The sequence below is a fragment of the Gynuella sp. genome (assembly GCF_050297175.1).
Taxonomy (GTDB): Bacteria; Pseudomonadota; Gammaproteobacteria; order Pseudomonadales; family Natronospirillaceae; genus Gynuella.
Genome location: NZ_JBNKSF010000009.1, coordinates 1 through 57,671 on the forward strand (window position 1 = coordinate 1; position 57,671 = coordinate 57,671).

Annotated in this window: 48 protein-coding genes (1 of these 48 running past the window's edge); 31 read left to right on the top strand and 17 right to left on the bottom strand. The window is 46.5% G+C overall.

From position 1 onward, the window contains the following. Positions 1 to 243 precede the first annotated feature (243 nt). On the bottom strand, positions 244 to 2,193 hold the full coding sequence (locus ACQY6I_RS03485) for a cellulose binding domain-containing protein (RefSeq protein WP_428240084.1): 1,950 nt from the start codon (positions 2,191 to 2,193) through the stop codon (positions 244 to 246). 1,100 nt (positions 2,194 to 3,293) lie between these two features. Then, complete coding sequence (locus tag ACQY6I_RS03490; RefSeq protein ID WP_428240085.1) at positions 3,294 to 3,728, bottom strand: GFA family protein; 435 nt, start codon at positions 3,726 to 3,728, stop codon at positions 3,294 to 3,296. A gap of 897 nt (positions 3,729 to 4,625) precedes the next feature. Between ACQY6I_RS03490 and ACQY6I_RS03495 the strand changes: the two genes are divergently transcribed. Together ACQY6I_RS03495 and fghA are read left to right on the top strand one after the other, a co-directional pair. After that, positions 4,626 to 5,756 (top strand): S-(hydroxymethyl)glutathione dehydrogenase/class III alcohol dehydrogenase, encoded by a 1,131-nt coding sequence (locus tag ACQY6I_RS03495; protein ID WP_428240086.1) that lies wholly within the window; start codon positions 4,626 to 4,628, stop codon positions 5,754 to 5,756. A gap of 10 nt (positions 5,757 to 5,766) precedes the next feature. Continuing rightward, positions 5,767 to 6,609, top strand: coding sequence for an S-formylglutathione hydrolase (gene fghA / locus ACQY6I_RS03500; RefSeq protein WP_428240087.1), 843 nt, complete (start codon positions 5,767 to 5,769; stop codon positions 6,607 to 6,609). Between the two features lie 23 nt (positions 6,610 to 6,632). Here fghA and ACQY6I_RS03505 read toward each other — a convergent pair whose 3' ends face one another. Next, on the bottom strand, positions 6,633 to 6,809 hold the full coding sequence (locus ACQY6I_RS03505; RefSeq protein ID WP_428240088.1) for a hypothetical protein: 177 nt from the start codon (positions 6,807 to 6,809) through the stop codon (positions 6,633 to 6,635). A 30-nt stretch (positions 6,810 to 6,839) separates the two neighbouring features. Between ACQY6I_RS03505 and ACQY6I_RS03510 the strand changes: the two genes are divergently transcribed. The 4 genes from ACQY6I_RS03510 (at position 6,840) to ACQY6I_RS03525 (ending at position 10,596) form a co-directional block, all read left to right on the top strand. Next, a complete protein-coding gene (locus ACQY6I_RS03510) occupies positions 6,840 to 7,241 on the top strand; it encodes a hypothetical protein (RefSeq protein WP_428240089.1) in 402 nt (133 codons plus the stop codon). Between the two features lie 466 nt (positions 7,242 to 7,707). Next, on the top strand, positions 7,708 to 8,940 hold the full coding sequence (locus ACQY6I_RS03515; RefSeq protein WP_428240090.1) for a PQQ-dependent sugar dehydrogenase: 1,233 nt from the start codon (positions 7,708 to 7,710) through the stop codon (positions 8,938 to 8,940). Positions 8,941 to 9,120: 180 nt separating this feature from the next. Then, positions 9,121 to 9,828, top strand: coding sequence for a hypothetical protein (locus ACQY6I_RS03520; RefSeq protein ID WP_428240091.1), 708 nt, complete (start codon positions 9,121 to 9,123; stop codon positions 9,826 to 9,828). Positions 9,829 to 10,134: 306 nt separating this feature from the next. Further along, a complete protein-coding gene (locus ACQY6I_RS03525; protein ID WP_428240092.1) occupies positions 10,135 to 10,596 on the top strand; it encodes a hypothetical protein in 462 nt (153 codons plus the stop codon). 109 nt (positions 10,597 to 10,705) lie between these two features. On the opposite strand, the gene pepF is transcribed toward ACQY6I_RS03525, so the two are convergent. Continuing rightward, positions 10,706 to 12,592, bottom strand: a complete 1,887-nt coding sequence (pepF, locus tag ACQY6I_RS03530) for an oligoendopeptidase F (RefSeq protein WP_428240093.1) — start codon at positions 12,590 to 12,592, stop codon at positions 10,706 to 10,708. 453 nt (positions 12,593 to 13,045) lie between these two features. On the opposite strand from pepF, the gene ACQY6I_RS03535 reads away from it, so the two are divergent. Further along, positions 13,046 to 13,810, top strand: coding sequence for a ketol-acid reductoisomerase (locus tag ACQY6I_RS03535; RefSeq protein WP_428240094.1), 765 nt, complete (start codon positions 13,046 to 13,048; stop codon positions 13,808 to 13,810). 219 nt (positions 13,811 to 14,029) lie between these two features. On the opposite strand, the gene ACQY6I_RS03540 is transcribed toward ACQY6I_RS03535, so the two are convergent. Both ACQY6I_RS03540 and ACQY6I_RS03545 read right to left on the bottom strand, forming a co-directional pair. Further along, positions 14,030 to 16,465: a hypothetical protein gene (locus ACQY6I_RS03540; RefSeq protein ID WP_428240095.1), complete on the bottom strand. Its 2,436-nt coding sequence runs from the start codon at positions 16,463 to 16,465 to the stop codon at positions 14,030 to 14,032. Between the two features lie 425 nt (positions 16,466 to 16,890). Beyond that, positions 16,891 to 17,223 carry a hypothetical protein gene (locus ACQY6I_RS03545; protein WP_428240096.1) on the bottom strand — a complete coding sequence of 111 codons (333 nt, stop codon included), beginning with the start codon at positions 17,221 to 17,223 and terminating at the stop codon, positions 16,891 to 16,893. Positions 17,224 to 17,589: 366 nt separating this feature from the next. Here ACQY6I_RS03545 and ACQY6I_RS03550 point away from each other — a divergent pair, with 366 nt between their 5' ends. The 5 genes from ACQY6I_RS03550 to ACQY6I_RS03570 all read left to right on the top strand — a co-directional run bounded on the left by ACQY6I_RS03550 (position 17,590) and on the right by ACQY6I_RS03570 (position 23,953). Continuing rightward, entirely contained in the window at positions 17,590 to 18,960 is a 1,371-nt protein-coding gene (locus tag ACQY6I_RS03550; RefSeq protein ID WP_428240097.1) for a CmpA/NrtA family ABC transporter substrate-binding protein, read from the top strand. Positions 18,961 to 19,103: 143 nt separating this feature from the next. Beyond that, positions 19,104 to 20,036, top strand: coding sequence for an ABC transporter permease (locus ACQY6I_RS03555; protein WP_428240098.1), 933 nt, complete (start codon positions 19,104 to 19,106; stop codon positions 20,034 to 20,036). Between the two features lie 173 nt (positions 20,037 to 20,209). Next, the gene (locus ACQY6I_RS03560) at positions 20,210 to 21,058 is read left to right on the top strand and encodes an ABC transporter ATP-binding protein (protein WP_428240099.1); all 849 of its coding nucleotides are present in this window, start codon (positions 20,210 to 20,212) and stop codon (positions 21,056 to 21,058) included. A gap of 418 nt (positions 21,059 to 21,476) precedes the next feature. After that, a complete protein-coding gene (locus tag ACQY6I_RS03565; protein WP_428240100.1) occupies positions 21,477 to 22,262 on the top strand; it encodes a type IV pili methyl-accepting chemotaxis transducer N-terminal domain-containing protein in 786 nt (261 codons plus the stop codon). A gap of 212 nt (positions 22,263 to 22,474) precedes the next feature. Next, positions 22,475 to 23,953 (top strand): NarK family nitrate/nitrite MFS transporter, encoded by a 1,479-nt coding sequence (locus tag ACQY6I_RS03570; RefSeq protein WP_428240101.1) that lies wholly within the window; start codon positions 22,475 to 22,477, stop codon positions 23,951 to 23,953. 16 nt (positions 23,954 to 23,969) lie between these two features. Here ACQY6I_RS03570 and ACQY6I_RS03575 read toward each other — a convergent pair whose 3' ends face one another. Continuing rightward, a complete protein-coding gene (locus ACQY6I_RS03575) occupies positions 23,970 to 25,472 on the bottom strand; it encodes a PQQ-dependent sugar dehydrogenase (protein ID WP_428240102.1) in 1,503 nt (500 codons plus the stop codon). Between the two features lie 953 nt (positions 25,473 to 26,425). Next, the gene (locus tag ACQY6I_RS03580; RefSeq protein ID WP_428240103.1) at positions 26,426 to 27,031 is read right to left on the bottom strand and encodes a YitT family protein; all 606 of its coding nucleotides are present in this window, start codon (positions 27,029 to 27,031) and stop codon (positions 26,426 to 26,428) included. Positions 27,032 to 27,977: 946 nt separating this feature from the next. On the opposite strand from ACQY6I_RS03580, the gene ACQY6I_RS03585 reads away from it, so the two are divergent. From ACQY6I_RS03585 to ACQY6I_RS03600, 4 genes are all read left to right on the top strand, one after another. Continuing rightward, positions 27,978 to 28,415 carry a universal stress protein gene (locus ACQY6I_RS03585; protein WP_044618306.1) on the top strand — a complete coding sequence of 146 codons (438 nt, stop codon included), beginning with the start codon at positions 27,978 to 27,980 and terminating at the stop codon, positions 28,413 to 28,415. Positions 28,416 to 28,424: 9 nt separating this feature from the next. After that, positions 28,425 to 29,996, top strand: coding sequence for an alanine/glycine:cation symporter family protein (locus ACQY6I_RS03590; RefSeq protein WP_428240104.1), 1,572 nt, complete (start codon positions 28,425 to 28,427; stop codon positions 29,994 to 29,996). A gap of 359 nt (positions 29,997 to 30,355) precedes the next feature. Continuing rightward, positions 30,356 to 33,208 (top strand): valine--tRNA ligase, encoded by a 2,853-nt coding sequence (locus ACQY6I_RS03595; RefSeq protein ID WP_428240105.1) that lies wholly within the window; start codon positions 30,356 to 30,358, stop codon positions 33,206 to 33,208. Positions 33,209 to 33,885: 677 nt separating this feature from the next. Next, on the top strand, positions 33,886 to 36,009 hold the full coding sequence (locus tag ACQY6I_RS03600) for a hypothetical protein (protein WP_428240106.1): 2,124 nt from the start codon (positions 33,886 to 33,888) through the stop codon (positions 36,007 to 36,009). Positions 36,010 to 36,079: 70 nt separating this feature from the next. Here ACQY6I_RS03600 and ACQY6I_RS03605 read toward each other — a convergent pair whose 3' ends face one another. Then, entirely contained in the window at positions 36,080 to 37,501 is a 1,422-nt protein-coding gene (locus ACQY6I_RS03605; protein WP_428240107.1) for a PLP-dependent aminotransferase family protein, read from the bottom strand. A 162-nt stretch (positions 37,502 to 37,663) separates the two neighbouring features. Here ACQY6I_RS03605 and ACQY6I_RS03610 point away from each other — a divergent pair, with 162 nt between their 5' ends. Beyond that, a complete protein-coding gene (locus ACQY6I_RS03610) occupies positions 37,664 to 38,233 on the top strand; it encodes a pyridoxamine 5'-phosphate oxidase family protein (protein WP_428240108.1) in 570 nt (189 codons plus the stop codon). A gap of 92 nt (positions 38,234 to 38,325) precedes the next feature. On the opposite strand, the gene ACQY6I_RS03615 is transcribed toward ACQY6I_RS03610, so the two are convergent. Next, on the bottom strand, positions 38,326 to 38,550 hold the full coding sequence (locus ACQY6I_RS03615; protein ID WP_428240109.1) for a hypothetical protein: 225 nt from the start codon (positions 38,548 to 38,550) through the stop codon (positions 38,326 to 38,328). 213 nt (positions 38,551 to 38,763) lie between these two features. Here ACQY6I_RS03615 and ACQY6I_RS03620 point away from each other — a divergent pair, with 213 nt between their 5' ends. After that, positions 38,764 to 40,020: an EAL and HDOD domain-containing protein gene (locus tag ACQY6I_RS03620; RefSeq protein ID WP_428240110.1), complete on the top strand. Its 1,257-nt coding sequence runs from the start codon at positions 38,764 to 38,766 to the stop codon at positions 40,018 to 40,020. Positions 40,021 to 40,033: 13 nt separating this feature from the next. On the opposite strand, the gene ACQY6I_RS03625 is transcribed toward ACQY6I_RS03620, so the two are convergent. Next, positions 40,034 to 41,368, bottom strand: a complete 1,335-nt coding sequence (locus ACQY6I_RS03625; protein ID WP_428240111.1) for a dihydroorotase — start codon at positions 41,366 to 41,368, stop codon at positions 40,034 to 40,036. A gap of 196 nt (positions 41,369 to 41,564) precedes the next feature. On the opposite strand from ACQY6I_RS03625, the gene ACQY6I_RS03630 reads away from it, so the two are divergent. The 5 genes from ACQY6I_RS03630 to ACQY6I_RS03650 all read left to right on the top strand — a co-directional run bounded on the left by ACQY6I_RS03630 (position 41,565) and on the right by ACQY6I_RS03650 (position 44,793). Further along, a complete protein-coding gene (locus ACQY6I_RS03630) occupies positions 41,565 to 42,404 on the top strand; it encodes a 6-pyruvoyl trahydropterin synthase family protein (protein ID WP_428240112.1) in 840 nt (279 codons plus the stop codon). Positions 42,405 to 42,580: 176 nt separating this feature from the next. Next, entirely contained in the window at positions 42,581 to 43,963 is a 1,383-nt protein-coding gene (cysS, locus tag ACQY6I_RS03635; protein WP_428240113.1) for a cysteine--tRNA ligase, read from the top strand. A 35-nt stretch (positions 43,964 to 43,998) separates the two neighbouring features. Next, complete coding sequence (gene yidD, locus ACQY6I_RS03640) at positions 43,999 to 44,256, top strand: membrane protein insertion efficiency factor YidD (protein ID WP_428240114.1); 258 nt, start codon at positions 43,999 to 44,001, stop codon at positions 44,254 to 44,256. Continuing rightward, positions 44,252 to 44,440, top strand: a complete 189-nt coding sequence (locus ACQY6I_RS03645; RefSeq protein WP_428240139.1) for a Trm112 family protein — start codon at positions 44,252 to 44,254, stop codon at positions 44,438 to 44,440. Before yidD ends, ACQY6I_RS03645 begins: the two co-directional genes overlap by 5 nt. Continuing rightward, a complete protein-coding gene (locus ACQY6I_RS03650) occupies positions 44,437 to 44,793 on the top strand; it encodes a sirohydrochlorin chelatase (RefSeq protein ID WP_428240115.1) in 357 nt (118 codons plus the stop codon). The genes ACQY6I_RS03645 and ACQY6I_RS03650 overlap by 4 nt, the downstream gene beginning before the upstream one ends. Here the strand turns inward: ACQY6I_RS03650 and ACQY6I_RS03655 are convergent. Beyond that, positions 44,784 to 45,902, bottom strand: a complete 1,119-nt coding sequence (locus ACQY6I_RS03655; protein ID WP_428240116.1) for a mechanosensitive ion channel family protein — start codon at positions 45,900 to 45,902, stop codon at positions 44,784 to 44,786. The genes ACQY6I_RS03650 and ACQY6I_RS03655 overlap by 10 nt on opposite strands. A gap of 129 nt (positions 45,903 to 46,031) precedes the next feature. Here ACQY6I_RS03655 and ACQY6I_RS03660 point away from each other — a divergent pair, with 129 nt between their 5' ends. After that, complete coding sequence (locus ACQY6I_RS03660; protein ID WP_428240117.1) at positions 46,032 to 46,412, top strand: SirB2 family protein; 381 nt, start codon at positions 46,032 to 46,034, stop codon at positions 46,410 to 46,412. A 71-nt stretch (positions 46,413 to 46,483) separates the two neighbouring features. Here ACQY6I_RS03660 and ACQY6I_RS03665 read toward each other — a convergent pair whose 3' ends face one another. After that, positions 46,484 to 46,813 (bottom strand): hypothetical protein, encoded by a 330-nt coding sequence (locus ACQY6I_RS03665; RefSeq protein WP_428240118.1) that lies wholly within the window; start codon positions 46,811 to 46,813, stop codon positions 46,484 to 46,486. 247 nt (positions 46,814 to 47,060) lie between these two features. On the opposite strand from ACQY6I_RS03665, the gene ACQY6I_RS03670 reads away from it, so the two are divergent. The 5 genes from ACQY6I_RS03670 to ACQY6I_RS03690 all read left to right on the top strand — a co-directional run bounded on the left by ACQY6I_RS03670 (position 47,061) and on the right by ACQY6I_RS03690 (position 52,928). Next, positions 47,061 to 48,485, top strand: a complete 1,425-nt coding sequence (locus ACQY6I_RS03670; RefSeq protein WP_428240119.1) for an adenylate/guanylate cyclase domain-containing protein — start codon at positions 47,061 to 47,063, stop codon at positions 48,483 to 48,485. Continuing rightward, complete coding sequence (locus ACQY6I_RS03675) at positions 48,482 to 49,531, top strand: hypothetical protein (RefSeq protein WP_428240120.1); 1,050 nt, start codon at positions 48,482 to 48,484, stop codon at positions 49,529 to 49,531. The genes ACQY6I_RS03670 and ACQY6I_RS03675 overlap by 4 nt, the downstream gene beginning before the upstream one ends. A gap of 65 nt (positions 49,532 to 49,596) precedes the next feature. After that, the gene (locus ACQY6I_RS03680; protein ID WP_428240121.1) at positions 49,597 to 51,534 is read left to right on the top strand and encodes a VacB/RNase II family 3'-5' exoribonuclease; all 1,938 of its coding nucleotides are present in this window, start codon (positions 49,597 to 49,599) and stop codon (positions 51,532 to 51,534) included. 311 nt (positions 51,535 to 51,845) lie between these two features. Further along, entirely contained in the window at positions 51,846 to 52,328 is a 483-nt protein-coding gene (locus ACQY6I_RS03685; RefSeq protein WP_428240122.1) for a DUF4442 domain-containing protein, read from the top strand. Positions 52,329 to 52,445: 117 nt separating this feature from the next. Beyond that, positions 52,446 to 52,928 (top strand): cupin domain-containing protein, encoded by a 483-nt coding sequence (locus ACQY6I_RS03690; RefSeq protein ID WP_428240123.1) that lies wholly within the window; start codon positions 52,446 to 52,448, stop codon positions 52,926 to 52,928. A 189-nt stretch (positions 52,929 to 53,117) separates the two neighbouring features. Here ACQY6I_RS03690 and frdD read toward each other — a convergent pair whose 3' ends face one another. Genes frdD through frdA form a run of 4 tightly spaced genes read right to left on the bottom strand, consistent with a single transcriptional unit; the run spans position 53,118 to position 56,398 of the window. Further along, positions 53,118 to 53,474, bottom strand: a complete 357-nt coding sequence (frdD, locus tag ACQY6I_RS03695; protein ID WP_428240124.1) for a fumarate reductase subunit FrdD — start codon at positions 53,472 to 53,474, stop codon at positions 53,118 to 53,120. 10 nt (positions 53,475 to 53,484) lie between these two features. Further along, positions 53,485 to 53,877 (bottom strand): fumarate reductase subunit C, encoded by a 393-nt coding sequence (locus ACQY6I_RS03700; RefSeq protein ID WP_428240125.1) that lies wholly within the window; start codon positions 53,875 to 53,877, stop codon positions 53,485 to 53,487. Further along, the gene (locus ACQY6I_RS03705; RefSeq protein WP_428240126.1) at positions 53,874 to 54,623 is read right to left on the bottom strand and encodes a succinate dehydrogenase/fumarate reductase iron-sulfur subunit; all 750 of its coding nucleotides are present in this window, start codon (positions 54,621 to 54,623) and stop codon (positions 53,874 to 53,876) included. The genes ACQY6I_RS03700 and ACQY6I_RS03705 overlap by 4 nt, the downstream gene beginning before the upstream one ends. Beyond that, positions 54,623 to 56,398 (bottom strand): fumarate reductase (quinol) flavoprotein subunit, encoded by a 1,776-nt coding sequence (gene frdA / locus ACQY6I_RS03710; protein WP_428240127.1) that lies wholly within the window; start codon positions 56,396 to 56,398, stop codon positions 54,623 to 54,625. The genes ACQY6I_RS03705 and frdA overlap by 1 nt, the downstream gene beginning before the upstream one ends. A gap of 172 nt (positions 56,399 to 56,570) precedes the next feature. Here frdA and ACQY6I_RS03715 point away from each other — a divergent pair, with 172 nt between their 5' ends. Together ACQY6I_RS03715 and ACQY6I_RS03720 are read left to right on the top strand one after the other, a co-directional pair. After that, positions 56,571 to 57,299 carry a DUF1538 family protein gene (locus tag ACQY6I_RS03715; protein ID WP_428240128.1) on the top strand — a complete coding sequence of 243 codons (729 nt, stop codon included), beginning with the start codon at positions 56,571 to 56,573 and terminating at the stop codon, positions 57,297 to 57,299. After that, on the top strand, positions 57,296 to 57,671 hold the beginning of the coding sequence (locus ACQY6I_RS03720) for a DUF1538 domain-containing protein (protein WP_428240129.1). 461 nt of this gene lie beyond the right edge of the window; only the first 376 of its 837 coding nucleotides appear in the window; its start codon is at positions 57,296 to 57,298; its stop codon lies beyond the right edge, outside the window. The genes ACQY6I_RS03715 and ACQY6I_RS03720 overlap by 4 nt, the downstream gene beginning before the upstream one ends.

The window sequence follows — 57,671 nt, forward strand, 5'->3', positions numbered from 1 at the left end:
CCCGTTAAACACTCGGGCGGCTGGGTCTGCGGTATAGACATGCGACACGATGGGATTCTGTGCCAGGGTCTGTGCCGGCAACATGGCACCTCCCGCCAGAACCCCTAACGCCATGACCGCCGATGCATTCGCAGACACGCATTTGGAAAGGAGTTTTTTATTCATTTAAGTTTCCTTTTGTAAATTGGGCCTTGTCTTACTTGATACCAGCGCCCCTGAGCGGGGCGCCTCTTTACACAAGGATTACCGGTCTGCACAGAACCCGATTGAAGTCAGGCTCTCTCCGGCTTCAAGGGCTGTCCCCCAATCCAATCCAGCAACATGCAACACATCACCCTGCTGGCTCCAGTCACCGTTCCAAAGGCTGTTCACGGTGCCTTCAACAGGGATATCAACAGACCATGTCATCGCAGAGCCGCTTTCGTTGGTAATAACCAGATCGGCACAATACCCACCATCCCATTCATTATTGATATTCATAACTGCGGAAATGCCGTCAGCATTTTGATCGTCACCGCTGGTATCACCGCCAGTGTTGCCACCGGTATCACCATCATTACCAGAAGAAGAACCACCTCCTGTGATGCCATCTACACCACCAAAACCAATCGAACCGTTGCAATGCAGCCATTCTGAGTAACTGCCACCACCACAACTGCTATTGCCCCACACTCCGGTGTTATCAGCCTGATCTTCAGCCTGACGCACCACACCATTTACAACGATGTAATCAACCTGAACATCCCGTCCGGTCGCATCATTGGTAAAGGCCACACGAATTTCACCGGTCAGATCAGTAGTTACTGAGTAATCGGTCATATTGGTGTTCAATGTCCAGGTACCAACAGTTGTGCCCCCAACGGTCAAATTCACACTTTCGTCACCGGAGATACCCTGCATACGTACAACAATGTCATTACTGCTACTGCCACCGTTATCACCACCACTACCGCTGCCATCACTGACAAACGTGGCGATACTTTGTGGTTCCACCCATACAGAAGTAGCGTTGTTACTGAGCGTATACGTACCACCGTAACTAAGGTTCAGAGAGCTAGATGTACTGTACTTAACCAACGAAGCAGCACTGGCATTCTGCAGTTTTAGATTCAAGTTCTGATGGGAGGAGCTGGTATTAACCGCCACGATTACATATTTGTTGTCCGGTCCTTTGTATGCGGTTACAGAGACACCTGATTGAGGTTTTTCTGTCGCGCCGATACGTACATACCCCGGCCGCACATATTTGGAATACTGCGCCATGATGTAACCACGTTTACTGACATTGCCATCTTCTGTCAGCAGGCCATAACTACGACGGATATACCACCAAATATAAGCGTTGAAATTTGACGCCATACTTTGGTGTAACTCCGTTGCCAGGGGAATGGCTTTCGACCAGTCATTGGCAGCTTCCGTATTAGTAATATGTTCCGTCATCCAGATTTCTTTTCCTTTGCTCCGGGCCAACGGGTAGTCTTTTGGCGTCGAACCATAAAGATGGCCACCAATGATATCCACATGCTGTGCTGACGAAGCATTGTTCAGAAGAGGATCAGAATAAGCATGATTAAAACCGAGGGATTCAGGGGCAAGCACTTTCAATGAGCCAAAACGGTTACCCTGACTCAACAAAAAGTTGGTGAAGTCAGCACCGGACCAGTCAGCTGACTCATAGTCTGGGTGCCAGTCTGGTTCATTCTGCAACGACATTGCATAAATGGGCACACCATTTGATTTCATATAGTCAGCGAAGCTTAACAGATGATCGGTGTATGCTGAGTAATACCGGGTCAGCAGCTTACCGCCATTGATCGGACTGTTGTTCGATTTCATATAAGCCGGGGGAGTCCAGGGAGTCGCCAGCACGATTGCACCATATTTAGAAACAGCGCGCTTTGCCGCAGGAATCTGCCGGTTCCAGGCACTTGAGTTGGGATCAATACGCATACGCATGATTGACATACCAATCTGGCCATCACCATTGCCATAAGCCTTATCCACCTGGTCGTTGGTCAAATCAGCAATCCATCCAACACCACTCATTCCACCAAAACCCCGAATCGTCTGATAATGAGTATTAGCATTAATATTCACATCAGCAGCCAGCGCATTCATGGAGAAACTACACGCTATTGCCAACGCACCAAAAACGGATGAAATATCCGACCTTCTAAAGAAGTCACGGATCATAAGATTCCCCCTTTTCCGCGATATATTTGTTTAATTAGCCACAACTGTTTAAAAAGTAATTACAGACCAACTGTTATTTTTCATTGCCTTTGAATCAGGAAGCACGACATAGAACCACTTGTGAAAATGACGAATATTCAGAACAAACCACAACCTTTCTTATCGAACCACACCACTCAGTTTTGGGAGATACGTCCGGATACCCATTTTGTAGTTAATATCAGAACTTTTCAGAAACTCAGATTTTTTATTGTTATATAAATCGCTGGCAATTATACCCCGGTGCAACCCTTTCCCTATCCTACCTTAGAATGGTGAGTTTACATCATGAACAAATACTCATAAATGTCCGGCCAAGGCGGCCAAATATGCCGGCATTAGCCATAACATTTATGACACATTATTGCCGAGGAAAACCACTGACATTCTTTGCAATACTTAATCAATAGCAGGATTTGAATTAATTTTAGCCAGATATAACATCAATCATGATCGATAAACTAAACAAGCATTATCTTTTCATACCCCTAAAGGTCTTCGAAAAAAGTGCTATAAAAACAGCACTCATGATCATGAAAAAAAATATCCAATAAGACATATTCCGAATAGAACTTTCTGATATAGGGAGTCATCTAACTCCTACTTATTTCATGAGTCAACGAAAGCACTGAGCGATTGATCACATTACTTTACATACAACTCGAAAGAGATGTTATTTTGATAAACAGCTCACCAAAATCAAATCAAGATAGCCCTGCATCCGCAGCCAAATACCTGAAATTCAATATAACCGAATGATAACTCGTAAACTCAAATCAATGACAGGTATAGCAATTGCCGGAAATTTTCTCAGATAGGCATCAAGAGATAGATAGACGCATGGACTAATACACAGACTTTTACCGAATTTTAAGCCTGAACGTCAGGAGACGAGGGGTTACGGGTTGCTTAACTTATTAACAAACATAGCAATGCAAACATTTCAATTTTAAGCCTGTCAATATTAATAAATAAGGAACCTTCCTTATCTTGCATTTTATTTGTTGGGATAACCTGAAAAAGCTGAAAATTCCTTCATCATGGTTACGCAGCAATTATTTTTATTTGACCTGCTGACTATCTCGTGATTCCCAAAACTGCGGCAAATCGTCATGAATTTCACACCATCCTGCTTTGGAACCAATATAAATATGGGCATCAGGGCGGTGCTCGATCTCATCATCCAGAGTCCCCAACGTGAATTCAACAAACCCATCGGTGCCACCCGGGGCGTGAAACGTCAGACTGGAACCACATTGACTGCAAAACTGACGAACAGTTCCATTTTGTGCAATATAACTTTTTAACAGTTTTTCACCGGCTAACCACCGAAAATGTTCTGATCTGGCTTCACCAAAAGTAGCATAGGCAGCACCGTGAAATTTCCGACACATAGAACAATGACAATGCGCCATCTCGTGTTGAATCTCATCTACTTCGTAATGGATTGCACCACATAAACAGGACCCATGAAATTTCGAACCTGCAACATTCATCTGAACCTCCAATATTCTTAGGGAACCTCTGAAAAATATCTGTTCTTACCAAAAATCCTGAACCATTGGTTAAGATGCTTATAGGTCTGACCAATTAACGTTTCCCGAAGACCAGCCGGTTTATGCATCATTTTACAGACAATTGCGCATAATACGGAATATTACAGACCCCAGTAAACACAGAACAAACGAACCGTATTGAGCCCAATGCAAACATGATCATACGACACGTTTTAATCATCTGCACTGATACTCAACCGCAAACATAGTGGGTATTGAAACGAGCGTTATCATTTGCAGTGTCAGGGTTGATCAACCTAAGGGGCCTCTGAAAAATGGGAATAGTTTTGATGCAGGCAAGGAAGCACCACTCGCAACACCGCCATTTAACGGCGTAAATGAGGATGTGAGACGGGGGCTGACAACGTCCTGCGCGAAAATAGGCCATTTTTCAGAAGTTACCTAACAGTGTTTCACACACAGCGGAGATATTTTAACAACCTGTAAGCCATGGCCTGGCTTTATTCGAAAGGCAGCAGTACACATCCCTTTCTGCATCGTAGGCTGACAAGCAATCTCTGCAAAGGTTCCCAGAAAACGTTTTCTCATCTATGCCAGAGAACCCCATGACCCCACAGTGAAGAGCTGACAATATTGGCGGTCACCGGCATACCAATTTTAATCGCCAGCGGACCCCTTGCGGGTGATCTGCAGATAGAAATTAGTTGCAATAATTCCCGTCAAAGGCAGACTTGGGCCGGCATATTTTTTCACTCAATATTTCAGAGCCGGACGTATTCATCATATTGAAACCACCGGCCGCCCGGAGCACACGTATTCTGGCTTTCTAACCGGCTGCACATGCTCCAAAGGAACCATAACAGGGGGAGAACAACCATGTCTGATCAATTCATTAAATCCAGAGCCGCCGTAGCCTGGGGACCCAAGCAACCACTGACTATCGAAGAAGTCGATGTCATGCTGCCGAAGGCTGGCGAGGTATTGGTGCGAATTCTTGCCTCAGGCGTCTGTCATACGGATGCATTCACACTATCCGGAGAGGATCCTGAAGGTGTATTTCCGACCATCCTTGGCCATGAAGGCGGTGGTGTCGTTGAACAGGTGGGAGAAGGAGTCACCAGCGTTAAACCCGGTGATCATGTGATCCCGTTGTACACACCGGAATGTGGCGAGTGTAAATTCTGCCAATCCGGCAAAACCAATCTCTGCCAGAAAATCCGCGAAACCCAGGGCAAAGGCCTGATGCCAGACGGAACCACCCGCTTTTTTAAAGATGGTCAGCCCATCTACCACTACATGGGATGCTCAACGTTTTCTGAATATACCGTGCTACCGGAAATCTCCCTGGCTAAAGTCAATCCCGCAGCCCCACTAGAAGAAGTCTGTCTACTGGGTTGTGGCGTCACCACGGGCATGGGCGCAGTTATGAACACAGCCAAGGTAGAGGAAGGTGCAACTGTTGCAATCTTTGGCCTTGGCGGCATCGGTCTATCTGCCGTGATAGGTGCAACCATGGCAAAGGCCGGTCGCATCATTGGGATAGATGTCAATGAAAGCAAATTTGAACTGGCCAAAAAACTGGGAGCCACGGAATGCATCAACCCTACCCAATATGACAAGCCAATACAGGAAGTGATTGTTGAACTCACTGATGGCGGTGTGGATTATTCCTTTGAATGCATTGGTAACGTTAACGTCATGCGTTCTGCCCTGGAGTGCTGCCACAAAGGATGGGGAGAATCCGTCATCATCGGTGTTGCCGGTGCCGGACAGGAGATATCCACCCGCCCATTCCAACTGGTCACTGGTCGAGTATGGCGTGGCTCCGCATTCGGTGGAGTGAAAGGCCGCTCTCAACTGCCAGGCATCGTAGAACGTTATCTTGCTGGTGAGTTCAAGCTGGATGACTTTATTACCCATACCATGGGGCTGGAGGACATCAACGAAGCATTTGACCTGATGCATGAAGGTAAAAGCATTCGTTCCGTAATCCACTACAATCGCTAAAGGAGGTGCCATGTCCCTGGAATTAATCAGCAGCAACAAAAGCTTTGGTGGTTGGCTCAAGCGTTTTGGTCACACCTCTACAACGCTCAACTGTCAGATGCGTTTTAGTGTCTATCTGCCACCACAGGTGGAAGATGGCACAAAAGTCCCGGTACTGTACTGGTTGTCCGGACTGACCTGTACCGATGAAAACTTTATGCAGAAAGCCGGCGCTCAACAGCTGGCGGCAGAGCTTGGTATTGCCATCGTGGCACCGGATACCAGTCCCCGAGGCGAAGAAGTTGCCGATGCTCCGGACGGTGCCTACGACCTCGGACTGGGTGCCGGATTTTACGTCAATGCCACCCAAGAGCCCTGGAGTAAACACTATCAGATGTATGACTACATCGTCAGCGAACTGCCAGCGATCATTGGGGCCCACCTTCCCGTCAACGGTAAAGCTGCCATCAGCGGTCATTCCATGGGAGGACATGGCGCACTGATGATTGCCCTGCGCAACCCGGACAAATTTGTCTCCGTATCAGCCTTCAGCCCCATCTGTCATCCGAGCAATTGTCCATGGGGAGAGAAAGCGCTGAGCGCCTACCTGGGTGATGATAAAAATCTGTGGCAAACCTACGATGCCAGCGAACTAATGAAACACGCGACAGCTTTTTTGCCAGCACTGGTGGATCAGGGTGATGCAGACGAGTTTTTGCCGCATCAGCTGCAACCGGAAGCCCTTGAGCAGGCAGCGAAGAACTCCGGCTATCCACTGGAACTTCGCCATCAACCAGGGTATGACCACAGCTACTATTTTATCGCCAGCTTTATCGCTGACCATCTGCATTTCCACGCCCGCTATTTGCAATAACCGGTTATCGGCTGAGCCAACGCTCAGCCAGTACCAATACGCTGACTGCCGACGCAGTCAGCCTGGTATAAACCATGAGCAATTAAAGGATTAAAAGGCATTTTCGCCACTCTGCCCAGCAACAGAGTGGTCATCAAACCAACTATATCACCCAACACAGTCAGTTGATTAAGCATTAATTCAGTTATCGGAAACAACAATACAGGCTCTACCAAAAAGGGAATATAACAATGAAAATTTTGACACCTCTCGCCATGTCCATCTTGATTTCCTCTTCCGCACTGGCAATGAACTCCTCAGAAAAAAGCTTTCGCCCATCTGATAGTCGCGACGTTCGTGAACTTCAAATCGAGGTAAAAATGCTGCGCCAGGATGTTCAAAAACTGGAGGCTCTCATTCTGAAAATGCAACGGACTCTGAACACCCTTGCAGAGGACTCCAACGGAAACAATAGTGGCAATAGCAGCAATGATGACAATAAATGGGGTTGTTATATGAACGATATCCGGGCTGGCGGTATCTATGCCACCGGACGTACCGAGGCCGAAGCCAGAGGCAAAGCACTCGCGAGCTGTACGGACAAAAGAGGAACCTGTTGGGATGATAATCTGAAATGCACTTCATCCGAATAACCCTGTTTTTTAAGTTGCAGACATGACCTGACGCATTCGCCCGTTACAGAGCCTGATACAAGGCTCTGAACTGTCAACCCATCCAGCCGGTCATACCGCTCCAGAGTCAAACCATTCATCCATCACTCAATAGTCATATCAACCGATGTACTACCGATTCTGCCTGCCCGGAATGCCTTGACAGGTTCAGCCAAACCACATCATCCAGCCTCATGGACGAGTTGAGAGATCTCGGATCTGCGATACCATTATCAACCCGGCAATGAATGATGGGGCATTGATCAAGTGACGTTGGAAATTACCACCATTAGCTCAATACGCTAAAATCAAGACTTTCACGTCACCCTCTGGCTGTCGTGGGGTGATCACAACATCGATCAGAACAATCTGTTTTGATAAACGAGTGAATAGGTTGCAAAGACGCGGTTTATCCTGTTCACACCATATTGTGCACGAGGGTTAAATTATGCATTCACCAACACCACTGCGGGTGGCACTGATGGCCGTTACAATCTTACTGTTCGGCATCTGCAATCCAGCAATGGCCGACCAGCCATCCGGACCGCCCGTTCCCACTCCACCTCCCAATGCTAAAAACCAAACTCCGGCATTCCCCCAGCAGACACGTGCGCCGGAAGTTCGCTCAAACGTTTCGATCCAGCTAACCAAAGTGGTCGGTGGGTTGAACCATCCATGGGCGTTACAGTTTCTCCCGAACGGAAAACTACTGGTGACAGAACGCTCCGGGAACCTTCGGCTAATCACCCAGGATGGACAAATGTCGGCACCGCTAAAAGGATTGCCAACGGTATTTGCATCCGGTCAGGGGGGACTGCTGGACGTCAATATCTCTCCGAAGTTTGATCAGGACAGACTGGTTTATTTCAGCTACTCAGAACCCCGTGAACATAATAAAAATGCCACAGCAGTGGCCCGTGGCAAGCTGAACGAAGCAACCAATACTCTGGAAAATGTAGAAGTGATTTTCCGCCAGCAGCCAGCCTGGAAATCACGTCTACACTTCGGTTCCAGACTGGTCTGGAGCACATCGGGGAAATTGTTCGTAACACTTGGAGAGCGATCACTGCCACAACCACGTCTACTGGCTCAGGATACAAACACTACCCTGGGCAAAGTCATCCGGATAAATCCCGATGGCAGCGTCCCCAATGGCAATCCCTTCAGTCAGGGCGGCGGCAAACCCGAAATCTGGTCATATGGTCACCGTAATCCTCAGGGTGCCGCAATTCACCCACTTACTGGCGAACTCTGGACCATAGAGCATGGTCCGCGTGGCGGTGATGAACTGAATACGCCCGAGGCTGGCAAAAACTATGGCTGGCCGGTGATCACCTATGGTATTGATTATTCCGGCGCCCCGATCGGCAAGGGCATCACCCAGCAGCCGGGAATGGAACAGCCACGCTACTATTGGGACCCCGTCATCGCTCCGGGCGGAATGACTTTTTATCAAGGGCAGATCTTTCCGGAATGGCAAGGAAACCTGCTGATATCCTCTCTGAATCCAGGGACAATCGTTCGATTGATGATCCAGGACCATCAGGTCATTGGTGAAGAGCGACTGGCAACCAATGTTGGTCGAATTCGCGACCTGACCACCGACACAGCAGGATATATCTGGTTCATTACCGATGCAGACGACGGCAGTCTTTATAAAATCATTCGGGCCACACCGTAATCACCACTTCTTTCAGCCCACGGTTAATGCGGCAAATAGTTGCATATATTCGCCCGGACAATAAAAATACCAACGGTGGGCTGAAGACTACCTACTCTACTTATCCAAAACCGGTCTGATCAGTGACTCAAAATGCGGTCGGCCGGTTCAAAATCCATACAAAACAGGATGCTGCAACGAATGGATATAGATCAGATCATTGCTGAAACACCTGAAGAGAACGTGAAATCGGCGCTTTCTTACATGTTAAAAAGTTATATGAATCCAGCGTTCGGCGCGCTACCGAAAAATGAAGTCGAACTCATCGTGTTAAATGTTCTGGAAAGCCTGAATATCATCGATCCGGAACCAGAGCTTTACCAACTGGTTTCCAAACTGAGGATTACCCGTTCGAAGGCACGAGGCCTGATTTATGACCGGGAACTGAGACGATCAACAGAAAGCGACCTTGACGAAAGAGTTAAAACCCTGCTCAAGCGACCATTGATACAGAAGAACGGTGATTTATATGTTCTCGAAGTTGAAAATCCGCTGATCTCCGACCACCTGCGTTCCAAAGTTCAGAAACTTGGCTATGTCTCCGATGGCTCATTTTCGCCAAGCCTGATTAAACTTGGGCTGGATGCCATTTCCGCTTTGATAGAATCGTATCTGTCTGATCAGGATAAAAAACAACTCACCGCCATATTGATTGAGGCAGGCGCACCGGATACTTCGTTCGGTGGTGTCATTAAGGCAACGCTTAAAAAAGTAGCGGTAAAAGTTGCCTCCGACAGTGGCGAGGTACTCATGGATAAAGCATCTGAACTGATCACGCCGATCATTGATGCAGGTTTTGATCTGCTGAGAGAAAGGGTTAGCGACCTGTTTGACCAGGACAATGACTGATCGACCCACTGGCGCTTATTCTGTATTGTTCATCGACACCCGCTTCTGATGCCTGATGAACAATCAAAGCTACCCCTCTGATTTTCTTAAATAACATCTGAATAATTATCTGCATTGTCGACATTACCGATAGATTTTCTAAGGTTCCCTAATTCTGCATATCCGCCAATCTCAAGAATTGTTCTGTTCAAAAAACTAAATGACGATAGATAAATAAACTAATTTTGTTAAAACAGACAAAGGATCGTTTATGCCGTTTTCGATCCTAAGCAGATAATCTTAATAACAACAAGAAGGATTTTCATTATGAAAGTAAAACTTCCATTGATAACAGCTGCGGCACTGCTGATCTCCAGCGTCAGTTTTGCATCTGAATGGCAACAACAGACCGGCTGGGTCCTTGCCTACTCTCACGACAGCCAGGGCAATGTGGTATCAGGAGACATCAGTACCCTGTCTGACGCAATCGCCAATGGTGCGGATGTTAAGGTCAATTACGATTCATCCAGTGCTGGATACGCGACCTTCTTTGATTGCGAATGGACATTCGTTAAATCTGATTACGTTGCCTGTACCAACACCTCTCATATCAGTGTTCAGTCCGCACTGGGCAGCAATTTTGGATTCCAGGATAATGCCTATCACTGGTACATCATGGTCAATACCGAAGGAAAACGGGATATGAGCCGCTGGCGCGTGGGTGCCCATGAATCTGTTGGTCATACCCAGGATCGGACTGCAATGAACTGGTGGGTAAGGGTCAACTGATAACGTTTAAAAACAGGTCTGACGAGGGCCAGACCTGTTGACTGAAACAATTGTCTTTAGGCGTCACCTCCATGTTTCGCCTATCAGACCAACGATACTGTCGGTTAGATTAAGAATTAGAGCTGTCTGATTCCGCCAGCAATGCTTCCATTTCATCCATGATCAGGTTCATACGCTTAATAATAGCTTTGAAAGGTTCTGGCGTGGCAAGATCGACACCTGCGTTCTTGAGCAACACGTAGGGATAATCTGAACCACCGGCCCGTAACAGATTTTTATAATTTTCCACACCAGCCTCTCCTTCTTCCACAATGCGCTCATAGAGTGCCGTCCCGGCGGTAATAGAAGTGGCATATTGATAAACATACATGTTGTAATAAAAGTGCGGTACAAACATCCATTCATTGGTATAGAGATCATCAATTTCCACCACATGCTGATCCGTACCGTGATAACGCTTCAGAATCTCGCCGTATATTTGAGATATTTTTTCTCCGGTCAGCGCTTCACCATTTTCAACTTTCTCATATAACGCCAGTTCGAACTCGGCAAACATGGTCTGACGGAAAAATGTGCCTCGGAGATTTTCAAGACTGGATCCCAGATAGAAGATTTTTTCTTGAGCGGTCTGAGCATGCTCAGTCATGTATTCCTGCAGAATCAGTTCCAGACTGGTGGACGGAATTTCCGCAATGAAGGTTGAATAATCAAATGTCTGGACCGGTTGTGACTCGATAGCATACAACGTGTGCATGGCGTGCCCCCATTCATGGGCCATCGTGGAAAGAGAGTCATAATCATCCTGATGATTCAACAGCAAATAAGGGTGCACGTCATACAGCGAACCATTCATATAAGCACCGGAACGCTTACCTTTTTGCGGAAACGCATGAACCCATTGATCGTTCATACCCTCGGTTTGTCTTTTAACCCAGTCGTCTCCAAGAATGGACATTGCATCCAGAGTAATGGTTTTTGAGGTTTCGTAGTCAAAGGTTTTGTCTAGTGAAACCAAGGGTGGATAAATGTCGTAATAATGCATCTGATCGATACCGAGTATTTTCTCCCGAAGCTTGAAATACCGATGCAACGTCGGCAGCGCCTCATTCACTTCTTTCACGAGGGTTCGGTACACATCTTCCGGAATATTTTCGGTATGCAATTCCCGCTGCAGGACGCTGTCATAACCACGCGCCTTAGCCAGCGCCACCTGATTCTGAATGTGGGAGTTCAACACCGCCCCGACACTACTGCGATACTCCTGCCAACGACTCCAATAAGCATTAAATACTTTTTTGCGGTCCTCACGATTTTCACTCGCACGCCAGCGTCTGTAACCCTGCGAGTCAATCCGATAACTCTGTCCATTCGATAACGTTACTTCAGGCCAAGGTATATCAGAATTGGCAATCAAGGAGTAAATAGTCGATGGTGCATCCAATGGCGTACTAAAACCAGCGAGCAAAGATTCACCTTTGGCATCCAGCGTATACGGTGCCTGCCGTAAAGTATTTTCCAGATAGAAACGATAAGGTTGCAGGGCTGGTTCTTTGCGCAGAAAGCGTTTTATTTTTTTCGCACCAATGGCCAGAATTTCAGGTTCCAGCCATGAAGTCGCTTCACCAAGCTGGCCATACATGATGGATGCCAACTGTTCCATTTCCTGATGTTCCGGAATCTGCAGATTCTCGTCAGTCAGCAGGCTGGCATAAGTATATATTTTGCTTACTTTCTGCTGGCTATTGGAAATCACTTCCAGACCTTCAAACAGGTGCCGGGCATTTTTACCAAGAGTGCCCTTGTATTCCTCTATTTTTTTGAGATCTGCCAACGCAGCTTCCCGTGCCTGATTCCAGGCTTCTTTAGATGGATAAATATCCGTCAGATCCCAGGTATACCTGGGGTCTTCCATGGAAGATTCCTCTGCCTCGGCAAAACCTGCCGGAGCCAGCAGCAGCCCAAACGACAACAGGGCCGCAGTCAACGATTTATGCATATTATTCTCCTATGGGATGTGATCAGCATGACTATCGCGATACTGATTTGAAACTTTCTCAAGCGGATTAACAATGGAGTTGATTATTATGAAAATAAAAACCATTGACAAATCAGACACTCGTATACAGGTTTTGAAGCTCAACAGAATATCTGCGATAGCCCCACATGCCTACTCTTTGTATGGTCACTTATCATGGGCCATAAAAGCGCCATAACCTGTATATGCTGTTCTCGTCCTGGAGATACCGTTAACTACTTATCCAAGCGGTACTTGAATACACGTCACAACAGATATTAAAACTAGTTCTAAAGTATGAGCTGCAAACGCGGTTTTTTACTTATCATCGAATGAAGTATCAGCTCCAGGAAGCTGCTTTATGTGGACCAAAGGATCAACACCGACTGGAAACCACTGACGTCACAACATACATAAAACCTTCAGGACCAACACATGCGTTCACTGATAGCCTTCATGGCGCTCATTAGTTTATTTGCCTGCACCAGCTCCACAGTTTTACCAGACAAAGCACTGGTCGAACCAGTACTCGTTGTACGCGCCATCGAACTTGAAACCACGTTAAATCAGCGGCAAGGTCTGCCTGTTCCGGAGCACCAGAACTGGTTTGATGTTATAGAAGGTCATATTCCGGTCATTATCACCGCTCCCCATGCAACCCGCCCCTTGCGGAATGGTCACCGAAGATTTTCTGACGGCGGTGGCACCGCAGCACTGGCCGTTACAGTGGCAGAGTTAACGGGTGCCTACGTCATCTATACCACATATGAAGGACCATCAGATCCGAATTATTACGATGAAAATGCGTTTAAAACACAACTACAGCAATTGATAACTACCGTGCAGCCTCTCTATATTCTCGATATCCATGGCAGTCATCCTTACCGCTCTTATGATATTGACCTCGGTACAATGAATGGTCAGTCGCTACTGGGTCATCAGAATCTTCTCAAGCGGTTGATTAGACAACTTGAAACGGAAGGTATCTCCAGTTTTTCCTACAACCGCTTCGCTGCATCTCGAAATGAAACCATCACTAAATTTGCAGTCGCTCATGGTATTCCAGCAATCCAGCTCGAAATCAATTCGACTTATGTCACTCCGGCTGAGGGAAATGTATATGCACAACGTTTTTCCATACTATCACAGGCTCTCGCCCGATTTATCAACAGCAGTGTCACCACAAACAGACAGCCATAACATACGCCTCATTCAATCCAGTTGCATATACCGGTAAGCAATGCGTGTTATTTAATTAAAGAGCCTCCGGAAAATGGCCTGTTTTCGCACAGAACGTTTTCAGCCCCCGTCTCGCATCCGCATTTACGCCCGTAAATTGCGGTGTTGCCAGTGGTGCTTCCTCGTCTGCATCAAAACTATGCCTATTTTTCAGAGGCCCTAGTAAACGAATGGATCCGTTCAATCGTAGGTGTAGGCTTTAATGTCCGAAAACTGGATATAATCCCTTGGATTCGTCGAGTTATAAGGACGGACAAATATCAGCCGATATTCACTTAACCTGCCATAATCATTATCAGGAATGGTTAACATGACATTTAAGTCTTCAGTTTGTGGCATGGAATACGCGCCAATTGTTGTCCATATTGATTCTCTGCCGGGAACCCTGGCCTGTACCCTGACCAGATAAGGTGCTCTACCGAATACACCAGCGGAAAATGGATTCACAATTTCGAAACGTCTGATCTTTAACGGCGTATGATAATTAATGGAAATACTCTTCACATTGGGATTGTTATAGGCTGACGTAACAACAGTTTTAACATTGCCGTCAAATACATAACCCCAGTCACCCATGGTTGTGGCAATTGCATTTAGACTGACCCATTGATCATCAACCAGCATGGTACGGTTGGTAGCATCGTAACTCTGTGCATAAGCTTCATCAGTATAGTAAGAACCATTGGCCGGCAATAATGTTGCCTGAGTGTCATTATAGGTTCGAATGTACAGATTACAGCGACTGTTAGCCGTCATTGTGTTGTAGTTAATACCAGCCCCACTTACGGCCGGCGCTTGATAGGCAGTCGTCTGACACCAATTACCAGTCGCAGTAGTCAGGCTAAAAGACGTTGCACCATTATAACTACAGCCATCCTGTTTCCAGAATAAATCCGGGGTCAGGAAATTAGGCAATGTTTCAGGCAAATAAGCGCAGTTCATCTGATTAGCACGACGCAGATACCATAAGTCAAACACATAATGGATACCAAGATCGGGATACGCCACCATAAACTGCACATCATCATTCAGCAGCCGTGTATAGGAACGCTGATTCACACAGGTACTCAGTTGAGAGGGACTGGTTTGTGCAGCAATCTGTATCCACCGCTCGTGACTGTTTCTCGGTGACTCACTACCACATCCAGGACCATCCACAATTACGATACCATCATCATTACCGGAGCTGCCGTCAGAGTCATCTCCACCATCGGTATCACTGGGGGATAAAATAATATCCTGATTTATGATTTGCAGCGGTAACGCCGTGAGCTGAACATTGGTAGCCCGACTACCTGCCTCAACACGGATACTGTATTCACCCTGCTGAACATTCGTTTTGATAAACCCTGGGGTTGAAAGAACAGACCCATTGGTTAACCCGATGGACTCCCCGTTGATAAAGACCTCGGCACCGGCCACACTATCCAGCTTTCCATCGTTACTCTGCAGAACATTGATTGCCAGTGTTGCCAACAAATGACCGCTGACAACATAACTGTTTTGCAACTCAAGCGGACAGGTAAACTGATTATTAGTACTTTGCAGATTGATCACACCGGTACAACTGGTCAGCAATTGATCTTCTTCAGCTTTACTCTGGTCAATGAAATCCAGGTTAATTACCAATTGATCCTGATTTTCCAGACCAATATCCAAAGTGGTTGCGGCAAAATACTGGCCGCCTTCCTGCTGAATATCCAGCAATTGCTCCACGAATACAGAACCATTGAGCTTCAGATACGCTTTCAGCGTTTCCAGTGCATCAACACTATCCACAATAGCATTCGGAATATTGATCCTGAAGAGGCCTGTATCCGGATTACCCTCACTTAACGCTAATGACACATCCGCCTGCAGTGGGACAATATCAAACGAAATGTTCTCGCTGTTAACCAGCTGCACTGTTTCCTGCGTATCCAGCGTATGTCCGATCAGCATATTGCCGTCATAGAAATTCACCTGAATACGGTATTCACCATCAGGAAGAGAAAGTACCGCATCGCTCAGGCCTGTTTCCGAGTTTACCGAGAAAATCTCCTCATCAGCGCCATCAATGGAAATACCTATACGTGGTTCAGTCAGATCAATCGCTAAAAGATCCGCCTGATCAATTCTAAGCTTTATATCAGCCATCGTATCGAGTAACTGCACATCGGAAATCGTATTACCAATAAGCGGTTTGATCGTCATATTAACAGCCTGTTCATCACCGTCTTCCAGCAGGATATTTTCTGCGCTGCCGGCATATTGATGACCATTACCTTCTAACAACAAACTAAAATGATAGGTTCCCGGTACCAACGAAATATTCTTTTGCGATACCGCTTTACCGTCCGCATCGACACGAATGTACCAATAAAACTCCTGCTGGTTACCGGTTTCTGCATTAGTCACCAACAATGTCCCGCTATAATAGTCCCCATCCACAAGTGTGGAGCGTGGCGTTGACTTTGCAGATATACTGGTTGATGTACGTTGTAGAAACAGTGCAGTCATATTGGGGTTAACCGTAATACCTTTGACGGTTTTATCGGGCTCCTGAACCTGAGATGTATCGGTACTTTGAAGACCGCTTTCACCACCACAGGCACTTAGTATCAAAATTGCAAGCACGGAAAGACACCTGCACATAAACATCAGATTTAAGTTCGGCATATTTTTAATTCCCTTGTGATCGAACACGCTACAGTTCATTTAACTGAATTTTCTGTGCGAAAAACTTACGCAAAATAACCATCGGCAGATCACAAATTTACTTTAAAAATAGGTTTCCTTTTTGCCTAATTGGATAGTTTTGGATAGTTTTTTTTGAGAGATAAAGACCAGAGAGGAGAATGGTTTTACAAAAAAGAGAACATCAAACATGAAGACATGCATCTTAGGATAATGACACCAGGAATAGATTTGCTCTGTCCTGCTTGCCAAGCACCCCAGTATCAGCAGTACCGTGCGCATAGCAATGGGTTATTCCCAAAGCAACAGACTTGACAAGATTCTCACCACACCCATTTGCAGCGCCGTTAATTGTTCAAAAGCCTCTAAAAATCTTTTGAGCCATGCTGTTTTAACTCCGTCAGAATTTCCCGTAATGCATCTTCTCCCTTATTAGTGAGGATACGGGTATTGATCACACAACTCTCTGACTCCTCAATTTCAAGACAGAGGTGACGAATATTCTCCAAGTATTCATCATAGTGAATGGGCACCGCCAAAAACACATGCCAGTCATTAAGAGAGGCTTTGCGCGCTAACATCAGTTCCAACAGTCTTTCAACGTTTTCCTGGGATATTCGGTATACTGGCCGTTTGAGCAGCATAAAACCTATAAAAATTGCCGCCATCACTATTACCGTCAATAGTATCAACCCCATTCTCTAATCTCCCCAGCATACCCATTTAGAGGTACTTCAATCGGATTATGCCATGTCTTCATATTGTTTTGTCCTGTTGCAGCGATTTTAGTTTTGACCTAACAACTGACAACAGACTGACCGCAATTTTGCACTGATTTCTTTCAAAGCTGAATTTTTCCTATCACTTGTTTGTGCAGATCCCGCTCAAAAGACCTTTTTTTGGCTTTTTTTCGAATATGGCATAAGCGATGCACCCATGACCTATGAATTAGATCGCACACTGAGGACGTCTGTCTGTCCTATCCAGTTGTACAACAGCATCGGTTTTCAGATTGTGCAACATTCAAATTTACCAAAATCACCGTCGTTTGGAGAACTCCTACCATGCAAGTTGTTAGTAAGTTCAAGCAGTTATTTCTGGGTACGATATGTTTATCGACTATTATCTGCAGCCAGGTATATGCCGAAACAGGTGAGCCGGAAAAAGAAGACCTTAAGTTCGGTTTTATCAAACTGACCGACATGGCCCCCCTCGCCATTGCTTATGAAAAAGGCTATTTCGAGGACGAAGGACTTTATGTCACACTTGAAGCTCAGGCCAATTGGAAAGTACTGCTGGACCGTGTGATTGATGGCCAACTTGATGGGGCCCACATGTTAGCAGGACAACCACTTGGTGCCACCATCGGTTTTGGCACCCAAGCGGATATCATTACAGCATTCAGTATGGATTTGAATGGTAACGGCATTACCGTTTCGAATACTGTATGGGAAAAAATGAAGCAGCATGTGCCTATGAAAAACGGCTTGCCGGTTCATCCGATTAAAGCAGACTATCTAAAGCCTGTGGTAGAAGAATACAAAGCCGAAGGAAAGCCATTTAATATGGGCATGGTATTCCCGGTTTCCACCCATAACTATGAACTACGCTACTGGCTGGCCGCCGGTGGTATCAATCCTGGATATTATGCGCCTCTGAACGGTGACACTTCAGGCACCCTTAAGGCAGATGCATTTCTGTCCGTTACCCCTCCCCCTCAAATGCCCGCAACATTGGAAGCCGGAACTATCTATGGTTACTGTGTCGGGGAACCCTGGAATCAGCAGGCCGTCTTTAAAGGTATCGGTGTACCTGTCATTACCGATTATGAAATATGGAAAGACAATCCGGAAAAAGTATTTGGTGTCAGCCAGGAGTGGTCGGACAAATATCCCAACACTCATATTCATGTAGTCAAAGCCCTGATCCGGGCAGCCAAATGGTTGGATGAGAATAACAATGCCAATCGCAAGGAAGCTGTGGACATCCTGTCAAAACCTTATTATGTCGGCGCTGATGCCAACGTCATTGCCAACTCCATGACCGGTACATTCGAATATGAAAAAGGTGACAAACGGGAAGTCCCAGACTTTAACGTCTTTTTTCGCTATCACGCGACCTACCCTTACTACTCCGACGCAGTCTGGTATCTGACCCAGATGCGCCGCTGGGGACAGATTCCAGAATACAAACCAGACAGTTGGTACACAGATATTGCCAAAAAAGTCTATCGTCCGGACATTTATGCCCAGGCAGCCAAGGACCTCATCGAAGAAGGCAAAATGAGTGCAACAGATTTTCCTGACTTTGAGACTGAAACCGGGTTCAAACCGCCTCATCAGGAATTTATTGATAGTGTTATGTATGACGGCACTCAACCCAATGCCTATATTGACAGCTTCGCAATTGGCCTGAAAGCCAAAGATAAGATCTGAACACACACCGAAATATAGCAACATGCCAGCCGGCTCAGAAGAGTCGGCAGTTCTACAAAGGTCATCCATTTATGAACAGAGTCAACACAGACAGACACCCAATCACTCTCCTGTTAAATTTGTTCAAACACGCAAACAACAGCATGTCACTGGTTAGCCTGCTCCGTAAGGTCGGGCTACCCGCTGGAGGAATCCTGCTGTTTTTATTTTTCTGGAGTGTTGCTGCACAGAATATTGATACCTCTCTGGGAAAATTTCCGGGACCGACTGAGGTGTTCGAGCAGGCAAATCGCCTCGTTGCAGAACACCAGGCAGAACGATTGCGGGAAACAAAGTTTTATCAACGGCAACAACAACGCAATGCCAACAAGCTTGCCAAAGATCCGACGGCCACGGTGAAAATTCGTCCCTACACCGGATCACCCACTTATTTTGATCAGATACAAACCAGCCTGATAACTGTACTCAGTGGTTTTATCCTGGCATCACTGATCGCCATTCCACTGGGTATCATCATTGGCCTAAGCAAAAGCATTAACGCTGCACTGGCACCAGTCATCCAAATATTTAAACCGGTTTCTCCATTAGCATGGTTGCCTCTGGTCACAATGGTAGTCAGTGCGGTGTACGTGACCGATGACCCTTTGTTTGCCAAATCGTTTTTAAACTCTATGTTTACCGTGACATTATGTAGCCTTTGGCCAACTTTGATAAATACCTCTGTTGGTGTCGCCAACGTAAGCCCTGACCTGATCAATGTCAGTAAGGTGCTCAGACTTAGCTGGCTAACGCACACTCTGAAAATCGTACTGCCCTCGTCTATTCCCATGATTTTTACCGGATTGCGTCTATCCCTGAGTATCGCCTGGATGGTACTGATTGCTGCAGAGATGCTTGCTCAGAACCCAGGTCTTGGAAAGTTTGTCTGGGATGAGTTTCAGAATGGCAGCTCAAATTCACTTGGCAGAATCATGGTAGCAGTACTGACGATTGGCTTTATAGGTTTTCTGCTGGACCGGGCCATGTTGTTAATTCAACAGCGCGTCAATTGGGACAGACATGCCGACATCCGCTAGTGGACACTCGGCTCTCGAGGCTAAAAACAGTGAAGACAAATTCACCGAACCAGAAATTGCGGCACGGTTGGTATATAGCTCAAGTTTCAAATAAGCCAAGCTCAACTGACTCGCGTCGACGCAGTCATTATTCAAAGGGTTCTTAACAGAAAGATCAACCGAAAGGTACGACTATGTCTAAAGCTCATCTAGAACTGACTCAGGTCGGTATTGAATTTCCAACTCCCAAAGGAAGCTTTGTGGCGTTGCAGGATGTTAACTTGAAAATAGCCGAAGGCGAATTTGTTTCGCTGATCGGTCATTCCGGTTGCGGAAAATCCACTGTTTTAAATATCGTGGCCGGCTTGTATCAGGCCACTACCGGTGGCGTGGTGCTAAATGGTCGGGAGGTTAACTCCCCCGGTCCAGAACGTGCCGTGGTCTTTCAGAATCATTCACTTCTGCCATGGCTGACTGCATACCAAAATGTTGAATTGGCAGTCAAACAAGTTTTCAAACATCAAAAAAGTAAACGGGAAATGCAGGAGTGGATTGAACATAATCTCGCACTAGTACACATGAGTCATGCCATGCACAAACGCCCGGATGAAATTTCCGGTGGTATGAAACAACGGGTCGGCATTGCCAGAGCACTGGCCATGGAACCTTCCGTGCTATTGATGGACGAACCATTTGGTGCCCTGGATGCCTTGACCAGAGCGCACTTGCAGGACTCGCTTATGGACATACAAGCCGACTTGAACAGTACTGTTATCATGATTACCCATGACGTTGATGAAGCAGTACTGCTATCTGATCGTATCATCATGATGACCAACGGACCTGCAGCCACTATCGGCGAGATTCTGGAAGTTAACCTGCCACGACCACGAAATCGCCTGGAACTGGCGGACCAGCCCGAATATAACCATTACCGCTCTGAAGTGTTGAAATTCCTATACGAAAAACAACGAAAAATTCAGGAAATCACTCGACCGGTGAAACCAGCTAATGCCAAAAAGGATGAAACTGCTGTCGCCTAAAGGCGACAGTTATGCGGGTAAAATACTGGCTATACTCAAGTCCATTGATACATGGTCAATGTGGATCCGATTGAGCCGGATTCATATTTTTTCAAACCTGCGATATATTCGAAGTTCATCACAAATCAATCAATACATTTGATTCACGGTAATTTATTAACATCAACAATTAGTATGAAAAAAACGGAAAACCTGTGTTATCTGTCCATAAATATCCGTTTTTGAAGACTTATATATAAAAGCCAGATTTTCAATATACCTATAGTGCAATGTTAAATCCTATTTTGAGCATGCTAAACTGCATCACTGGATAGGTTCTAAGGGGCCTATGAAAAATAGGAATAGTTTTGATGCAGGCGAGGAAGCACCACTTCATGTTAGATCACTTAATTAACAGGTAAAATCAAGGAAATTATAAATGTCTGGGTTCACCAAAAACCTTTTTTCAAAAATCATCGTTTCAATGATTGTTGTTTTCTGTTCATTTAATACATTTGCAGCCATCAATACCATCGATGATGCAATCAATAAAGCAGGCCGTCAGCGCATGCTCAGCCAGAGAATGGTTAAGTCCTATCTGCTCCTCGGTCTGGACGTCAAACCAGATAAAACAAGATCACAAATGGATGCAGCCATCGAGTTATTTGAACAACAATTAAAGGAACTGGAAGCCTACGCTGACAACGAGGAACTAAAACAGTCACTGGCCGTGGTGCGTCGGCATTGGTCCACTTTTCAAAAACCAATGAAGCAGGAATACGATAGAGACGCGGCAAAGACACTACTGACCGATGTCGAAAATCTTCTTGCCGAGTGTGAGAACGTCGTGACGATTCTTGATCGCGAAGCCGGAACCAGTAAAGCCAAATTAGTAAATGTAAGTGGCCGTCAACGTATGCTATCACAGCGAATCGCCATGTTTTATTTTGCCTATGCACTCAACATTGGTACAGAAAAAGAGAAAAACAGTTGGCAAGAGGCCAGCAATCAATTTGAAAATGCGCTCAAAAAACTGATTACCGCTCCTGAGAATACACCTCAAATTTCAGAGTCTTTGCGAAAAGTCAATGCTCAATGGAAACTATCCAAATCAAGCTTTTCCCTAATGGATAGGGACAATTTCGTACCTCTTATTGTTCAATTAACGAGTGATGGAATACTAAAAAATATGGACTCCATTACCGGACTTTACAGTAACTTATAATTCTATTTGTTACTGCATTATCAGAACGACTGAACTCATTTTCGATCATCATCGCCATCACTTTGTAAATCATACATGGGCATTACCAACAAAGAGGTATGGCGATATTAACCTTATATATCAACGTAACATACTAATTTACGTACACCATTTTTATTCCTCTGGCATATCGATTGCGTTATTGGATGCACATCCACAATGGAGAGCATTCAATGTCAACAACCAATCTGAATCTGAGCCGCTTTTCTGACCCAGGAACCAGAACCCTGCACTACACATGGTTCGCTTTTTTTCTGACATTCGTGGTCTGGTTCAACGCAGCACCTCTCAAACCACTTATCACAGAAACATTTAATATGAGTAACGACCAATGGAAGGCTATTTTGACGTTGAATGTAGCCCTGACCATCCCTGCCAGAATTGTCATTGGCATATTGGTTGATAAATTCGGACCGCGAATTGTTTACACTATTTTGCTATTGCTGACGGGTCTTCTATGCCAGTTATTTGCTTGGGCACAAAACTACCAACAACTGGCATTGGCCCGTTTTTTACTTGGGTTTGCAGGCTCCGGTTTTGTGATTGGTATACGACTGGTGGGAGAGTGGTTCCCACCCAAAACGGTGGGATTAGCACAGGGTATTTACGGAGGCTGGGGTAATTTCGGCTCCGCGGCTGCCGCATGGACACTACCGACTCTCGCCATTACATTATTTGGCGGTGAGAATGGCTGGCGCTATGCGATCGCCTTCACAGGGATACTCGCTTTTCTATATGGGCTATTGTTCTATCTGAAAATACGGGACACACCGGAAGAATCAACTTATTTCAAACCGAGCAAATCCGGTGGCTTAGAGGTTTCCTGTAAAAGAGATTTTTGGTTGTACATCGTTATGAATGTGCCAATGTATATCATACTGGCAATACTCGCGTGGAAACTCTCTCCTTCTGGAGTGGGGTTGCTGGGTCAAATTGAAACATATGGCATGTACGGCGTACTGGTGCTGCTGTTTATATATCAGACCAGCCAGATTGTCAGAGTTAACTGGAACATCCTGCGGGGACACCGTCCTGCTCCTCATGACCAGTATAAGTTCAGGCAAGTGGCCATTCTGGACTGGGCCTATTTTGTCACTTTTGGTTCAGAACTTGCCGTTGTCTCAATGTTACCGGCGTTCTTTATGGAAACATTCACCGATATGAGTGTTACCTCAGCCGGCTTGTTTGGAGGCCTCTACGCTTTGATGAATCTCGTCGCTCGTCCCAGTGGCGGCTTGATCAGTGACCGACTCGGTCGCCGCCAGACCTTATCCATCACGATACTCGGGCTGGCTATCGGTTATTTATTGATGTCACAGGTCAGTGCCGAATGGCCGTTATTACTAACGATACTGACTGTTATGATCTGTTCCTTCTTTGTTCAGGCTGGAGAAGGTGCCGTATTTGCTGTTGTGCCTCTGGTAAAAAGACGGATGACAGGTCAAATCGCCGGTATGGCAGGTGCCTATGGAAATGTTGGAGCGCTGACCTTTTTGACCATTTATACCTTCGTGGATGCCAGCACATTTTTTATGATCATTGGCAGTAGCGCTCTGGTGGTGTATCTAATCGTTCAGTGGTTGGAAGAACCGAGTGGCCACATAACGGAAATGCAGCCCGACGGCCGCATGGCATTTATAAAAGTTTCCTGACAAACAAACCAACCGATTACGGTTTACCAACCTGATCCAGCCAGCTTTCGATAAGCTGCCGCTTGGCTGGGTCAGAAAAACCTTGTGGTGGCATGCGCCGGTCTTTAACGACCTTCTGATACATGAGCCCGGACGTCAGCCAATATTCGGAGACTTGTTGGGAAAGTTGTTCATGACAAGCCTGACATTCACTGGCCAATACCTGACTGACATTTTCCGGAGGCATTATTTTACGATCTTGTTGCCACAGATTCTCACTGACGAACGCTTTTCCAGGAGCCAATCGCAACAGGCTGCGATTATTGTCTTCAATGACCCAGACGGTGCCATCGCTGCTGGCAGTCAATCCAACAGGATTCCCTTTTGGCCGCACACCTTCTAACTGATCCCAACGATGAATCACTTCCAACGCCTCCGGACCATATCCCGAAGGATAGCTCTCTTGTTGACGTCCAAACTCCTGTTCCCGTGGATCTCTGGAATAATACGCACCATCATGAATGATGGGCTGTTGGTGCTTATCCAGTTTCAATGCCAGAAGCTGATGACCGGAAACCTGATAACCATGCAAACTGATCAACAGAGTATTAGTCAAAGCCGGCAGCGCCTGTTGCTCATAAAACATCATATCTAATGGCGCACCATGGGGCGGCAACAAAGCAACAGGCGAATCATAGCTACGACAGACTGGTTTTATCGTACTCCACAACGGATTGACTTGTTGTACCGGGAAACAGTATGGCCAACCATAGTCCTGATCGGGGCTTACCTGATTCAGTGTTTCCAATGGCGAGAATACTCGCTTGAAATCCATCCCGTTATCGGCCTGAAAGACCTTATCAAAACGATTTACCGCCAATGCCATTGAGTTCCTCAATCCTTTGGTCGTGCGATAATGATCAAAATCCCATTTTTCCGTTTTTTCATCATAAGTATACCAACGCAGCTGCGCATCAGTTTGACGTTGCGCGCATACGCCTTTAGCAACCTCAGCCTTACATTGATCGGTGGGAGCCCCAAAATTTAACACCAGGGTTTTATCCTGCAACAGGGTAAAGTTCATCAACGGATGGCGATGACCGTCGATAATCTTCCGGGTCATCAGCTCTTCACTCTGTAGTACGTGAGCACTGTCATCCAACGTAACTCTGAGCAGGCGATCTTTTTCCCCAACCAGTATTGTGGAGTCGTTCAAACGTTCCAGTCCGTGAGGCAGATTCAAGTGTTCTAGCAGAGCCTCAAAGGACTTGCTTTTTACATCATAGCGCCACAACGTACCACGATGGTTACCCCATCCACCCATGTCAGTGATCAATAGAGTGCCGGGGCGCCATTCTATAATCCGCCGTGGCTTAACCAGCGGCTTCCCCTGATGGACCAGTCCAATACAAACACCCGGTTCAGTATCAATAGCAGCCCGGGGGTAACCATCGCACATGCCATTCGTTAAGTAATTCTGAACCTTGGACTGCACAGCGGCGGATAAAAAAACCATCAGAACAACGATACAGTATTTCACTATGAACACTCACTATAGATTAAACAACAGAAAGACAGGCTCGCCGCCCTAAGCGACGTGGCTATACTATTAACCCGACATATTTAATTGCCAGGTTAATGGAAAATGAGACAAATCTTGTCACGATCATATCAAAGATTGATTAAAAAAAATCGACGCACCAATATTATCCGATAACAGCATATCCCGTTACGTTAAACCAATGCACCTGCCTGGTATTGACTCCAGAACACGTAACTGTGTCTCAAAACCACCGAAACCAATCAAGCCGCTATGCCCCCCCTAAAGGATCTCCTACTACTTTCTTAAACCAAATGCAGCACTCCCCCATTGTCTTCAAGATGGATTATTTTTAGCTTTCATACCAAACAAAACTTGTTCAATGGTTTTTGGACAAGGAAAAACAGTCATTCATTGTTTGTCTGAAACGAAACTATGGGGTCTCTGAACGATCTGGATGACAGGATATTTGAACTGTTCATTGTCTCTCACTGAAGGTCCATATTATCTCGCGGTTAGTGAGTTAGAAGATATTTCGAAGGGTCGGAGTGATACGCCTTAAGGTTTACAGCTAATGTCTGCATGGGCAACAACGCCGAAGCCACATCTGATTCGGAAGTAAATTGACCACAAATAGCAGCAGCCAGATTGACTTTAACAGTTTCCCTGGCGGCTATTCCGGCCATACAATACATATCCATTTTCAGGTACAGCAGGAATATAGTGGCTGCAGTTATGTGCTATCGCAATTCTGCTTCGAAGAGGGTTTTACAGAGAAAATTTACACCGCTCATAAATTCTATAAAGGCCGGGGAGATCAGGACACCACACCGGTAGGCGACATAAGGCCATGCTCCCGAAATCAAGTTACCGGGATTCCCTACTGAACATGGAGCAAAAATTCTGCCGGTATCCTAAATGAGCATAAAAACGGGTAGTAATCCCCACCTTCTTCAGGCAATTCGATATCGTCCTGGCTTGTGGTTTACCGCAATCACCAGATTCAGCATGATGACTGAAAGAACCGAGATGGCCAGAACCTCAAAACTAACGAGAAAATAAGACACCAGCAGGATGGCGCAATCCACCGCCAACTGAAAAAAGCCTGCCCGGATGTTGAACCGGTGCTGTAGGTAAAAAGCCAGAATACCAACCCCGCCCAGACTGGATTTATGGCGAAACATTATCAACATCCCCACACCAATCAGAATACCTGCCATAACACCAGCAAAGTAAGGGTTGACATGCTCAAGAACCACAAACATACCAATATACTCAGAGAAGACCGATACGACAGTAACGGAAATAAATGTGTTCAAGGTAAAGCGCAGGCCAATTTCCTTCCAGGCGAGATAGTAGAATGGCAGGTTCACAATAAAAAAGATCTGTCCAAAACTGAACGGTAATAATTTTGAGCCCACCAGTGCGATACCGGCCGTCCCGCCCGTCAGTAGCCCTTGGGATTTAAACAGAAATACGCCGAAAGAAATAAATAACCCGGCACTGAACAGTGCAAACAGGTCCTCAAAGAGACTATGAAGAGAGTCATCAGATGCCATAGATAAACCTTATAAAAAATTAGCCGCGGGATTATACACGTTCCCCCCGTCAGGTTAATCATGTCACATAAACCACCCTCAGATGAATTTCAATGAGAAGTCTATTTGAGAGAATAAGGTTGGTCACAAAATAACCAGCCATCGAAATAATCGATAGCACGCTTCCCTCGGTGGGCTATTTTTTGCACAACAGACAGGCTTGAGAAGAGACCTCGCTTCCACGAGAAAAGCCATCTGCATCTACAAAAAGCCTCATAACCAAAACGCGTTCATTGTCCTGAACAGTTGGGAGGTTTACATGATCAGCTTTGCATAGGTTTTCAGCAGTGCCTGCAATTTTCTGATTATTCGTTCGCTTTAAATATCTGCTTTTTTAAAAATGGAATTTTTATAAAATGGTATATCATGATGAAAGAAAAGCTATTTATGGATGTGGACATTTATGAACCATAAAACCGAAAATAGACTTAAATAGAAGTATAAAACCATATTTTTTAAATTCCCCAGACTGTATCGGATATTTTCCGTCTATCTAAAGCAGATCAATTTCAATAAATCAACTGGATTTTTATCTACTATTCCCCCATCCCAATAATTTCGTATCCTTGCCTACCAACAGATAGCAAACGTCTCAAAAAAGTACTATTGCTGTGTTTTCAGATAATCATAATAAACACTGAAAAATAAGGAGGCTGTTGATATCTGGATTGGATGTTTCACTCCAACTACCGGCATCAGAGTGCTCTTGGACATCTCGCATAAAAGAGAATTTAAGGAGGCATCACCTAACAATGAAGCCGACAGTCTCCCGTGGAAATACATCCTTATTCAAACACTGAAAAACCATAAAAAGTCGCTTTCGGCAGTACATTTTCAAAACAACTTGGAATACTGGAGCCTTGAAATTATTCGGCACCTTAATACACCTAACAAGAGATCAGCGGATATGTCTACAACATTGATTGTCGGAATTGATGGCAGCGAAGCCGGCCAAAGAGCCCTCGCTCATGCCAAACGACTCGCCACCTTGATTGGCGACTGCACTCTGACCCTGGTATACGTGATTGAATGGTCCCCGTACAGCTTTCAAACCCCGGAAGAAAATGCACTCAGAAAAAAACGACGGGAAGAAGCCGTTGTCAAAGCCCGAACCCGGGTCATCGAACCTAATGTGGAAAATCTGATCAAAGAAGGCTTTCAGGCTGAAGGCGTTGTGCTGCATGGAAAAGTAGCCCAGTCACTGAATTCAGTCGCGTTGGAAAAAAATGCCGATCAGATTATTGTCGCCAGAGCCTCCGAACATGGATTGACAGCACGAGTATTTGGCAGCGCTACCGCCAACCTGGTTATGCATGCCAGCGTTCCTGTCACCGTCGTCAGTTGAGATTTGTACATGACCAGAAAACATTTTTTATTTTCCGTTTACATATCGTTGGTAACCATGTTGTCCAGCGGCATGGCGCAGGCAAAAAGCATTGATGAGTCTGTCAACACCATATTCTCTGCCGCCACTGGCTGGTTTGTTTCACTGATATTTGCTCCGATTCCGGGTACCTCCTTTCCCTGGATCGTGGTCTGGCTGGTAACTGCAGCGACTATTTTCACCGTTTATTTCGGCTTTTTGCAGTTCCGTACCATTCCCCATTCAATCGCCCTGGTTAAAGGTGATTATGCAGACCCCAATGACGCCGGTGAGGTGAGTCATTTTCAAGCCCTGGCCACTGCATTATCTGGTACCGTCGGCCTTGGCAACATTGCAGGTGTGGCCGTTGCAATTGGCATTGGTGGTCCAGGTGCCACTTTCTGGATGATCATGGCCGGCTTGCTTGGCATGGCCTCAAAATTTACCGAATGTACCCTGGGTGTTAAATATCGCAACGAATATAAAGACGGCAGTGTATCGGGTGGCCCGATGTATTATCTGTCCAAAGGCTTTGCTGAAAAAAACCTGCCTGGCGGAAAAGTGCTGGCGGTTATGTTTTCGATTTTCTGCATCCTTGGTTCGTTTGGTGCCGGTAATATGTTTCAGGCCAATCAAGCGCATGCCCAGATCAGCGGACTGTTTGGCAACTATCCCGGCTGGATTACCGGACTGGTATTTGCTGTATTAATTTTTCTGGTCATCGTCGGTGGCATCCGTTCAATTGCGAATGTGACTGAAAAAATCGTTCCAATTATGGGCCTGCTATATGTTGGCAGTGCCGTAGTTATTCTGATACTCAATGCAGATAAAATACTCTGGGCCATCGAGCAGATCTTTGCGGGTGCGTTCACTGGCCTGGGCGTTGCTGGCGGCCTGACCGGAGCATTGATCCAGGGCTTTAAGCGGGCAGCGTTTTCCAATGAGGCAGGCGTCGGTTCAGCGGCCATTGCCCACTCCGCCGTACAAACCAAAGAACCAGTCACCGAAGGTTTGGTTTCATTGCTCGAACCATTTATTGACACAGTGGTGATCTGCACTATGACCGCTCTGGTTATCATCATAACCGGGCAATTAATTACTAACCCAGAAACCGGAAAATTTCTGCTGGATGAAACCGGCCAAATTGTTACCGCTCATGGTAGTTCCGGCGTGGCGCTGACATCAGATGCGTTTGCCTCTGCCTTCAGTTGGTTCCCTTATCTGCTTATGGCTGCGGTTATCATGTTTGCATTTTCGACCATGATCAGCTGGTCATATTATGGCCTTAAAGCCTGGACATTTTTATTTGGTGAAACCCGGAAAGCAGAACTGACGTTTAAATTATTATTCTGTCTGTTTGTGATCGTTGGTGCTGCTTCCAGTCTTGGACCCGTTATTGACTTTTCCGACGCCTCCCTGTTTTCAATGGCGGTTATAAACATCATAGGTCTCTACGCCCTGATGCCGATTGTGAAAACTGAATTGAATTCCTACATGGCGCGGTTACGGAATGGTTCAATTGTGAAATACAAAAACAGCAAAACCCGGGAAGCCAGATCCTGACGATGAGGGATCTGTCTACAACTATGCAGAGGGGTGAAGTCCATATTCTCCAGAACTCCTCTCCCTTATGAACAAATGCGGATCCCACCGATCCAGGACAGTCTTTCAGATAACCGGTTATTAGGACCGGTTATCGAGCACCTGCCGTCCAGATGGACAACAACCTCTCAGTGCCCGTACTCCCATAACCCGCACACTCATTAGCATTACCACCCAATATAGATAAAACCACCTTCAAGATAACGGTATAAATCAAAATAAACCATATTTCCCACTCTTAACGCCTCTCCGGGTATGTTCAAATATGTATAATCTCCAGACTTTTCAGTTCCACCCAATTCATCAGACAGCGATTTCGAATGGACAAAACATACCAACCCCATGACATAGAAACCAAACATTACGAACACTGGGAACAAAACAACTGGTTCACGCCATCCGGCGTCGGTCCTGGTTACAGCATCATGATCCCACCGCCAAATGTCACGGGTAGCCTGCACATGGGCCATGCCTTTCAGCAGACCATCATGGATGCGCTGATCCGTTATCATCGCATGCAAGGGCACAACACACTTTGGCAACCAGGTACCGATCACGCAGGCATTGCCACGCAAATGGTTGTGGAGCGCTTGCTCGCAGCCGAAGGAAAAACTCGCCACGATCTTGGACGAGAGGCGTTCATCGACAAAGTATGGAAATGGAAAGCCCAATCCGGTGGCTCCATTACCGGGCAAATGCGTCGCCTGGGAGACTCTGTCGACTGGAGTCGCGAGCGCTTCACCATGGACCCTGGTTTAAGCAATGCTGTTAAAGAAGTGTTTGTGCGTTTGTATGAAGAAGGGTTGATCTATCGTGGTAAGCGTCTGGTCAATTGGGATCCAAAACTTCATACCGCCATTTCTGATCTGGAAGTGGAAAGCAAAGAAGAAAATGGCCACCTCTGGCATTTCCGGTATCCCCTGGCCGATGGTATCAAAACTGCCGATGGCAATGACTACCTGGTCGTTGCTACAACCCGCCCGGAAACCATGCTTGGCGACAGCGCGGTTGCAGTCCACCCGGAAGATGAGCGCTATCAGAATCTGATTGGTCAATTTGTAACGCTGCCCATTGTGAATCGCCGAATTCCGATCGTTGCCGACGATTATGTCGACCGTGAGTTTGGTACCGGCTGTGTCAAAATCACCCCCGCTCACGATTTTAATGACTATGAGCTGGGCAAACGCCATAACCTGCCGTTGATCAACATATTCGATCAAAGTGCTCACATTCTGGCTGTTGCAGATGTATTTGATTTCGACAGTCAGGCAATTCCCGGCATTGATGCAACGATGCCGGTAGAGTACGTCGGCCTGGAACGTTATCAGGCCCGCAAACGAATCATTCAACAGTTCGAAGAAGCCGGTTTGCTGGCACAGACTGACGATCACAAACTCATGGTTCCACGTGCTGAACGTTCCGATGTTGTGGTTGAGCCGTGGCTGACCGATCAATGGTACGTCGCCACTCAAGCACTGGCAGAACCTGCCATTGCGGCAGTCGAAAATGGCGACATTCAGTTTGTTCCCAAGATGTTCGAGAACGAATATTTTCACTGGATGCGTAACATTCAGGACTGGTGTATCTCCCGGCAGTTGTGGTGGGGCCATCAGATTCCTGCCTGGTATGATGATAGTGGCAAGGTCTATGTTGGACGGAACGAACAGGAAGTACGCAATAAGTACCAATTGGATACGAGCGTGACACTGCGTCAGGATGAGGACGTACTCGATACCTGGTTCAGCTCCGCGCTATGGACATTTTCCACCCTTGGATGGCCTGAAGACGATAACCTATTGAAGATTTTCCATCCCTCTAACGTTCTGGTTACGGGGTTTGACATTATCTTCTTCTGGGTGGCCAGAATGATCATGTTTACCATGCATTTCATCAAAAACGACGACGGCACCCCGCAAGTACCCTTTAAAACCGTCTATGTCACAGGCCTGATTCGTGATGAAAACGGCCAGAAGATGTCCAAAAGCAAGGGTAACGTACTTGACCCCATCGACCTGATCGATGGTATAGACATCGACAGTCTGGTGGCCAAACGTACCAGCGGATTGATGTTACCGAAACAGGCTGCCCGCATTGAAACCAATACTCGCAAATCGTTTCCCGAAGGGTTTGCTGAAAGCGGTACTGACGCACTACGGTTCACCCTGACGTCACTGGCTTCGCTGAGTCGGGATATCAAGTTCGATATCAAACGTCTCGAAGGGTATCGCAACTTCTGCAATAAGATTTGGAATGCCGCCCGCTATGTTCTGCAAAACACAGAACATCAGGATTGTGGCCAGACTGGTAACACTGTCGAACTGAGCCTGGCTGATCGATGGATCACTTCGAGGCTGCAAAAACTTTCTCAGGAAGTACACAGACATGTTGCCCAGTATCGTTTCGATCTCATGAGCCAGGTACTTTATGACTTTATCTGGAACGACTATTGCGATTGGTATATTGAACTATCAAAACCCGTTTTCTGGAATGAAAACAGCCGCCCGGAACAACTAAGAGGCACTCGCCAAACACTGATTCAGGTATTGGAGACATTAATGCGACTGGCTCATCCGGTTATGCCATTCATAACGGAAGAGATCTGGCAAAGTATTAAGGAACTCGCCGGTGCGCAGGGTCAGACCGTGATGTTGCAAGCTTATCCTCAAGCAGACGATAACAAAATCGATGAGCAGGCCGAGTATGATATCGAGTGGCTCAAAGGCGTTATCGTTGGTGTTCGTAATATCCGTGGTGAGCTGAATATTTCTGCCGGTAAAGAATTACCCCTTCTGTTACAGAATGGTTCCACTGAAGATAAGCAACGTCTGACGGATAACCACACCTTCCTGGTCAAACTGGCCAGACTGGAAAGCATCACCTGGCTGGAAGCCAGTGAAGAGGCACCGATGAGTGCCACTCAGCTTGTCGGTAACATGAAAGTTCTGGTTCCCATGGCTGGTCTGATTGATGTGGACGCAGAAAAAGCCCGTCTGAAAAAAGAAATAGACAAAGCAGAAAAAGATTTCTCCCGCATTAGCGGCAAACTGACCAACGAAAGTTTTGTGAATAAAGCCCCAGAAGCCGTGGTGAATGCCGAAAAGGACAAGGCCGCCGCCCTGAAACAAGCCATCGCCAACCTAAGAGATCAAATCGATAAACTGGATCAACTTTGACCTCAATATCCTGCGGGCAGCCTAATGATGCTGCCCACATCCTCTTCTGTTTATGGCAACTAAAGGAACCCTAAAAAATAGACCATTTTTCAGAGGCACCCTAAATTTCTACGTCATAAAACTGTCATAGTTATCTTAAATATCCGTTTATTATCCAGCTGCCAATACTTGATGCATAGTTCAACTCCCACCATCGTATGAAAACTTATAAACAATTCATACGTTGACTCTTATTTCAGTTTTTGCACCCTCGGCGTTTTTAGCACCTAGTTTGCATAGAAACCAGAATCCAATTGCCGGTATATATCCTACTTTAGTATCAAAATAGATAAACGCGGATTGGTTATCAGATATATTGTCAACGATAGTATTTAATAAGTACCAACCAGTATTTGGCAATTTTCAATTGGATAGAAATATTTCAAACGGATAGGAAAAGCAACCAAACGTTTCATCCGTATATCAGTTATACATGAAGACTGCAGATTGTTTCTGCATAGTTTTAGTCGATATTGGCCAAAGTGGGTTTGCCAAAAAATCAGTCTGGTTATGTATGTTTGCAAGCGGGGGTTTTTGCATTTTTTTGGGCAATGATTTGATGAAACGGCTGGATAGTACCGTGCTCCGATCTTATCAGCATGGTTTCAATAAGCGCTTTTTTAACTACGAGAAGAACAATGAACAAACAACGTATTTGGCTGCAGCACGCAGTAAGGTCATTGCTATTGGGCTCCTGTGTGGCAGGCTTCGCGACAACAGCTTTGGCCGACAATAACTATTTCACAGTGGAAAAAATTGACTGTACTACACCGGTCACAGGCAATACAAAAATAGAATTGTTTTCACAAGTGAATCAGATCATCTGGGGATGGAACCATATTGCCAGTTCTGCCACCGAGTTCGCGAATGTTCAATTCGGCTACGACAGTGACAAATATCGGGTGGACAATGCCAGCATCCAGCATGACAGTTCATGTGAAGATGAGTTTGTCTATAAGACCATTCTGGTCAAAAAATATGCGGATTGGGATTCTCAACACGCCAATGGCCTCGGCTATGATTTTGATCAGGAAGTTACTTTTGGCCAGCTTCAGGATATTGTGCTCGACCTGAAACTCAACTCTGCAGAGACCCATATCGATCATGAAGAATTCCTTAACAGTTACTCTGGAATTGTTTCCCAAGATGTACTGGAACAGATCGACCAGGGTAAGTTCAATCTCGGGATTTCTCTGACTGGTCAGCTTTTACCCTTACCCGGCAATACTGAAGTCAACTTTAACGGTTCAATCATTATCGAGCTCGATCAGAGCGAGTTGTCTGATCAATGGCTGCGCCTGGTGATTCCAGCTGACGCTTTCACCTACTATACCCAGAAAGGCTATGACAAAGTCACCGACAACCTGAGTCTGGATGATTTCCAAACCTTACTGTTAAAAGGGATACGCATAAATCCCGAAACCACCAGCGGCCTGGTACTCAGAAATAAAATCAGCAGTGAGTTTGAAAATCTTGATATCACAGAACATTTCAAAGAAGAAGGCATCTCGATTCATAACCTGAGCCTGCGACTGAAAGAAACAGACCCAACCGATAACGGCAATACCGGCGGCGATTCGGATGGAAACTCAGGTTCTGATGATGGCGGCACTGCTGGCAATGATAACAGTGGTAGTGAAGACAGTGGCAACGACAATGGCAGTAACGAGGACAATGGCTCTGATACCTCGAACGACAATTCCGACAACTCCTCTTCACCGGTTTATATAGAACAGCTAAGTTCCTGCGTGGAAACCCAGGAGCCGGCTTTATCATCTCTCATGATCTTTGATCAGTCCGTTGATCATCTGACCAACGATGACAGTCACTGGATCAAAGACAAATACATGACTCAGAGCTGGAGCAAAGTTTACAACGCTTGGGACGCAAGCTCAGCAAACGTCTTTAAATTCATGAAAGATGACTACAGTGTGAAGCTGGACAGCCTCGTACAGGATGATCAGTGTGACAATCTTCAGGTCATGAAAACAATTCTGGTTAAGAAATACGCTGACTGGGACAGCCAGCATATGTCCGGTCTCGAATTCCGATTCCCCGCCGCAAACCTGAAGTTTGGAGACTTAAAGGACATCGTACTGGAAACCAAGATCAATTCTGATCAGACTGCCATTCCAAGCCGCGAAGATTATCTGAATACCTATTCGAGCTACACGTCCACAGCCAACCTGGAAGCCATGGATCAGGGTAAAATCAACCTGGGAGTAACTCTGTTCGGAGAAAACTCTGATGATCAGAGCATTGAAACCTTTCATGGTGCCATTACCCTTGAGCTGGACCAGGATAACGTCGCTGATCAATGGCTACGCATTGTAATTCCTGCTGATTCACTGTCTTACTTCGTACAGAAAGACTGGGGCAACACAGATAAAGATCCGAAAGACTATGCTGATTATGCGCTGGTCGGTTTCCGCATTAACCCGGAAACCCATACCAATCAGGTACTCAGAAGCTTCATCACGGACGCATTCGATTCTTCTGTGCCAGAGATGTATAAAGAAGAAGGTCTTTCCGTACGCAAAGTTGCCATCCGTGCCAATAGCGAAATATCTCCGGACGTCATCAGCGATGATGCTGAAGACAATGGCGACACAAGTAATGGCCCCGATACTAATGGGGATAACAATACCGACAGTACAACGTCATCTGACAGCGATGATTCAGCATTTGGAAGCTTCGGCATGTCGGCACTGTTGCTGCTGGCCGGACTGTTTGGTTACAGACGGAATAAGCGCACAGCCTGACCATTACCAGTGGCGCACCAGGTGATGGAGCGCCACTCCATCACCTCATTCATTTCTTCACGACAGGTGGTCACACCTGTCGTAACAACTCGACCAGATCGATAATCTGCTGTTGGCTGGCGTTAGCATAACCAAGTACCAGTCCTGTCTGACAATTACGATTGATAAAATAACCAGACAATGGCATACCTCCAAAGCCATGTTGTTTGAGCAACAGCAATGTCCGCTGTTCGTCAATATCACCACGTAGAACAACGTGCATCCCAGCACTTTGCACCACCGGTGTCAGGGTTTCATTTCCCCTGGACTGCCACTGATCAATCAGCAACTCCCATTTCTTTTGATATAACTGACGCATACGCCGCAGATGTCGGCTGAAATGCCTTTCCGCCATGAACTGGGCCAGAACGGCCTGCTCCAGCGCAGGAGAAAATCCCTGAACATACTCTTTGATCGATATCGCCGCCGGCATAAGCGCTTCAGGCAACACCAGATACCCTATACGTAAAGCCGGAAACAAGGTTTTGGAAAAGCTGCCCAGATAAATGACCGGCGCTTGCGATACCAGTGAATGCATGGCCGGAAACGGCTTTTGATAAAAGTGAAACTCACTGTCGTAATCATCTTCAATAATCCAAACCTGATTTTTTCTGGCCCAATCCAACAACTGCAAACGTTCCGACACATTCAGAATGCCTCCCAATGGATATTGATGAGTAGGTGTACAGTAAAGCAGCCTGGCATTTGTGGATAACGGCAATAAATTCACTTTCAAGCCATGCTCATCGACATCCACAGGCAGCGGTTTAGCCCGCGCCACTTGAGCGGCTTTATACATACCACGGTAACCTGGGTTTTCGATCAGGACTTCATCTCCCGGATTCACCAATAGACTGATGACAACATAAAGCGCCTGCTGTGCCCCCTGGGTTAACAATATCTGCTCCGGATGACAGGAAACGCCTCTGGACTCACGCAAATAACTACTGATCTGATGACGCAGATCCGACAACCCCTTATGCTCACCATACCCCATAAGTGCCATCCTGGATTCATTCAGGCGATACAAGCGATTCCAGATCCCAAACGGAAAATGCTTCAAATCCGGCAGTCCGGTCGTAAATGGCAAATAAGATCCTCCAGGATGCTTCTCCGGCTCCAATAAACTTTCAGCCAGTTCTGAACAGGCAAATAAGGTCGCACGACCGGCCGGTGAAACAGGTTTCGGCATCACCTGATCATCAAAACGATCTCCATTCACATACCAACCTGAACCAACACGACTGACAATGAACCCTTCAGCACGCAACTGATCAAAACTGGCATTCACGGTGTTACGACTCACCCCCAGCAATTCAGCCAACTGTCGGGATGATGGCAGCCGCGTATCCGGTTGCAGCCGCTGATTAAGTATATTCTGACTGATAAAACGGTATATCTGGTCCTGTAGTGGCTGATCGCGTTGTATATCCAGCTCGTTAAACACTGTCATTTGTCATCCTGCAACCCATCAATATCACTGTCTCAAAATTGGTACTATCAATCTAACTAAATTGGCACTTTTAACGATACCAATTATGACTACTATAAATAGACACCCACAAGAGGTGTGTTAGGAAACAGACAATTTTTAAGAGTAACAACAGGAATGACCATGACAGACGCATTTACCATTACCAGCCGCAATCAGGTCAAACGTGGCTCCAAAAAAGCGGACTACAGGAAGGAAGCCGTGTATCGGCTAATAGACAAATTGAAAACCGGTCATGTTGCATTTGTGGAAGATAATGAACCGCGCAGTCTGCCTTTGACGATTTGGCGTATCGGCGATGACCTCTATTGTCACTCAGCCAACAAAGGAAGATTTTCCAACGCCCTGATTTCAGGCCAGCTCCTGTGTATCTCTTTTGCGATCAACAATCAGTGGGTGATGTCAAAGTCAGCTTATCACCACAGCGCCAACTATGAATCCGCCATACTGTTCTGTACTGGTGAACGCCTGAGCGCAGAAGAAGATTTTCATCGGGTTTTCAAAGCGGTGATCAATCAGATTGAACCTGACAGATGGGATCAGATTCGCCCCCCCAGCGCCAAGGAAATGAAAGCAACCACGCTCATTAAACTGACCATACAAAGTGCTTCATTTAAATCCCGGACCGGAGGACCCAATGAAGAACCTGAAGATATGGAAATTCCTGTATGGCATGGCGTGCTGGATGCTTGAACCTAATAATGCCGTTATTCACATACAGCAATTACGGGTATTTCCAAAGCTGTGCAAAAGCAACAAAATGACATAAACGCGCGGGCGAAGTATCAGGCTGTATCGCTGTCCCCTGGCGGCAGTTGTGGTGCCGGAACCGCGCGTTCCAGTCTCATGCGGATTTGACGCATCTCCAGTTCAATCTGCTCACATACAAGATAGGTTTTGGCCAGACTTATTTTCATTGCCCGGGCTTCGAGACCGGCATCTTCTACCACTTGCTGTAGCTGCATGGTCGGTGTTTTTCGCTTGCTGGCGGATCCGAACAATGTTTTCATGGCTCTTGTTCTCCGGGAAGACAAAAATAACCATAGCCCAAGTACCGCTATAAATCAGTATTTTCGTCGATTACAGCCATTACCATCTAAAACAATTATTATGAAAATTTTATTCCACCTCTTGTGGAAGCAGTCTCAAACAAGACCAAATGGTTAGCTGTCGATGATAAACCGAACTACAATGTATGAAATAATCGCTGCTTTACCGATGTTATGACTGAAACTGTGTTATTTGCCCGACAACCAATTTTAAATCGCAAACAAGAAGTCATTGCTTACGAGCTACTGTTTCGTAATGACCTCCAGACTGAGCGAGCAGTGATTGAGAGTGATGAAAAAGCCACGTCATCGGTCATTATCAATGCGTTTACCAGTACGCAAATGAGCTCTGTGACCAATAACAAACTGGCATTTATCAACTTTCCTGCTTCTATGCTGAAGAACATGCCTGACCTGTCTCCAGATTCTGTCGTGTTGGAGCTGCTGGAGACCATTCACTATACCCCAGACGTGCTTGAGGATGTCATTGCGTTAAAGAAGCGAGGGTTTCGGGTCGCACTGGACGATTTTCTCTTTAAGGCCGAGTCCAAGAAAATTGTGCGCTATGCCGATATCATCAAGCTGGACATCCAACAGATCAATAAAAAGGGTCAGCGAAGATGCATGGACATTATGGCTAAACTGGATGTGGATTTTCTGGCCGAAAAAGTTGAAACCGAGAGTCAATTCATCGATTGCATGTCGATGAACTACAAATATTTTCAGGGTTTCTTCTTTTCCAAACCGGATCTCATCAAAGGCCATGCCCTAGCACCCGATAAATGGGTGGTATTAGAGCTGATTACGGAGTTGAATCAGAAGGAACTCGACATAAAGAAGCTGTATGAAATCATCTCTCGAGATTCGATTCTGAGTTACAAGCTGCTAAGACTGATTAATTCGTCGTTCTATCGTCGCGCCAAGGAAATTGAAAGTCTGCACCACGGCATCGTTATGCTGGGGGTGGAAAAAATCAAAAACTGGGCCAACGTGGTAGCGCTTACCCAGTTAGAAACCAGCTCTGAGGCATTGCGTCATCTGGCTCTGGAAAGGGCACGATTCTGTGAGAACCTGGCTTTTACCGTAAAGGGAACTGATCCGCAGATCGCTTTTACTGTCGGCCTGTTCAGCTGTCTGGATGCGTTCACCCTCAAACCGCTGCAAGAGCTACTGACAGACCTGCCTCTGCACGAAAGTATTAAAGAAGCTCTGCTCCACCACAAAGGCGTGTATGGGTATTTGCTGCATGCCATCAAAGCCCACGAACGAGCACTCTGGGGAAAAATCAAATGGCAGGCACTCGGGAAGTTAGGCTTGACCGAAGAGGTATTCGAACAAGCCTATCAGGATGCCCTTATGCTGGCTGATGGAATTGTGCCCATCCTGACGGAACGGGTCGATGTCTCGAACAGTTCCAACCAAATGAGCTGACCTTTACCTGGTGTCAACGATTAAACAGTAGTCGCTGACCTTTATTTTCAGAAACGATCACCCCCTTCTCAAACATCACCTCGCCGTTGACTAACGTGGTCTGAATGGCACTGCTGAACTCATAACCGTCAAAGGGCGTCCAACCGCACTTTGACAACGCATCAGCATGTTGACGCCGGGTGGGTTTATTCAGATCGACCAACACCAGGTCTGCCCAATACCCCTCTCGAACATAGCCCCGGTCCACAAGATCAAAACAGTCTGCCACCGCATGACTGGTTTTTTTCACGATCTGCTCCAGGCTGAATATGCCGCGATGGTAATGCTCCAGCAACGACAATAGGGCATCCTGAACCAGCGGAAGACCTGACGGGGCCTTGAAATAACTGTTCTGCTTCTCCTCCCAGGTGTGAGGAGCGTGATCCGTAGCGATAATATCGATTCGATCTTCCTGAATTGCGGTCAATATGGCCAGACGATCCGACTCCTGTTTCACTGCCGGATTGCACTTAATGAGTGCCCCTTTACTATCGTAGTCCCCATCACTGAAAAACAGGTGATGAACACAGGCTTCCGCGGTAATTCGTTTATCCCGGTGATCTCCAGCTGCAAACTGAGTCAGTTCTTTTTCTGTTGTCAGATGCAGCACATGCAGTCGGCTGTTGTGCTTGCGGGCCAGTTCAATGGCCATAGAGCTGGACATGTAACACGCCTCTTCACTGCGGATCAAAGGATGAAACGACATAGGCACGTTATCACCGTACATCCCCCGATAACGGTTCTCGTTGGCCGTAATTGTAGGCGTGTCCTCGCAATGCGTGGCAATGAGAATCGGCGATGAGGCAAAAATATTTTCCAGAATAACCGGATCATCAACCAGCATATTGCCGGTGGAAGCTCCCATAAATACTTTCACCCCACAGGCTGCTTTTGGATCAAGCCGTTTGATGACTTCAAGATTGTCATTGGAAGCGCCAAGATAAAACGAGAAATTAGCCAGCGACTTCTGTGCCGCACGCTGATACTTGTCTTCCAGAGCCTGCTCATCAATAGTCAGCGGGTTCACATTGGGCATTTCCATATAACTGGTAATTCCGCCAGCAACGGCTGCTCTTGATTCAGTGGCAATTTCGCCTTTATGAGTCAGCCCAGGCTCCCGAAAATGGACCTGATCATCAATCATTCCAGGCATAAGGGTCAGTCCAGTGGCATCGATCACCCGCTTACTCGCCAATGCACTCAAGTCTTTGCCCAACTGGCTGATACGACCATCCTCAATAGCAACATCCAGTTGTCGGATCTCCCCATCCGAAACAACATTTGCATTTACAATGAGTAAGTCTGTCATTTGTTTCACCATCGGTTAAAATCATCGTTTGTTATTCTAACAGGCTCTATCTACATTTTCTGTCTTCAGTACCTTCTGAAAAAACGAACTGTTTGGGAAAGATTCCAACCCTGGCAACTAAACAATTAAGCCTTACGTCATATAGTGCTAGAATCGGCGCCCTTTTTTTTCTTATCAACTAACCTGGAAATATTACATGGCAAGTTTATTTGTTGAGGAACTCACCGTTATGGACTTCAGCTACCTGCACGCCCTGAGAGGGATTGTTGGGGAAAGCTGGATCGTTGATATCATTCTGGAAGGAGAACTCAATAATGAAGGCATGGTGTTTGATTTCGGACTGGTCAAAAAAGAGATAAAACACGCCATCGATGAAGGCATGGACCACAAATTTCTAATACCGGCCTCTATTGCCGGACTTCAGATCGTAGAAGATGACGAGGATTTTCGTTTCTGCTTTGAAAATGTCACCGGTATGAAACTGTGCTATCGCTCTCCCCGGGAGGCGGTGTATCTCCTGGAAGCAGACAGAATTAATACCGAAACCGTTACCCCCATTTTGGAAAAACACCTGAAAACCATCGTGCCGGCTAATGTCAGCAACGTCAAAGTCAAACTCAGGGCACAGGAAATTGAAGGAGCCTACTACCACTACAGTCACGGGCTCAAGAAACATCAGGGAGACTGCCAACGCATTTGTCATGGGCATCGCTCCCCCATCAAAATATTCATTGATGGCAAACGCAGTGGTGAAGAAGAATTCATCATTGCCAAGCAATGGCAGGATATTTATCTTGTTACCCGCGAGGATGTCCTGCACCAGGATGGTATTTATATAACACTGGGGTATGAAGCCGAACAGGGATACTTCGAGTTGACGTTACCGAAGGCTAGTTGTGATTTCATGTCGGGAGACAGCACGGTCGAACTGATTGCCGTACACCTGGCGGAACACATCAAAGAACGACATCCAAATAAGAAAGTGGAAGTCCAGGCCTACGAAGGCTATAAAAAAGGAGCTTTCGCGAATGCTTGAGCCTTTGTTAAACTAATCAAACACTGTATCCAAACCATATTCCGGAACGTTACCAATGTCCATGGCAACAACCTTTCAACATCTGCGCCCCTTTCAACACAGTGAAGGCTGTTGAGTCGGCAGCACTCTAAACATAGTCATAACCAATTAATACTGCCGAACAATACAGGACACCCATGGAAATCAAAATTCACAATACCCTTGTGGGTAGCAAACAGGTTTTTCAGCCCATTGATCCGGAAAAGATCACGATCTATGTCTGCGGACCAACGGTCTACAACCGCATTCATATTGGCAATGCCCGTCCGGCCGTCATTTTCGACACTTTTGTCAGGCTATTGCGACAGATCTATCCCAAAGTCCTCTATGCCCGCAACATTACGGATGTGGATGACAAAATTAATAACGCAGCCCGGGAACTGGGAGTCGACATATCCGTCGTGGCAGAAAAATATGCTCTCGCTTATCAGGAGGATATGGCGGCACTCCATAACTTGGAGCCAGATATTCAGCCCAGAGCCACCGAACACATCGACGAAATGATCAACATCATTCAGGCACTGATTGACCGGGGACACGCCTACGTCAGCGACCACCACGTGTTGTTCAATGTTCCCTCGATGGCAGATTATGGAAAGTTATCCAAGCGAAACATCGACGACATGATCGCCGGTGCCCGGGTGGAAGTGGCCAGTTACAAAAAGGATCCTATGGACTTTGTACTCTGGAAGCCCTCTTCTGATGACCTTCCCGGCTGGGACTCCCCCTGGGGACGTGGCCGCCCTGGATGGCATATCGAATGTAGCGCCATGATTCAGAAACACCTGGGCGAAACCATCGATATTCACGGTGGCGGTGCTGATCTGGTCTTTCCACATCACGAAAATGAACTGGCTCAGGGAACCTGCTGCCATGATCACCCGGTCGAGTATGTGCGCTACTGGATGCACAACGGCATGTTAAATATTGGCGGCGAAAAGATGTCCAAATCCCTGGGCAACTTCATTACGGTTGCCGAGTTACTGGAACAATATCAGGGGGAAGTTCTACGCTTCGCTCTGCTCAGTGCCCAATACCGATCACTACTCAACTTTACCGATGACCTGCTGGATCAGTCGAAAGCAGCAGTAGACCGATTTTATACGGTTCTACGGGAGTTGAAAGACGTTGAGGCCTTGCCAGTATCTGAGTTTTCGTCTCTGGCTGTGGTCAAAGCTCTGGCTGACGACATGAATACGCCAGAAGCCCTGGCCGCCATGCATCAGCTTGCCTCCGAGCTGTTTAAAAGTACCGATCCGGCAGAAAAGGCTAAACTGAAAGGGCAGTTCGTCACCTCAGGTCAATTACTGGGGCTTTTTAATCACGACCCGGAACAATGGTTCAAACAAGGCGATGCCGACAGTCTCAGCGAAGCAGTCATTGATACCAAAATTCAGGAACGCGCCGATGCCAAAAAAGCCCGTGATTTTGGCAAGGCTGATGAAATACGCAACTGGCTGCTGGAACGAGGGGTCGAAATCCAGGACACGCGTGAAGGCACGCGCTGGCAAAGAATCTGATTCAGATCGGAAAAACTGACTAAAGGTAGAACATTATGCGTTGGCTACTCACTGGACTGATTAAATTTTACCAATGGTTTATCAGCCCGGTGCTGGGGCCGCGCTGCCGTTTTTACCCAACCTGTTCCAATTACGCATTGGAAGCCATAAAAAAACACGGGGCATTGCGCGGTAGCTGGCTGGCCATAAAAAGGATTGGCAAATGTCATCCATGGCACCCAGGTGGTATCGATCTGGTACCTGAGCCTCATTGCCCACATAAGCACTCTCATAAGGATACTCATTGTGATTGATCCGCAACTATTAAAAGTACTGGTCTGTCCGGTCACCAAGGCACCGGTTACTCTCAGCGACGATAAAAAAGAACTGATTTGTAAAGCCAGCCGATTAGCCTACCCTATCCGTGACGATATTCCGGTCATGCTCGAAAGCGAAGCCCGGAAAATCGGTCAAGACGAATACGAAACATTGAAATGAAAGGTTTGTTATTGGTTGCCCATGGCAGCAGATTAGTGGAATCCAATAACGAAATCGAGGTGCTCAGAGATAAACTGCGCGCGGGAAACAGTGATTTCGACTGGTTGGATATCGCTTTCCTGGAACTGGCCTCCCCTCAGGTGGGTAGCCAAATAGACGCAGCAGTACAATCGGGGGTTACCGACCTGAAGGTTTTTCCATACTTCCTTGCTGCCGGCTATCACGTTCGAACCGACCTGCCTGAATTACTGGAACATGCCCGGGATAAATATCCAGACCTGTCTATCACCCTGGCACAACATCTCGGTGCCAGGGAGGAACTGGTATCACTGATTCTTAAACACTACGACTGAGACTCTGACGCCAATCCGGCCAATTCCGGAGTCGAGGCAAGGTGAAGTGTTGTGGTGGGAAACGCAATTTCCGCACCATGATTGTCAATGATCTGATGAATCTTCAGCAGCACATCCTGTTTGATACCATGATACTCAATCCAGTCAGTGGTTTTGGTAAACGTGTAAACAAAAAAATCGACTGATGACGCATTAAATGCATTGAAGTTGACAATCATAGTTTGCCTTGTATCGATGGCGTCATGTTGTTGCAGCATGGCTTGGACATCCTCAATAATACCGACCATCACACCCACGTCATCATAACGCACACCAATGGTTTCATAGATTCTGCGATTGGTCATACGTGAAGGGTTTTCCACGCTGATACTGGAAAACACGGAGTTCGGAACGTACAGCGGCCGCTTGTCAAATGTCCGAATGATGGTCAGCCTCCAACCAATATGCTCAACCGTGCCTTCAATTTCCTTGTCTGGTGATTTAATCCAGTCTCCAACCGCAAATGGACGGTCCAGAAAAATCATCAGACCTCCAAAAAAGTTAGCCAGCAGGTCTTTAGCAGCAAAACCCACAGCAATACCACCAATCCCACCAAATGCCAGCACCCCTGAAATCGAGAAGCCCAATGACTGCAGTATCACCAGTACGGCCGTGATGACCAAAGACACCCGAACCAGATTGCCCAGAGCCAGCGCCGTTGTTTTATCCATTGGCGACTTAACCATGCCAGGATCTGAAAAACCGGCTTCGATTTCTTTTGTAGCTGACACCAGGAACCATGTCACGAGCACAATAGTGGAAACTTTGCGCGCCGGATCAATAAACGAAAAAATTGGCTCCTGAGAAACCTGATAAACGATCTCACCAGCCCACAGCAGGCCAATGACCCATACCAGCATGCGGGCGGGTCTACGGGCAGACCGAATTAGCGCATCATCCCAGATAGTTCTGGTTTTGCCGGCCTTTTCCTCCAATCGATCCAGCACCCGTTTGGCAACATAGCTGGTAATCATAGTTGCCAGAATCACAATAAAGATCTGTAATATCCAGACCTGCTCTCCCAAAATCTGCTGAACTTCTTTCCACCATATTGCGAACTGCTCTGTCATTTGCTAAACCTTACTGCCTCTAAATAAAATCGTGTGGCCGTATACGGAACCCCACAAACCTTATACGAAATAACTCTTTTTGACCAAGTATCCTTGCCAGACACTCAAACCATCGATCAGGAACCCTGAATGCTCTACCTTGCTATAAAACATCTACATATGACAACCGCCATTTTGTCAGGTATCGGATTTTTGATTCGTGGGATACTGGTACAGATGGAACAACCTGTGATGCAAAACAGGTGGTTGCGAATACTCCCCCATATTAACGATACCATCCTGCTATTTTGTGCAATCTGGCTGGCATGGAAGTTACGGTTGGTACCCGGGCTGGACCTATGGTTAAGTTGCAAAATATTTTTGCTGATACTCTATGTGGTCTTCGGAGTATTTGCATTACGCAAAGGCAGAGGTCAAAAACAAAAGGCAGGATTTTTTGCCATGGCCTTGTGGTGTTATCTGTCCATTCTCGCCATCGCCATCAACCGGCCTTTGTTTTTAATATTCTAATAAATTGTTGATGTTTCACTTATGTTGAGAATACTGTGTTTGAATATCAACAACCAACTAAACGACTCAACTCAAGATTCCGCCGGAACGTCTTTTTCAATCTCGCGCGCCTGTGCGTGCTGACAGAGAAAAGTTTGATGCTTGGAATAGCAGATGAAAGCCTTAAGTATTGTAAAGGTACTTAGTCCGGCAACTCCGAATGCAAGTTCGGTGGAAACCCCAAAAGTCATTCCAGCGTAGCCAAACAGCGACAAACTCGACCAGCCCAGGCCCAAATACAAAACCCACCTACGCCAGCAGCTACCACCATCCAACGCATATATGATCATTGGCACAGCCAGAAAAACCAATACCGTCAAAGGATTACTTAAAAACAGTTCAAAATAAAATGGATGATTCATGTCTATATACAGCTTCTAAACACATGGACAAAGTTTACCGCCAGTTCAATTATGAAATAGCCAACAAGCGCAAAAAACAATCTTTTTTTACCTTTTAACTCTGATAACGGCGTCACATATTCAGCGTAATCCAGTGAAACTTTCGATAGACTTAACAAATCCTCAACTTTACATACTTTTTGAGCACAGTGACGTATTATTCCCTTACCCTTTGTTTCATTAAAGATACCGTGACAGACTCGACAGAATGAGAGGACTCAACAAAGTTCCGTTTGCATATAAACTAAGCCTGACCATCAGTGGTATGGTATTAAGCATTTTATTTGTGGCATCAGGGCATATTGTCTCCCGCCAGCAGCAATTGATAGAACAACAGTTCACGGACGGCGCCAATACCACCATTCAGCAATTGGCATCCAATGCTGTCGAGTTGGTATTTACGGAAGACCAGTTGGCATTGAACAGCCTGGTTTCTTCAACCACTGGCCTGGAGCAGATTCTTGGAACCGCCATTTTAAATCGCGAGGGAATCACTATTGCCTCGGCGGGCATTACTCCCAATGACGGTTTCCTACCATTGGATGATCCATTTCTCCCCAACGGTTATGAATACCGGTGGCCAAACCTAACGGACAGTAATGCACTGGTCAGTTACGTTTATCCGGTGACGTTCAAAAGCATTGTCGGTGGTTATGCACTCATCACCATGTCCCGAGCACAATTGGAAAAAACCAAAAATGATGTGTATTGGTCACAGGTATCCACCGCGATTGTGCTGGCGGGACTCATTACCTTGGTAACGGTGTTAATCAGTCGTAAATTTGCAAAACCAATCGACGCTCTGGTTGAGGCCACTAAAGCCATCCAGGAAGGAAAATATGGCTATCGAATCCGCTCTCGTCATCGCGGTGAATTTCATCAGGTCGTTGATTCATTCAATAAAATGGCTGAGGGTATTGAACAGAAAATCCGGGTTGAATCAGCGTTCAATCGTTTTGTCTCCAGCCGGGTTGCAGAAAAATATATCCGCGACGCAGACTCTATTGAGCTTGGCGGCCAGATTGTCAATGCTTCAGTGCTGTTTGTAGATATCGTGGGCTATACGGCCTTATCGGAATCCATGCCCCCACAACAAATGGCCAAACTTCTTAACGAACTGTTTGAATTCTTTTCCTTTGCCGCCAACCAGACCGGCGGGATGGTGGATAAGTATATTGGCGATTGTGCCATGCTGGTGTTTGGTGCGCCGGAGAAAAACAAGAACCATCACCTCAGTGCAGTCTACTGCTCCCTGTTGATTCGTTCGATGATGCAGCAGTTCAACCGTCGACGCGAAAAACAGGGCCTGGATGCGGTCGAAGTCAGAGTTGGGATCAGCTCTGGGGAGATGCTGGCGGGAATTCTTGGGAGTTCTGACCGAGTACAGTACACTGTCATCGGTGACCCGGTAAATTTATCCAGCCGTCTCTGCGCACTCGCGCCGGTCGGTGGAATAATTGTAGACATTCAGTTTTTTCAATATGCCAACATTGACGACGATATCGAGTATCGCCCTTATCGCTCAGTTCTGGTAAAAGGCAAGAAACTGCCGGTTGAAACCATAGAAATTATTTCTATCAAAGGCCATTGGCAACGAAGTATCGACCTGACCTGTAAAAAACTCATTTCATGAAATATTCCGTTATTTTATTGCTGACCTGTTTTGTTCTTCAGGGATGCAGTCAACTCCATATTCAGCCTAGCACTCCCGAAGCCAGACTGGATAAACTGCTTGAGCAGGAAAAATATCACAATGCCCGCCTGTTACTCGCACATCAGAACGATAAGGCTCTGGTAAAACACTATACTTCTGCTCTGAATATGCTCGAACCAAAGAAAATCAACGAGATTATTCGCATATCGGACGAAGCTATAGAGGAACAACAGTGGTTCAGAGCCAAGCAGATTGTCGAGAATGGCATGCACTTGATTGGCCAAAAACAGGAACTGAAAAAACAACTGCAAAAAATCGTAGATCTTCGTAATCAGCATATTCGGACCCACCAAAACAGCCTTTTACTGAAACGGGCACATTTTCTGTTGCAACAGTATTCGGACATCGAGGCCATTGCCGAAGCACTGCCAAGAAACAGAGCCATGCAGATTGAGTACCGAAACCTCAAACAGGATATGAAGACATCAGCACGACAGCTCTATGAACTCGCGCAGACCACACTCGAACAGGGCGATGCAGGGAAAGCACTGAGGGTAGCCAATCTTTCTTACCAGCTACATGCTGACATTGATACCCGAGAACTACTGATCCAACTGGAAGAGGACCGTCGAAAGAATCGAAGCGAGCAGCAGACGCAAGCCTCCGAAGCACGATCCAAGCATGTGGATTCCCTGATAATGGCCTGTGACCAGGCGATGACCGATGGCAACCTGTTATCGGCCAAGACACTGCTGGAACAAATCAAACAAACTTCGCCAAATCCGTCCGATTGGCTATTGCGTCAGAAACGGTTGGACACCCGCATTGCCCAGCAAGTGCAAAATGCCTTGGATGAAGGGCAGGTACTCTATAGCGAAGGCTTTATACAGGAAGCCGTCGATTTATGGACCAAAACAGAAAAACTGGACCCTGATAACGAAACTCTGAAAGAATATATCTCACGTGCCAGACGGTTTCTGGAAAATATTGAGAAGCTGTCTGACCAAACTTCACCATCTGAATAAAAAGACAAATCAATACAACTCGCTATAATAGCCGACCGTTTCGTCAATCAGCCCCGGAAATAGACATGCTAGATGCCAACGCCCTCGCCGCTTTAAAACAATTAAAATCAGATATCCGCGAAAATAAACAGCTCTATACCGGCGTTGTCAAAGGATCCAGCAACCGTTTCAGCTTTGTGATTCGTGACACCGACCAAGTAGAGTTTTTTCTGCCACCGCAGGAAATGGACAAGGTTTTACCGGGGGATCATATCGAGTTCGAATTGGCCAAAGGAGAAAAAGACCGGGAATTTGCAGTTGTCACCAAGTTGAAACACAGCTCAATGGACCTGTTTGTAGGTCGCTACGAGGTCAAGGGTCAGGCTCATCTGGTTCAGCCGGATGACCTGATGATCAACAAAGCGTTTTTCATTCCCCCGAAAGACCGGAAAGGCAACAACCAGGATTTTGTGGCATGCAAAGTTACCCGCCACCCGTATCCCGATGGAAAAGCCCAGGCCAAAATTCTCAAAGTCATCGGTAACAAAGGCTCTGCCTTCATTGAACACGAATTTGTCAAAGCCAGATTCGGACTCAGCAGTGAGTTCTCTCTGGCAATCAGTCAGCAAACCGACGAGCTTGACGCCAACCTGATCGCCAGGATTAAAGACCAGAGGGTCGACGAAACCGCAACACCTTTTGTCACGATAGACAGTGCTGAAACCCGGGATATGGATGATGCCGTCTGGGCAAGCAGCAATGAAGATGGTTTCGAACTAAAAGTCGCGATTGCAGACCCAACACCATGGTTCAAGGAAGACTCTGACATTGACCGTGAAGCATTCATTCGTGCCATTTCGACCTATCTACCAGGTCAGACGATCACCATGTTGCCCACCAAGCTGTCACACAACCTCTGCTCTCTGGTACCCGGTTATGACAGACTGTCCCTGGTCGCAACGATTAAACTGGATCACGACGGCCATGTTTTGGGTTATCAGTTCAGTTCCGCAGTCACCCACTCTCACGCCAAACTGAACTATCAGGAAGTGACCGATTTTCTGGAACAGGATAAAAACCTCGGCCAACCGGAAAATATCTGTCAATCGCTGAAAACACTGGCCATGGTTCATCAAAAACTGAATCAACAGCGTACCCAACAGGCACTGGTCATGGAGGATCGACCGGATTATCGCTTCAATCTGGATGATAATGGCAAACTGCTGAGTATTTCCCGCGAAGACCGTATTCTGGCGCAAAGTATCATTGAGGAGTGCATGCTACTGGTCAATCGCCTGGCAGCCGACTACCTGAACCAGCATAACGCCGGGCTGTTTATCAATCAGGAAGGTATCCGCAAGGAAAAACGTGAGGAATTCAAACAGCTGATCCAGAAGCACTGTACGGATGTTACAGAAGTTGATGTGGACACACTCCAGGGGTTTATTCAACTGGCCAAAACCCTGTCGTCACAACATCCCTATATACGCGAAATATCCACTCGCTTGTATGGCCGCTCGGAAATCAGCCATAGCTGTAACGGTCATTTCGCCCAGGGCTTCAACAGCTATACCACGATTACCTCACCTATACGGAAATACGTCGATTTGTTTAACCATCGACGGATACAGGAAATCCTGTCGGGTCACCCCTGCAAAGCCATGCCGGCGGAGAAGCTGGACTCACTCAAACAGTCTCTACTGAACAGCCGTGGGGCCGGTCAACAGGTCGAAGCCTGGCTGGTTTGCTCATATATGGAGAACTTTGAAGGTATCGAGTTTGACGCTGAAGTGAACTATATCAACGGCATCGGCCTGGGTGTACGACTGACCCACAATGGTGTGGATGGTTTCGTCGATTTCCGTAACCAGAAAATTAAATCTGACTTCAATGCGGAGCTGATGAGCCATACCGTTGGTGGCGTGGAGATCAGACTGGGTCAAGCCGTACGTGTTGAGCTGGATGGCATCAATAACGAACGTAAGCAGGTACAGTTTAAATGCCTTGATCTGCCGAATGCATGATGGGCACGCCGTCTAAACATTGATTGCCCCTTTTCCTGGCGGGTTACAGAAACATCATTAGTAACATGACGTTTTCTATAACCCGCCGTCAAAGCCAACTCCATGGCCATTTCGAAACCTCCGACTATTCATCCTAAAAGAGGTTCTCAAGCCCCTCCGTTTTTTTAGATTGATAGCCGCGGTGCGCGCGGTAACCATTATGCCTTTGATATCCACATCCCTCAGTCTATTCACAAACTATGGGGATAATTGGTGACGATTCTGGCAAAGTGTCATAATCCATTCGAAGCACACATATTCTGATCGTATATATGAGAAACAAAATAATACACCTGCTGAACAAGCCTATTACGATCAAATGGATGATGAATCTTTATCGCCCACTGCGTGCAGCGGGCATCCGTGTCAACTATATCGCCAACGACTACCGGCAAATTGATGTCAGTCTGAAGTTGAAACTGAGCAATAAAAATATTCACGGTGTTCATTTTGGTGGGAGTTTATTCGCCATGACCGATCCGTTTTTTGTCATGATGATCAGCTATCATCTGGGAACTGATTACATTGTGTGGGACAAAGCTGCAGATATTCAGTTCATCAAACCCGGTAGAGGAACTGTCCGGGCTTCTTTTAAACTGAGTTCTGAACAAATCGAGGATTTATTCAGACATACCTCGGAAGGGCAGAGATATATGCCTCAGTATACTGTTCATATTGTGGACGAACATAATGATGTGGTTGCCCATGTACGAAAAACGATCTATGTCCGGAAAAAGTGCATTAAAGCCTTATAGCTACATAGATATCGCCCACTGACCGCAAAAAACAAATTGGTAATACTTAACTTTGTAAACGTGGCAGATCAGGGATCTTCCCCAACAGCCATGACCCTAACCGGAGGAAACAGAAGCATGGATAAATATCTGATCAAAAAAGCCGAAATTGATGCGATGCCCGGCCTTGATAAAACCCACTTTCTGAATCCGGGCGCCAGGCGGATCAACAAATCACTGGGTGATCTGACCGGACTGACCGGTATCGGCTTTCATATTATCGAACTGCCACCCAATAGCGAATCGACTGAATATCATGTTCACTATTTTGAGGATGAGTGTGTATACATACTGTCCGGACAGGGCAAGGTCATCATCGACGATCAGGAGTATGACATCAGCGAGGGAGATTTCATCGGCTACCGGGCAGGTGGTTTACCACACACCATGATCAACTCTGGCCAGGATATCCTGCGCTGCATTGTGGCCGGCCAACGTGTGGCCCATGATATGGCTGACTATCCGAAACAAAACAAGCGTATCTATCGTAATATCGGTCATGCTGCAGACTTAGTCGACCTGAGCCAGGTAGCTCACCCTACCATCGGTCAAAAGAAATGATGATAAGAGCCCAATGACTTCTCCAAACAGGTACACAACGGACCTTATAACAATATGGCATCCTGCTCTGGTATAACAGGTGAAGTATTGAATGTTCTGATTGAGACAATGCGTCGCTGTTAGTCAGCAGTCACCCACCAACAGTTACACAAATAAGGCCCGGAAAGATTATCCGGGCCGGAATGAATGTTATATGGCCAACAACCAACCAGCGGTTAACACACTGAGAACCGTGGCACCGCCATAGAAAATCAGCAGCATCAAACCGTTGGGGCCATGTACATGAATATCATGCAGACCATGGTGGATCCTGTGCACCGTGTGATAAAGCTGCAAGGCAATCACGACCAGCAGAAACAACTTGCCAATCCAGTTTTGCGCCATCGCCAGAGCCCCTTGATAGACTGCGTGTGGATCACTGAATACAAACGGCATCAGCAGTCCGGTGATGACGATGACAGCCGGCATAAACAATGCGATGACCATACCGCCGGCACCAAACAAAGACCATGCAATCGGTTCGTGGGAACGGGTATATTGCTTCATAGTGATCTCCTTAAAATAACATGCCGGCAAAAATGAACAGAACCACCGTGCAGACAGCAAACGCCACCCAGTGCAGTGCTTTCAGCGTTGATCCGGGAACCTGTTTGTCACCCAGACGAATTACCATCACTTTTGGCACCATGTCAAAGAAGGTATAGGCATGCAACATAGCCGCAGCAAATGCAATCAGGTGAAACAGCACCATAACCGGTGATTTCATTGCCATCACCCAGGAAATGAAAGCCTCCTCTCCTTTGGTCAGAGCAAACACTCCAGCCATTAACAGGATGGAATAGAGAAACAACGGTATCGCGGTCGCCTCACGCAACATATAAAAGCGGTAAAACGGGTTTTTGACCCACCAGTTGGAAGGCTGTTTTTGGATGTAAGGTTTACGGTTCATTTTTTACCTCCTGCCAAACCAACCAGATTCAGACCGTAATCGATATCTGAAACCAGTTTACCCTGGTTAATCGCTGCTGCCGGATCAACGCTTTTTGGACAAACCTCTGAGCAGTATCCAACAAACGTACAGCTCCAAACGCCCTCTTCCGCATTCAGGAACTCCATGCGGTCGGCCTTGCCTTCATCACGGGAATCCTGGTTATAACGGAAAGCTAACGCCAGGGCAGCCGGGCCGAGAAATTCAGGATTGCGCCCAAACTGCGGACAGGCGGCATAACAGAGCCCACAGTTAATACACTGACTGAACTGCTTATAACGAGCCAGCTCTGCAGGAGTCTGCAGATATTCGCCCTCGTCAGTGGACTTTTCCTTTTCGCGAATAATATAAGGCTTAATGGTTTCCAGTTTCTCAACAAAGTTACCGATATCAGCCACCAGATCGCGTTCGATCGGAAAATTAGCCAGCGGTGCAATATGCACTTCCGGCTCATCAAAATAGTCACGCAAAAAGGTTTTGCACCCTAATTTGGGAACACCATTAATCATAAAACCGCAGCTGCCACAGATCGCCATCCGGCAGGACCAACGGTAACTCAGGCTGGGCTCAAGATTGTCCTTGATGTAACCCAGAGCTTCCAGCACGGATGTATCCTGGGTGGCAGGAACCTCAAAGGTCTGAAACCAAGGCTCATTATCCTGTTCAGGTCTGTAACGGGTGACACGAATTTTCATCATTTTATTCATTATTTGTCCCCCTCTTTGTGTTCAGACGCTGCCCCATATACACGTTCAGCCGGTTTGGATTTAGTGATCACCACCTCCTGATATTCCAGTTTAGGTGCTGCATCCTCAGACCGATAAGCCAGAGTATGTTTCAGGAACTTATCATCATCACGTTTTTCGAAACCATCGAGACGCTGATGACTGCCACGGGACTCTTTGCGGGCTCTGGCAGAATGCGCCATTGCTTCACCCACATCCAGCAGGAAACCCAGCTCAATGGCATACAACCATTCGGTGTTGAAAGCCAGACTGCCATCTTTCATACCGATATTTTTATAGCGGTCTTTCAGCTCAACCAATTTGTCACAGGTTTGTTGGATTAAATCATCTGAACGGTAGATACCCACACCGTCTTCCATAGTATCGGCCAGCTCTTTACGGATGTCAGCCATGCTTTCAGTCCCTTTGGCTGTCCGTAATTCATTCCAGCGGGCTTCGTTGGCTTTAATCTGCTCCTGCAAGGCGCTGATATCGACCAGATCAGCCTGGCTGGCAAGGTCCGCAGCGTGATCACCTGCCACTTTACCGAAGACACCGAGTTCAGCCAGGGAGTTGGAACCCAGACGGTTTGCACCATGCAGGCCTACGCTGGCACACTCACCAACGGCAAACAGCCCTTTGATGGGTGTCTCGGTATTAATATCTGTCTGTATTCCACCCATGGTGTAGTGCACCGTTGGACGTACAGGAATGGGTGCAGTCACTGGATCTACACCAACATAGGCTTTTGCCAGTTCGCGAATAAAAGGTAAACGCTCATTGATTTTCTGCTCACCCAGATGGGTCAGATCAAGATTAACGGCTGTTCCGCGTGAGGTTTCGATGACCCGGCCTTTTTTCTCTTCATGCCAGAATGCCTGACTAAGGCGGTCACGTGGACCCAGTTCCATATATTTGTTTTTCGGCTGGCCAACCGGAGTTTCCGGGCCCAGGTTATAATCCTGCAGATAGCGATAGCCGTCTTTGTTCGTCAGAATACCACCTTCACCTCGACAACCTTCCGTCATCAGGATACCGGTACCGGGAAGACCGGTCGGGTGGTACTGAACAAATTCCATGTCGCGCAACGGTACACCCTGACGATACGCCAGAGACATGCCATCACCCGTAACAATGCCACCATTGGTATTAAACCGATAGACCCGCCCGGCACCACCAGTAGCAATAATGACCGCCTTCGCCTGGAAAGTGGTAAATGTACCATTCTTAATATCGATAGCCTGCAAACCAACAGCACGGCCGTCTTTCACCAGCAGATCAGTACAAAAATATTCGTCATAGCGTTTAATCTGAGGAAATTTAATTGATGTCTGAAATAACGTGTGAAGAATATGGAAGCCGGTTTTATCAGCAGCAAACCATGTACGTTCTATTTTCATACCACCGAACGCACGGACATTTACCCGACCATCAGGTTTCCGACTCCAGGGGCATCCCCAGTGCTCCAAGCGTAAATTCTCTTCCTTGGCATGACTGACAAAATAGTCCACAACGTCCTGATCACACAACCAATCACCACCTGAAACCGTATCGGCAAAGTGATAATCCAGTGAGTCATGATCCTGTACTACAGCAGCACAACCCCCTTCCGCTGCACAGGTATGACTGCGCATAGGATAAACCTTCGACACCAGAGCAATGGTTAACGAAGGATTTTTTTCAGCAGCGGCGATCGCTGCCCTTAAACCTCCACCGCCGGCTCCGACAATTACAATATCTGCTTGGATTGTTTCCATTGGAAATCTCCATGATGAGTAGAACTGAATGCATTGTGTATAAGTGGCTAAATAACAGCTTTGATATGAATCATCTTATACAAAAGTAGCATGCCTCGTAAGGGAGAATGATTGATCTTTGTGGTCCATCCTCCTATGGTTTGATTCAATATTGGATTCTGCCCCGAGTTCTATGAATGCATTACTGATTTCCATTAAGGACAGTCTCCGCGATCTCACTCCTATTGTTGTCGTGGTTGTTTTTTTTCAGGTGGTAGTCCTGCAACAGCCTTTTCCCGAAGTTCTGGATATTCTCGTCGGTGCGATCATGGTCGTATTGGGTCTGGCACTTTTTATTCAGGGGCTGGAACTGGGACTATTTCCAATCGGCGAATCCCTCGCCAATGCTTTTGCCTACCGGGGTTCTCTGGTGGCGTTATTGACCTTTAGCTTTGGCCTTGGCTTTGCTACCACGATTGCCGAACCGGCATTGATTGCAGTCGCTGATGAGGCCGCCCAGGTAGCCAGTGCCGGCGGCATGATCGCCAGCAATGAAGCCGCCATGCATAGCTACGCCAACGGGTTACGTTACACCGTTGCTCTCAGCGTAGGTATAGCACTAATTATCGGGGTACTGCGTATTTTAAGAGGCTGGCCAATTCATTATCTGATCATCGGTGGTTATCTGCTGGTGGTCATAACCACTTTTTTCGCCCCCAAAGAGATTATCGGTATCGCTTATGACAGTGGTGGAGTAACAACCTCAACGGTTACTGTTCCACTGGTGACGGCTCTGGGGATCGGTCTGGCCTCTTCAATTAAAGGTCGTAATCCTATGATTGACGGTTTTGGCCTGATTGCATTCGCTTCGTTGACACCCATGATTTTCGTCATGCTATATGGAACGTTTTTGAGCTTATGAATCTACTGAGCGACATGCTGACAACACTATTGGGCACAGGACGTGATTTATTACCGATAATAATTCTTATTTTTGTTTTTCAGATTTTAATCCTCCGCAAACCCATTGCCAATCTACCGCAGGTGGTATTTGGGTTCATTCTTGTCTTGCTGGGACTGACTCTGTTTTTGACTGGACTCGAAAAAGCCCTGTTTCCCATCGGTCGCCTGATGGCTCGCCAGTTAACTGACATCAACTTCGTCAATCCTGCAGGCGAGATATTTCATTGGTCACAGTACAGCTGGGTATTTGTTTTTGCATTCGCAATAGGTGCCACCACAACCATCGCCGAACCTTCACTCATTGCTGTCGCCATCAAAGCTCACGAAGTAT

Bases quoted from the DNA above. Each gene is read 5' to 3' on its own strand.
- ACQY6I_RS03485 (WP_428240084.1), bottom strand. From the start codon at position 2,193: ATGATCCGTGACTTCTTTAGAAGGTCGGATATTTCATCCGTTTTTGGT.
- ACQY6I_RS03490 (WP_428240085.1), bottom strand. From the start codon at position 3,728: ATGAATGTTGCAGGTTCGAAATTTCATGGGTCCTGTTTATGTGGTGCA.
- ACQY6I_RS03495 (WP_428240086.1), top strand. From the start codon at position 4,626: ATGTCTGATCAATTCATTAAATCCAGAGCCGCCGTAGCCTGGGGACCC.
- fghA (WP_428240087.1), top strand. From the start codon at position 5,767: ATGTCCCTGGAATTAATCAGCAGCAACAAAAGCTTTGGTGGTTGGCTC.
- ACQY6I_RS03510 (WP_428240089.1), top strand. From the start codon at position 6,840: ATGAAAATTTTGACACCTCTCGCCATGTCCATCTTGATTTCCTCTTCC.
- ACQY6I_RS03515 (WP_428240090.1), top strand. From the start codon at position 7,708: ATGCATTCACCAACACCACTGCGGGTGGCACTGATGGCCGTTACAATC.
- ACQY6I_RS03520 (WP_428240091.1), top strand. From the start codon at position 9,121: ATGGATATAGATCAGATCATTGCTGAAACACCTGAAGAGAACGTGAAA.
- ACQY6I_RS03525 (WP_428240092.1), top strand. From the start codon at position 10,135: ATGAAAGTAAAACTTCCATTGATAACAGCTGCGGCACTGCTGATCTCC.
- pepF (WP_428240093.1), bottom strand. From the start codon at position 12,592: ATGCATAAATCGTTGACTGCGGCCCTGTTGTCGTTTGGGCTGCTGCTG.
- ACQY6I_RS03535 (WP_428240094.1), top strand. From the start codon at position 13,046: ATGCGTTCACTGATAGCCTTCATGGCGCTCATTAGTTTATTTGCCTGC.
- ACQY6I_RS03545 (WP_428240096.1), bottom strand. From the start codon at position 17,223: ATGGGGTTGATACTATTGACGGTAATAGTGATGGCGGCAATTTTTATA.
- ACQY6I_RS03550 (WP_428240097.1), top strand. From the start codon at position 17,590: ATGCAAGTTGTTAGTAAGTTCAAGCAGTTATTTCTGGGTACGATATGT.
- ACQY6I_RS03555 (WP_428240098.1), top strand. From the start codon at position 19,104: ATGTCACTGGTTAGCCTGCTCCGTAAGGTCGGGCTACCCGCTGGAGGA.
- ACQY6I_RS03560 (WP_428240099.1), top strand. From the start codon at position 20,210: ATGTCTAAAGCTCATCTAGAACTGACTCAGGTCGGTATTGAATTTCCA.
- ACQY6I_RS03565 (WP_428240100.1), top strand. From the start codon at position 21,477: ATGTCTGGGTTCACCAAAAACCTTTTTTCAAAAATCATCGTTTCAATG.
- ACQY6I_RS03570 (WP_428240101.1), top strand. From the start codon at position 22,475: ATGTCAACAACCAATCTGAATCTGAGCCGCTTTTCTGACCCAGGAACC.
- ACQY6I_RS03580 (WP_428240103.1), bottom strand. From the start codon at position 27,031: ATGGCATCTGATGACTCTCTTCATAGTCTCTTTGAGGACCTGTTTGCA.
- ACQY6I_RS03585 (WP_044618306.1), top strand. From the start codon at position 27,978: ATGTCTACAACATTGATTGTCGGAATTGATGGCAGCGAAGCCGGCCAA.
- ACQY6I_RS03590 (WP_428240104.1), top strand. From the start codon at position 28,425: ATGACCAGAAAACATTTTTTATTTTCCGTTTACATATCGTTGGTAACC.
- ACQY6I_RS03595 (WP_428240105.1), top strand. From the start codon at position 30,356: ATGGACAAAACATACCAACCCCATGACATAGAAACCAAACATTACGAA.
- ACQY6I_RS03600 (WP_428240106.1), top strand. From the start codon at position 33,886: ATGAACAAACAACGTATTTGGCTGCAGCACGCAGTAAGGTCATTGCTA.
- ACQY6I_RS03605 (WP_428240107.1), bottom strand. From the start codon at position 37,501: ATGACAGTGTTTAACGAGCTGGATATACAACGCGATCAGCCACTACAG.
- ACQY6I_RS03610 (WP_428240108.1), top strand. From the start codon at position 37,664: ATGACAGACGCATTTACCATTACCAGCCGCAATCAGGTCAAACGTGGC.
- ACQY6I_RS03615 (WP_428240109.1), bottom strand. From the start codon at position 38,550: ATGAAAACATTGTTCGGATCCGCCAGCAAGCGAAAAACACCGACCATG.
- ACQY6I_RS03620 (WP_428240110.1), top strand. From the start codon at position 38,764: ATGACTGAAACTGTGTTATTTGCCCGACAACCAATTTTAAATCGCAAA.
- ACQY6I_RS03625 (WP_428240111.1), bottom strand. From the start codon at position 41,368: ATGACAGACTTACTCATTGTAAATGCAAATGTTGTTTCGGATGGGGAG.
- ACQY6I_RS03630 (WP_428240112.1), top strand. From the start codon at position 41,565: ATGGCAAGTTTATTTGTTGAGGAACTCACCGTTATGGACTTCAGCTAC.
- cysS (WP_428240113.1), top strand. From the start codon at position 42,581: ATGGAAATCAAAATTCACAATACCCTTGTGGGTAGCAAACAGGTTTTT.
- yidD (WP_428240114.1), top strand. From the start codon at position 43,999: ATGCGTTGGCTACTCACTGGACTGATTAAATTTTACCAATGGTTTATC.
- ACQY6I_RS03650 (WP_428240115.1), top strand. From the start codon at position 44,437: ATGAAAGGTTTGTTATTGGTTGCCCATGGCAGCAGATTAGTGGAATCC.
- ACQY6I_RS03655 (WP_428240116.1), bottom strand. From the start codon at position 45,902: ATGACAGAGCAGTTCGCAATATGGTGGAAAGAAGTTCAGCAGATTTTG.
- ACQY6I_RS03660 (WP_428240117.1), top strand. From the start codon at position 46,032: ATGCTCTACCTTGCTATAAAACATCTACATATGACAACCGCCATTTTG.
- ACQY6I_RS03665 (WP_428240118.1), bottom strand. From the start codon at position 46,813: ATGAATCATCCATTTTATTTTGAACTGTTTTTAAGTAATCCTTTGACG.
- ACQY6I_RS03670 (WP_428240119.1), top strand. From the start codon at position 47,061: ATGAGAGGACTCAACAAAGTTCCGTTTGCATATAAACTAAGCCTGACC.
- ACQY6I_RS03675 (WP_428240120.1), top strand. From the start codon at position 48,482: ATGAAATATTCCGTTATTTTATTGCTGACCTGTTTTGTTCTTCAGGGA.
- ACQY6I_RS03680 (WP_428240121.1), top strand. From the start codon at position 49,597: ATGCTAGATGCCAACGCCCTCGCCGCTTTAAAACAATTAAAATCAGAT.
- ACQY6I_RS03685 (WP_428240122.1), top strand. From the start codon at position 51,846: ATGAGAAACAAAATAATACACCTGCTGAACAAGCCTATTACGATCAAA.
- ACQY6I_RS03690 (WP_428240123.1), top strand. From the start codon at position 52,446: ATGGATAAATATCTGATCAAAAAAGCCGAAATTGATGCGATGCCCGGC.
- frdD (WP_428240124.1), bottom strand. From the start codon at position 53,474: ATGAAGCAATATACCCGTTCCCACGAACCGATTGCATGGTCTTTGTTT.
- ACQY6I_RS03700 (WP_428240125.1), bottom strand. From the start codon at position 53,877: ATGAACCGTAAACCTTACATCCAAAAACAGCCTTCCAACTGGTGGGTC.
- ACQY6I_RS03705 (WP_428240126.1), bottom strand. From the start codon at position 54,623: ATGAATAAAATGATGAAAATTCGTGTCACCCGTTACAGACCTGAACAG.
- frdA (WP_428240127.1), bottom strand. From the start codon at position 56,398: ATGGAAACAATCCAAGCAGATATTGTAATTGTCGGAGCCGGCGGTGGA.
- ACQY6I_RS03715 (WP_428240128.1), top strand. From the start codon at position 56,571: ATGAATGCATTACTGATTTCCATTAAGGACAGTCTCCGCGATCTCACT.